We start from the raw sequence: 57,671 nt of genomic DNA on the forward strand, positions 1-57,671 counted from the left end.
ATGTTAAGTTATTTATACGGTTCTAATCCTAAAATAATATTTTTGGAGATTTCTCATTCAAAAACTTATACATTTTTGTTTTTAAAAGGAATTTATAATGTCTCAAAATTTAAAATACCCTATTGTCCTAGCTCATGGATTATTTGGTTTCGATAAAATCGCTGGTATTTACCCTTATTTTTTTAATGTTGCTTCTGCATTGGAGAAAGTAGGGTGCAAAGTATTCACCGCTACTATGTCAGCAGAAAACAATAATGAAGTTCGTGGTAATCAATTACTTAAATTTGTTAAAGAGGTTATTGCTGATACCGGTGCACTAAAAGTTAATCTAATTGGTCATAGTCAAGGTCCATTAGCTTGTCGTTATGTTGCGGCAACCAATCCTGACTTGGTTGCATCAGTAACTTCTATTAATGGAGTAAACTTCGGGTCTGAAATTGCTGACTTAGTGCTTTTAGCTTTACAGACTAATATATTACCAAAAGTTATTGCAGAGGCTATTCTTAACGCTTTTGGTATATTTCTTTCTGCTATTGCTGGCTATCCTTGTTTACCTCAAGATGCAATAGGGGCTCTCAATGCATTATCTACTGAAGGATTGGCTGAATTTAACGTCAATTATCCTCAAGGTTTACCAAGCAAATGGGGGGGGAAGGAAAGGAATTAGATAATGGTATATACTATTATTCTTGGGGAGGAATCGTGAATTCTATGCCAGATTTAAATCCTCTACATATGGCAATGCTTGGATTATCTATTTTCTTTGAAAAAGAACGATTTCAAAATGATGGTTTAGTTGGTCGTTATAGTATGCACCTTGGTAAAGTAATTCGCTCTGATTATATACTTGACCATATGGATGCTATAATCAGCCGGCAGGGATGGTAAGTAGTAAAGTGGATCCTATTGCGTTATTTGTAAACCATGCAGCTTTATTAAAATCTAAAGGTTTGTGAGTTAATAACTCTCATAAACTAGTTTTTCTGTTTCATTAATAAAATGAATAAATGTAAAAAAGCAGGTTTAGTAATAATTAAATGGATATTGCTGGCTGGATTATTACCCGCGTGACCCATACCTTAAATGATAGCGGATTTACTACTGCGATTGAATTAGAGGTAAAAATTTCTGATTTAGAGGTGAACGAGTAATTTTTGTTAAGTATGATAAAATGGTCTTAATATCAACATGATGATCAAGAAGGTCGCTGTCATGATGAGATGCCCACTTTGCGGTCAATCTGCCAATACCCGTAGTTCGTTACAAATTTAAATCAAACTGGGGTTCTACGGGTAGTTTGCGGGAAAGTGCAGGGAACTACGTTAAGAGTTTTGCTTACCACTCATAGAAACCCGTCAAGATAATATGCTCCCAGCCAGATGGAAATCAGGTGGTCGACCTAGAACTGCTCCAGATAAGCTGGAGCAGGCTCGCATACTTTATCAAAATTCTGAAAAGTCGGTTCGTGAGGTCTGTGAGCTATCTGGTTTCTCAAGAAGAACGTTACTTAGCTACATGAAAGAGCATAAAATGCCTTAAGGGTAAATACCAGCGATTTTATCGAAACCAAATAATCCATGAGCTAGGACAATAGGGTATTTTAAATTTTGAGACATTATAAATTCCTTTTAAAAACAAAAATGTATAAGTTTTTGAATGAGAAATCTCCAAAAATATTATTTTAGGATTAGAACCGTATAAATAACTTAACATACAAATAAAATAAACGTATGCTTAAAATTCATTTTTATGAAATTTTAATTAAATTGAAATTTTTTATATAAAAATTAATTAGAAAGTTTTCAATATATTTTAACTTATTTTATTATTAAAATAATAATAGAATATCAACATTTGTTATACTTATTTTTCACTATGTGATTTAACTATTTTTTGCTATGAAATAAAAAAGATAGACAACTATAAAAAATGAAATTTAGTTTTGTCAATGAAATTGAAGTGCTAGAGTAGTAAATTTTTAACAAAATGTTATTATGAAAAAATCATCTATTTTAGCGCAGAAAAACATTTTAAATCCCTATGTGTTGTTTTTGGATTGAGTTTAAGAAATCGCTGTTATTGTAATACTATAAAACTTTTATGGTTATAACAAAAAGCAAAAAACATATATTATATTTTTTTAAAAAAATATCATTGTTTTTAATTTAATTTAAATTGAAAAATACTAATAATTATGTGAACATAAAAAACATTAAATAAACCTAAACATTAGTTTTTTTAATTTACCATTAATATATTAATTTTTTCTAAACAAGAAAAAATTAATAAAATTTAACCATAGTTAATATAGGAACGTTAGTTATGAACACAAAAGAAATGCCACAAACATTTTACACATTTACGACATATCTTGCATTAATTGATACTGTCTTTAAAACAAACAATAAATTTAAACTAAAGGTAATTAGTTCTAACTCTCCTGCTAGTCAAGAAATAGAAATTAACTCATCTTACCCCAATAATAATGTTTTTACTGAATTCAATATTAAGACAGCAGATATAGTGGTATGGACATTAGAACTTTACAAAGAAGATAATACACAAGTATATCGAGGTAGATTAGAACTTGTGTATAATGATAAAGATAAAAAACTAACTATTTTAAAATTTAAAGAAGATTCTGATTCAGGTACACATATTGGACTTAATTTAGAAAAGAATGACTTTAATTTTACGTTTGAAATTTTTGGGTCTATAGACTAACAATTTTTCTATAATTAAAGTCAGAGACATTATGTAAAAAAACTAAATCGGTAATAAAAGGGCAGGATCTAAACTATCTATATCAAAAGTAATATAGACAGGAAGAGATCCTGCATTTCTGCGAATTTTTTTGCTATCTCAATTGATCTCATATAGAACGAATGGCACTGTTGCAAATATCGTGATGCGGCATTATTTGTTGGTGAAGGTATTACATTTCAAAGGCTCTACTCACCAGACACATCTCACCAAGAGGATGACCTAACCTTTACACAGTGCCCACATGTGAGTTTACCCGTTAATGGCAGACCGGGACCGGATTTTACATTGCGTTCTAAACGAAGGGTTTTTACCCATTGGCGTATAGCTGAAAGGCTTACATTCATCGCTTTCGCTGCTTCCTGGTGGGTATAATTCTGTTCAAGCACTAATTGGGCCGTTTCACCTTTAAATTCAGCAGTATATATTTTACTCATTTTAGCACCTGTAAAAATTATGAGGCAAGCATATCACCTCTACTTAGGTGGCTAAATTCAGTATGCCACTACAAGGCTACCTAGGCAGATAGAATTTAGATAATATCAATTTGTATATAAAATATACTTTAGCGTAGGATATTTTCCGTTTTCCAAGCGGATCCCATATAGGGCAATATCCGATTAAGCACTTATGACGAATAATGAAGCTCAGTCGCGAGAGCCTGGGGTTATCGTATGTCAGCAGCACAATTACGCAAAGAAGGTTATAGGGTTGGTTATTATAAAACCCGAAAATTGATGAAGCAGTTGGGATTAAAAGTTAAACAATGAAAGCGTTATCGACCAGGTTCAAAAAGCAAAGCGATAGCTGATGCCGTATTTTAGTACCAACGTATCGCCTAAAGGATAATGTCGTGTGTAAAGTGTCGACCTTTAAAAATATTCATGTGGGCACCTTTGATTAAATCGTCAGGAATATTAGCAGCAACCCGATCTTTGTAACAGAGCCTTAAAAATTAATTTATTTTAAACATCTATAAATAAAAAACAATAAAATATGATAAATAGCATTAAAGAGTTTTAAATGAAAATATTTATAAAATAAAAAATATAATTATAAAACAATGAAAATAAATTTTAATTAAATTTAAACTTGATAAACAATACAAAATATATATAGTTACATCAATTAAATAATATTTCATAAAATAAACTACCAAAAAATAACAGGAGCTTCTATAATGAAATAATGGGTGAGAAATATAGTGTATATTTTAAATTATCTGATAATATCTTTAAGACAGATGATTTTTTTGAAATAAATATTACTTCCTCAACAGGTAAAAATTATAAATTTAGTTCAGTTTATGATGATGAATCAAATGAACCAAGATATAATCAAATTGATATTGATAATTCAGCAGGAACAATAATTTTAGATTTTGTTATTCAAAGAAAAGATAATTATGAAGTCATATCTACATGTAATGCAACAATAAAATATGATGATATAATTGGAAAATTATCTGTTTTCCATTTTGAGTCAAAACCAAGAGAAGGAGTTTCTATTAAATTAGATGTTGTTGGCGATAAAAATGACCATGCTACTTTAGAAATCACTCGTAAAGAATAAAATAAATCCAGTTTAAAAAACGGAAATGAAATAGGGTTACTTTTTTTATTGAATAGAACGCGTAAATAGTTCTATTCATTTTTAATGAATCTAACAATCTGTTATTTATATTTTTTATATTAAATGACTTAATAGAATTAATAAAAAATAATTAAATATTTTGCAGTCAATTAATTAAAATTAACGGTATTTATATAAATAGTTACAATTTGTTTTATTGTTTATCATATTATTAATCGATTTTATCATTTTAAATTTCAATAAGGATTAATGATATTGTAAGAAATAGAAAAACCAGCCCGAGAGATAAACAGGCCGGCTTGATTTTTCCCATAGCGTTAGCGCAACCTAGCCGCATTAGGAGGCAGGGCTTTATATTTATAATTTTAGTCGAAAGGAATATTACTACGGGGTTAATTATCGTAGGAAAATAGGCGCCATGGCAGGTGCCTTAAAGGCACCTGTTATTTTCTATTGATTTGTGGTGGGGATGGTTTTGTCTATTCTTTTACAGTTATACATCGTAAAAATTGACAGACGAACATGAAATACCGTTAATAGCCCTGTTAATGATTTTGTTTCAAATTTATTTTTAGACTCTGCAATAGTTTGTTTAACATTTTTATAAGAAACAGCCCGCAATACTGAAATTTCTTTTTGTGGTATACCTTGTGCGAATAAAAATGACGTTTCAAATTGCACCTGTGTCAGCTCAGGAAACTCTTTACGTAATTCAGGATACTTAACTGGATCGACTATTTTCATGCCACCACCTCACAAACAGGCAGACGGCCAGACCAGATAAAACGAACGCTTGAGTAGGTTTTAAGTAAATTTAAAGTGTCTTGAGTAAGTGATGCTTTTGTTGTGGGTTTGTTAGGGTGGTTTGGAATAATCCAATAGATATCGATAAATTTAAAGTGAGTTTGAATGTTAGCCATAGCTACGTTCTCTTTCGTAAGTTTTTGTTCCTCACTTCCCGATGCTAAACGGGGGTGGCGAGACATAACAGGGTTAGCATACCGGTACGAAAGAAACCGGCGAGCCGTTAGGCTCCCCCATTACGCCCCGCCATATCAAGACGTAACTTAGGTTTTCAACAGACGTAAAAAAACCGCGCTATAGCGGCTATTGTCCGCTTTCGTACTCAGGATGCTAAACCTGATCATCTATATAAAGATGACAACTCAAATATAACAGGTTAAATCTTTTTGTGTCAACTAGTTAGACCCATGGAAGCTAAATATTTTTCTTTAAATTATTCAATTCAGCGTCAGTTAATCCTGTTGACATTTTTATAATTTCACGTTTTACGCCATTTTTGATAAGTTGCCGAGCAATTGTGATTTTTGTATCTCGTTCACCCTTAAGTTTTCCTTTCTGCATACCCTCCTGAATCCCCTCAAGTTTTCCTTCCAACCTACCTTTTTGCATTCCTTCTTGAATACCCTCTTGTCTAAGAGCTTGTGCAATCGTCATAAGCGCCTCTTTGTGTTTCTCTGAATTTTTAGCAATATTTGTGACAAATTCTATCGGATTTTTAGCATTACCCTCTTGGATCAAGTAATTCATCATTGTTACTGCCTGTTTTTCTGTATAATAATCATACGACAACAATTTGGCAATTTCGTGCAATAATTCTGACATATCACGCTGTCGAATATGTTTTTGTACGAATTCCAGTAATGCTATCCGATGGTGTTTCATAATCTCACCGTCATCAAGCGTCGTTACATCAACTAACTTAAACGGTTCTGTATAAATTTTCTCAGCAAGTTCACTATTGCTAAAGCAGTCAAACCAGCAAGTACTATGTGGATGTGGACTTTTCTCGCCAGCATAAAACAAAATCGGGTACACTAGTGGTAATTTTTTGTGACCCGCTTCTAAGTGTTTTTGCATCGCTCCCATACTGTATTTTATCAGACGCCACGCGATAAGTTTGTCCGGTGTTGATTGATGCTCAACGAGTAGATATAAATAACCTTTTCCTTTTGTGGTACTAACAGAATACAGGATATCACTCTGGTAATTTTTCATCTCTTCATCAATAAATGATCCTGATTCAATGCGGATAGTCTCTAGATGGCACTGTTGCAAAGATCGTGATGCGGTAGCCTTAATTTGTTGGTGAAGGTCTTACATTTCAAAGACCCGATTCACCAGACACATCTCACCCAGGGGATGGCCAAAGTAAAATGACTCCGCCTGACCTTTACGCAGCGCCCGCATCACTTCAATCCCTTTTATTGTGGCATAAGCCGTCTTCATCGATTTAAAACCCAGCGTGGCGCTGATTATCCGTTTCAGTTTGCCATGATCGCATTCGATAACATTATTTCGGTACTTAATCTGTCGGTGTTCAACATCAGACGGACATTGGCCCTCACGTTTAAGCTGAATAAGCGCACGAGCATATGTTGGAGACTTATCCGTATTAATAACGCCTGGGATCTGTCCCTGTTTTACATTATTTAAAATTTTACCCAGAAACCGATATGCCGCTTTGCTATTACGCCGTGGTGAAAGATAAAAATCCAGGGTACGCCCTCTGTTGTCTACAGCGCGATACAGATAAGCCCAGCGACCATTCACCTTTATATACGTTTCGTCAATGTGCCACGGGCAAAGAGCGGAAGGGTTACGCCAGTACCACCGCAGCCGTTTTTCCATTTCAGGGGCATAACGCTGAACCCAGCGATAGAGGGTGGTGTGGTCGACATGCACGCCGCGTTCGGCCAGCATCTCTTGCAGCTCACGATAACTAATGCCGTATTTACAGTACCAGCGTACTGCCCACAGGATGATGTCGCGGGTAAAGTGTCGACCTTTAAAAACATTCATGTGGGTCACCTTTAGTTAAATCGTCAAGCATGATTATCAGCAATTCGATCCGATCTTTGCAACAGTGCCAAAAAAAAGCAGAAAGAAGGTTATTACCTGATGGGTGAAGAAGGGAATGTTCTGATGCTCGCACACACTTATGCCACGGCACGCGCCGCAAAAGCTGCCTGGGAAAAGATACAGCGCGGTGTCGCTACTTTTTCAATCCAACTGGCTAAAGGTCGAGCTGACCTCTACCCTGAAATGCCCGTTAAAACGTTTGGCTTTAAACCAGAAATGGATGTTGCTGACTGGATCATTACCCGCGTTACTCATACCTTAAATGACAGCGGCTTTACTACTGCACTGGAACTAGAGGTAAAAATTTCTGATTTAGAAATGGACGAGTAATTTTTGTTAATTATGATAAAATAGTCTTAATATCAACATGATGATTAAGAAGGTAGCTGTCATGATGAGATGCCCACTTTGCGGTCAACCTGCCAATACCCGTAGTTCATCACAAATTTCAAATCAAACGAAAGAGCGCTATAACCAGTGTCAGAATATCAACTGTGGTGCGACATTTATCAGTCATGAAACGGTAGCTCGGTTTATTTCGCAACCAGGAAAAATTGATCCAGTGAATCCTCATACTGATGAATTTCAACAAATAGCACTTTCTTTGGTTCTGTCGCATTAATGGAGAGTGATTAAATTTATGCAGGAGGTAAGGTTTTTAGGTAACTAAAGCATAAAAGGCATCTACTGGACGGATAACTTGTCCATTGATAGGGATTTGTTGTTTATGGAGCATATGCAATGTTTCTATTCCTTCCAGTAAAACTTTTGCCGTTCGGTACGTCTTAAAGCCAAGCATCGCTCGATAGCGTTTTTTAATGAAACGGTGATCTTGCTCTACTATGTTGTTTTTATAACGGCACTGTCTTATTTTTATCCCCAGCTCACCCTGATTAAGTGACATCAATGCAGCCCGATTAGCCCCACTTTTATCAATATTCACCCCCATAGGGTAGGTATTTTGATGGATAGCTTTCCTTAAAAAGCGTAATGCAGATTTTTTATTTCGCTTTTGACTGAGAACAAAATCTATCGTTTCACCGCTAGCCTCTACGGCACGATAAAGATAATGCCATTTCCCTTTTATCCTGATATAGGTTTCATCCAGATACCAGGTGCCACCATGGATTTTTCGTTTCTTTCTGGCAACCCTGGCGAGTTTTGGCGTTAATCGTAAAACCCAGCGATGAATCGTGGAGTGATCAACATCGATTCCTCTTTCCTGCCTCATCTCCTCAAGGTTGCGCAAGCTTAAGGAATACGCCAGATACCAGCGTAAACAGACCAATATTACCTCAATGGGATAGTGGAGACGTTTAAAGCCTTGTTTAACAAGACACATAACCGCTACTCATATCTGAAAACAATATTCAAATATTCATTTTATCAGGCTGACATTTTTAATGCGACAGAACCGGCTTTTTTAATCATGTCTAAAAGTGCAACGTTTTGCATCATTTTGCACGATTTTTTTAACCCTGTTAAGGTTAAGGAAAGCCATATCTAGCATAGGTTAACACCTTTTTTGAAAGTGCAACGAAAACGCTACATTTAGTGGGCAGGCGTGGCGGGGCTATGACTGCGATTTTTGGTTTTTTTGATAGTCTAAAGAGATGAGATTAATTTCATTATTAACAGTGTTTGAAATTGAATTTGACTGAAGTGTTTTATAACAAGGTTAATTATAAAAAAACAACCAGTTAAATTAAGTTATAAGTAATGCAAATCAGCCACTTTTCATTAGTGGCTGATTAACCAATAAGTAAGTAGGATTAGTCCTAACTTAAGCTATAGAATCTCTCTCCAGAACTCTAAATTACCAGGTTCCCAGCCTTGGTTGTTACTTATTGCTATCCATTTTTTATTTTTCCAGCTGACTTTGTCACCCGCCATGTAAAGTTTAGCTATATCCCAAAGTGGATAGTCCGTTGGTAGCTGTAAACGCCGCTGTAATTCCTCAATGGCATTGCGAACATTAGGTAGTGGCCCTATATGATTACTATTCCATTGGTTGTTTTGCGGTGTTCCTGTTTTAATTAATAGCGCTCGCATTTCATGGGGGTAAGCACATGACCGGTTTGTTGTTTATACCAGGACTGAATAGCAACTGCTGCGGATGCTGCTATAGGGGTTGCTGATGATGTGCCATTAAATTCTTTGGTATAATTATTATTAGGCCCTCCATTATATAAATAACCATAACCTGTAGTAGTAACAGATTCCACCCAACCCTGAACATGTATCATACTGCCATAAGTAGAAATGTTAATATTTCTACATGATCGATCCCCGCCTCCAACACGAATAACACCATTATCAATACGATTTCGATATTCAGAATAGATATCCAAGTCTAAATTTTCATTACCATTCCCCGCCGCCATCATAATAATAATTCCAGCTTTTAGTGCCTCTTGCGTAACATCCCAAACAGCATGATTAAAGTCAGCAGGTACATAATTCTGTGGGGTGCCGCGTGCTCCACCTGTTTGCATCTCATAAATAAAAACATCGCCGGCCCTCAAAATTTCTAGTCCTCTAGCTATACCACTAACACGCCCATCAGGTATTTCTGAAATACCGTAAAATGCATCGGCACCATATACCATACCTTTCACCCCAAAACCAACATCTTTAGCAAACATTATTCCAGCAACAGCTGTACCATGATCTGAATTAGTATTGTTATTATTAGACACAAGTTCAATAAAAGTATCTTTTTTAAGGTTGACATGATTGTAATTAAAATTATGCTCTATATCCGCAATTCTAATACCTTGACCAGTTATTCCAAGAGACCAACCATATTCCATATCAATTCCTGAATAGTAAGGCCCCGCTGGGTCTTTATACCCTTGAAGACGGCCAAAGCTAGGAGTATCATTAGTTGTTTTATTGACAAATATTTTTTCACTGTCAGCTTGAAGATTAGGTGGTAATTCCATTGGCTCTAAGGTTTCAACATAGGCATACTCAACAAAATCATAAGCATTCATTTTTTGTGCAAGATGTTCTTTTTCCTCCAATGCCATATTGTCAATATCTTGCACATAACAAATCCCCACCAGGTTTTCAAAATTAACCGTGTTAATTTGATTCTGGATTACCAACATTTCATCGCTAACAATAGACTTGAAGCTAAACTGCGTTAAAAAATTGTCCTGAGTGGCGACAGATTTTAAGATTAATACCTGATTATCTCTTGATTGAATAACCTCTCGGTTAAACTTAATAACAATATTATGTTTTTTCATTTTTATGCCCTGCGTGGTAAATGTTAATAAAGTTGAAGTTGTATAAATATATCTAACACACAAGCGAAACTAACTGATAGTTAAAATAACTTAATGTTTTTTTTTGTGGTTTTTATAAAAAATAGCTTTAATTATAATATCGTTAATCTGTTTTTTTTTTATAAAATATATTCTTAAAGAAAACAAAATTAATTAAAAATATTTTCAATTAATTCCTGAATATATTTTCAGCCTCTTTATTCCAACTAAATAAATACAGAACATGGATATTTATTTTCCATTCTAATTAATTTAACTTCTTTTTTACAAACCCAATATATTTTGCATGGTTATATTTTACAAAAAATTATCATTCTGAGGTGGAATAAAAAAGTATGGATAATTATCGGTTCTGTCGCATTAAAAATGTCAGCCTGATAAAATGAATATTTGAATATTGTTTTCAGATATGAGTAGCGGTTATGTGTCTTGTTAAACAAAGCTTTAAACGTCTCCACTATCCCGTCGATGTCATTTTAGTGTGTCTACGTTGGTATCTGGCGTATTCCTTAAGCTTGCGCAACCTTGAGGAGATGAGGCAGGAAAGAGGAATCGATGTTGATCACTCCACGATTCATCGCTTGGTTTTACGATTAACGCCAAAACTCGCCAGGGTTGCCAGAAAGAAACGAAAAATCCATGGTGGCACCTGGTATCTGGATGAAACCTATATCAGGATAAAAGGGAAATGGCATTATCTTTATCGTGCCGTAGAGGCTAGCGGTGAAACGATAGATTTTGTTCTCAGTCAAAAGCGAAATAAAAAATCTGCATTACGCTTTTTAAGGAAAGCTATCCATCAAAATACCTACCCTATGGGGGTGAATATTGATAAAAGTGGGGGCTAATCGGGCTGCATTGATGTCACTTAATCAGGGTGAACTGGGGATAAAAATAAGACAGTGCGCTATAAAAACAACATAGTAGAGCAAGATCACCGTTTCATTAAAAAACGCTATCGAGCGATGCCTGGCTTTAAGACGTACCGAACGGCAAAAGTTTTACTGGAAGGAATAGAAACACTGCATATGCTCCATAAACAACAAATCCCTATCAATGGACAAGTTATCCGTCCAGTAGATGCCTTTTATGCTTTAGTTACCTAAAAACCTTGCCTCCTGCATAAATTTAATCACTCTCCATTAATGCGACAGACCCCCCCCGCCACGCCCCACCATAGATTATTAGGTATGTAGCTGAAGTTATTATGGACATAAAAAAACCGCGATTTTAAGCGGCATGTCCGCTATGACATTTGGGATGCTAAACCCAGATCACTAAGTTAGTAGTGATCATTGAAATATAACAGTTTAGATGTTTTTTTGTCAATAAATTAGGCCACTGAAAATTAAAGTTTTTTAGTTAATTTATCAAGTTCTTTGTCAGATAATCCAGTAGAAATTTTCACAGTATTACGATCAACACCATTAGCCAAAAATTGTTTGGCTAATTTTAAAGTAGCTTGTTTTTCGCCTTCTTGAATACCGTCTTGTCTAAGAGCTTGTGCAATCGTCATAAGCGCCTCTTTGTGTTTCTCTGAGTTTTTAGCAATCTCTGTGACAAATTTTATCGGATTTTTGGCGTTACCCTCTTGGAGCAAATAATTCATCATTGTTACCGCCTGTTTTTCTGTATAATAATCATACGACAATAATTTTGCAATTTCGTGCAATAATTCAGACATATCACGTTGTCGAATATGTTTTTGTACGAGTTCGAGTAATGCTATCCGACGGTGTTTCATAATCTCACCGTCATCAAGCGTCGTCACATCAACTAACTTAAACGGTTCTGTATAAATTTTCTCAGCAAGTTCACTATCACTGAAGCAGTCAAACCAGTAAGTACTATGCGGATGTGGGCTTTTCTCGCCGGCATAAAATAATATCGGGTACACCAGTGGTAATTTTTTATGACCCGCTTCTAAGTGTTTTTGCATGGCGGCCATACTATACCGCATCAATCGCCACGCAATGAGCTTATCTGGTGTTGATTGATGCTCGATCAACAGATATAAATAACCTTTCCCTTTTGTTGTACTAACAGAATAGAGAATATCACTCTGGTAATTTTTCATTTCTTCATCGATAAATGACCCTGATTCCACGCGGATCGTCTCTAAATTACATATTGATTTTATTTCTTCGGGTAGCCAGATTTCGAAAAACTCTTTAGCGGTCTCTTTCTCACTTAAAAACTGCCTGAAAACAGCATCGTGAGGAGTTGGCGTGAATTTTTTGCTCATTCTGTGTTTTTCCGTTTTTGTATTACTTACAAGCGTAACAGGTTTGCAATAGATTGTTGAGTCATATCAACAGATCTACTAAGATAATGATGTCACTGGAGAACCCCAGTGATCAAGGTTTAGCAGCCTTGAGTACTAACACACTGGTAAAAATTTTTACCAGTGTTTAACTTGTATTGCCTGCTATCACCGATATGGCGGTCCAGGTAGGGGAGCCGAAAGGCTCGCCGGAGTTAGTACCGGTCTGCTAACCCTGTCTGGATCGTCGCCATATTTAAAAGAGGTGATAGACATGGTTGAGACTAAAAAAGATTGGACTAGAAAAGAAATTATTTCTGCATTGCATAAAAATGGTACAACTTTAGCGGCACTTTCCCGTGAGTATGGTTATAAATCAACTACACTATGTAGTGTTTTTTTTAATCTTTTTACAAAAGGTGAAATGATTATTGCAAATCGTTTAGGGGTCACTCCATCAGAAATTTGGCCAAGCCGTTATTTTGACAGAAAGGGCAATCTAATTAAACGTAGATATAAAAACAAACAAAGATACCCGTCCAGAAATAAATAATTATCTTTCTCAATAAATTACCTATACCTAAAACTTCCTGTATCGCTTTCAGTGCGCTTTTATTTTTTTGTAACTAAAAGGCCTAGTCTTAATTAAGAAAGCGTCATGTAACTGTATATAGTAGGTTTTACGTCTATATTTGAGTAAGTATTTATTATTAAAACTCTCACCGCTCGCCACAGTGAGTGACCGACTAAAAGGAGCGAACGAACGAGGAAGCGGAAGATCATCAAGTCTGAGAAATGCACACGTTCACAATTTTGTTAATTGGTAAAAGATAAATAAATTAAGTTTAAAAAAGGGTTCTGTCGCATTAATGGAGAGTGATTAAATTTATGCAGGAGGCAAGGTTTTTAGGTAACTAAAGCATAAAAGGCATCTACTGGACGGATAACTTGTCCATTGATAGGGATTTGTTGTTTATGGAGCATATGCAATGTTTCTATTCCTTCCAGTAAAACTTTTGCCGTTCGGTACGTCTTAAAGCCAAGCATCGCTCGATAGCGTTTTTTAATGAAACGGTGATCTTGCTCTACTATGTTGTTTTTATAGCGACATTGTCTTATTTTTATTCCTGGCTCACACTGATTGGGGTCCGCTTGGAAAACGGAAAATAGGCACTGTTGCAAAGATCGTGATGCGGTAGCCTTATTTGTTGGTGAAGGTCTTACGTTTCAAAGACTCTACTCACCAGACACATCTCACCCAAAGGATGGCCGAAGTAAAACGACTCTGCCTGACCTTTACGCAGCGCCCGCATCACTTCAATCCCTTTTATTGTGGCATAAGCCGTCTTCATCGATTTAAAACCCAGCGTGGCACTGATTATCCGCTTCAGTTTGCCATGATCGCATTCGATAACGTTATTCCGGTACTTAATCTGTCGGTGCTCAAGGTCAGACGGACATTGACCTTCACGTTTAAGCCGGGTGAGCGCACGAGCGTATGTCGGAGACTTGTCTGTATTGATAACACGTGGGATCTGCCCCTGTTTTACGTTGTTTAAAATTTTACCCAGAAACCGGTATGCCGCTTTGCTGTTACGCCGTGGTGAAAGGTAAAAATCCAGAGTACGCCCTCTGTTGTCCACGGCGCGATACAGATAAGCCCACCGGCCATTCACCTTTACATAAGTTTCATCAATGTGCCACGGGCAGAGAGAGGAAGGGTTCCGCCAGTACCAGCGCAGCCGTTTTTCCATTTCAGGCGCATAACGCTGGACCCAGCGATAGAGGGTGGTGTGGTCGACATGCACACCGCGTTCGGCCAGCATCTCCTGTAATTCACGATAACTGATGCCGTATTTGCAGTACCAGCGTACTGCCCACAGGATGATGTCGCGGGTAAAGTGTCGGCCTTTAAAAACGGGTAGTTTGCGGGAAAGTGCAGGGAACTACGTTAAGAGTTTTGCTTACCACGCATAGAAACCCGTCAAGATGATATGCTCCCAGCCAAGAGGGGATAGATGCGCCAGTTTCTCCGGTGCTATCTCGATACCTTGCCTTTGCATAGCTTGAATGATTCGTCCTAAATGCTTGGTGTTCCAGTAGATTATTATGGCTGCGAGCAAATTAAGATGCATCATGCGTAGATGCTGGTTTTCAGAGAAGCGATCTGTAATTTCTCCCCGCCGATTGAAGCTAAGCGCTCGTTTTAACGCATGATGAGCCTCTCCTTTGTTTAGACCCATTTGGGTTCGACGTTGCATAGCCATGGAACTGACCCACTTTAGGATAAATATTGTGCGTTCAATCCGTCCGATTTCTCTCAAGGCAATAGCTAATTCGTTTTGGCGTGGGAAAGAAGCGAGCTGCCGCAAGATATCACTCGGAACAACTTTATGCGTCATAACACTGGCAATAAGACGAATAATATCCGGCCATTGCTTTTCAATTCGTGTGATATTGGCTCTAGCAGAGATAAGTTCTTTCATTGCTTTGGGTACAGAAACTCCATCCATACCAGAGAGTTTTAGAGACGAGATATTACGCAACTTAGGTGAAAACTGGTATCCAAGCAAAGCACACATAGCAAAAGACATGATCTGTAAATCCTCCGGTATCTGCATAATGCTCTTTTATACGTTTCCCCGCATCATTCATCGTAAGCCCATCAAGAATATAAGGCGCTTCATGGGCTGTTGCTGGAATAGTTTTCAGCGCAAATGGTCCATATTGATCAGAGACATGTGTATAGGCTTTAATACCAGGGACAAGGCCATACTTGGCATTGACAACGTTCATCGCTTCTCCAGAGCCACCGCTTATCATAAACTGGCCGTCTGAAGATGAGCTTGTGCCATCACCCCATGCGCTCGCCAAAGGAAGGTCTTTATGCTTCTCGATGACAACAGCTAGAGCATCTGTCATAGTCTCACTTGTCACATGCCAGTTAGAGATGCGCATCAGTGACCAAGGTGATATGTTGGATGAGTTGCATGAGGCCATTTTTCTTTAGCCCCATATTGATGCCGCCTGCTAGCAAGACATTAAGCAAACCAATTTCATCTGCACACGGTGAACCACTATGGATGTGAGTGAAACTGTCTGTCAGTCCAATATCTTCATTGACCTCACGTAAAATCTCTGTAATCGAAACGTCTGGCATTTGTTTGTATAGCTCCATTGAGAACTGATCCATGCCTTCTGGTATCTGGCGGTCAAGGCGATTGACTCGTATTTTTCCGTTCTCAATTCCGCTATTGGGTAAACTGTTATGGCGTATCATTTGGTTTACCTGTTTGATTTGTTGTGCCAATAACTCTTGGCGGCTTTTAATCCATGTTTGCGGCTCTAGAGGAATGGGTAGCGATAAGGTCTGTTTGGCTGTTTCAAGAGAAAGTAGTTGCTGACGAGTATCTTGGTAAGTACCAGAATCTGATACCCAAAGATCACGAGAGCGAAGGTTATCACGAATAGCAAAGAGAACTGCCGTTTCCCAAAGCTTTCTCTCTGGTGATTGACTTAAGCGTTTACGCCATTTTGCATTAGCGAATTCAATAGGCAAAATGAAATTTACTTGCCCTCTAGTATTCGCTTGATTCAGCTTCTTCAATAAAGATATGGCATCTAATAATGGCTGAGTCGCCTCATTACCTTCAAAAGTAATATCTTCAAGCAGACGTTGCGTATAGCGCCTGAATCTACCATATCCCCGCAGCACATATTCTATAGGGTCATTACCTAATCTTTGCGATAGCTCTGTTGCTGTTAGTATGAGGGAGTGCAGTTCGTGTGCATCAGTTATCACCTCAGGTACAGAAAGATTTTTTGCATGGCCCTTCAAAAGCTGTTTTCCTAAAGTAACAAAAGATTTAAGGGTTTTGTTGGCAACAGACTTCTGTTCAGCGAGTTGATCGTCCAGATGACGCTTACAATCGTTGTAAGTTTTGCCAACAATTCGGTCGTGGGTTACCAGTGCAGCATCTGTTATCATTGCCTGCCACTCTATTGTACAGATAGCCAATATAGCTAACCTTCTAGATTCATTAATTTCCCGTAATCCATCTGCATAATAGGACTCACCTTGCTGCCTCAGCCAAACAACGCGATGTGACGGGATCCCTTGCAAAATAGACTTAGGAATGTTCAATGCTTTCAAGTATTCCAGCTTATCAAGCAAGCGGTTCACATCAGCTGAATTGTGACCAGCTTCAAATCGTTTCAACCAACCATAGATGGTAAGTCGGCCATCGACAGTGTCCTTGAGTAAGCCATGCAGACTTTCCTTCATCTTATCATCAAGACGTTCCATGACTTTAGCGACGATAGTGCGTTCTCCAGCGACTCGTGCATCAGCACACAATCGCTCAATCACCGTAACGCCGGGAAGAATGATCTTATATTTGCGGCATTGCTTAACGAACAACTCGGCTAGCTCGGCATTACTCCTTGTTTCTATCGCAGTCTCTGTAAGCCAGTTTATAAATGATTTTTCATCAGAATCCTGAAAAGTACGAAATCCATAAGAACGTTGTAAAGAAGATGAGTGTTCATATCTGGTCTCAGTACGCAAACCATATTCTATGAGCTCATTCTGATCTAGGCCTAACTGCTGAGCTATAAATCTTAATGTTTCTTGCGGAATAAACTCTTTCTTTTGCAGTAACCTTCCAGGATAACGAAAGGCACAAAGCTGTAGAGCATAGCCGAGTTTATTGGCTGCTTTACGTTTTTTGTTAACACGCAAAATATCTTCATCGCTTAGAATATAGTATTGCAGCAATGTAGGTTCATCCTTTGGTAATTCTAGTAAGTCTTGACGCTGCCTTTCAGTCAGGATAGTGCGATGTGACAAAGGGAAATCTCCGGATAAGATGAGTGCAAAAAGTATACTTCTTGCACGGATGCCCCAATATAATGAAAATGAGTGGTACAATCCAAAAAAACAGCGCAAAAACTTTAGCAATAAACAACGTGCGTAAACCTAAATGATTTATTCTTTTTGCACTTATTACCTATGACACAATTAATTGGATATGCTCGCGTAAGTTCAACTTCACAAAATCTAGATGCACAAATTGACCAATTAGAGCAAGCCGGATGTGAAAAGGTTTTTACCGACAAAATAAATGGCACAAAGAAAGACCGGCCTGGTTGGCAAGATATGATCCATTACATCCGTACTGGTGACATACTGGTTATCACAGAGTTAAGCCGGATGTCGCGGTCACTCTCACATTTGCTTGAAATCGTCGATGAATTAAAAGACAGGCAAGTTGAACTAAAATCGCTCCGCGAAAATATAGATACCTCAACAGCAACAGGACGGGCATTCCTTTCCATTATGGGTGCTATTTCTCAAATGGAGCTAGAGATAAAGGCTGAACGCGCGGAAGCAGGAAGAGTAGCAGCAAAAGCCAGAGGGAAATCAGGTGGTCGACCTAAAACTGATCCAGATAAGCTGGAGCAGGCTCGCATACTTTATCAAAATTCTGAAAAGTCGGCTCGTGAGGTCTGTGAGCTATTTGGTTTCTCAAGAAGAACGTTATTTAGCTACATGAAAGAGCATAAAATGCCTTAACGTAGTTCCCTGCACTTTCCCGCAAACTACCCGTATGACTGCGATTTTGGGGGTAAAATTGGGTTTTTCTTCTTAAGGGTTAATTCAGAAAACGGAATTTAAACTCCCTAAATTGTGTTCTAAGCTGATTTATTTGTTTTTAGTAATTATTAGAGAAATAGTAGATTTTAGGATGTTACATTGCTTTAATTAACATAATTATTGCCATGACCATTTTTATGGTGATGGCTGCCTGTATTGCTTCTCTCACGTATTTTATTGATAGCGATTAATGACCGGATTGCAGCAATGCTGGTGATGGGGGCAGAGTATACCAATAAAAAAGGTGAACAGTTTTATCAGATAAAGTTGGTAAAATAAAAAACAGTTAAAAATCAGTGTAATACATTAAACAATAAAAATAGAATAAGAGAAGTAACATGGCTAAATTACAATCAGTTGAACCCAATATTGCTGACATGGCTAATGGCTGGCTTAAATCTTACCATTTGGACTATAAGTTAGAGCAAAACCCCTTAAATACTGAAATAGATAAAGCGCTTAATGATTATTTTTCAAAAAATGGCGGGGTGGGTGGTAATCGACCTGATGTAAAGCTCATAAAGGAAGATAAACAAGGTAATGTTTATCCCATTTTAATTGAGTATAAGGGGTATAAAGATAAGCTGGTAAAACTTAATGCCGACGGTATAGTTGATAATCAAACCGCTAAAAATCAACCTAACTTTAAAAATATCAATAATTATGCGGTTAATGGCGCAGTTCATTACGCTAATGCCTTGCTTCACCATACTAGTTATACCGATATTATCGCGATAGGGATGACCGGTTTTATTGATGAAACAGGAACGTTACAACACGAAATCGGCGTTTACTATGTATCAAAAAGTAATTTAGGTGCGGGGCAAAAAGTTGCTGAGTATTCAGATTTATCGTTTTTAGCGGAAAAAAACTTTGATGCGTTCATTGCACAAGTTAATGCGTTACAGTTGTCCCCCGAAGAACTGGGTAATCTTAAAAGTCAAAAAGAAAGAGAAATCGATGCCTGTTTAGTTAAGTTAAATAATGACATTTATCAAAATGAAAAAGGGTTGGGTGAAAATGACCGCGTTTATTTGGTGGCGGCATCGATTATTGCGACGATTGGTATTCCTGGGAAAGTTAAACCGTTAGAAAAAAGTGAATTAAAATCATCAACCGAAGTTGGGTATACGGATGGTGAGATCATTATTAATAAAATCAAGTCGTTCTTACATTATAAAGAATTGCCTAAGACTAAAAAGTCATTAATTATTCGAACGCTACAAAATACACTCACCACCGAAAATATTAATAAAGTGATTAATGGTGAAAGCCAGTTAAAGCGGGTATTTACAAAAATTGTTGATGACTTGGGAATTTATTACAAAATCGGCCTCACCACGGATTTTACCGGTAAGTTGTTTAATGAAATGTATAGCTGGCTAGGATTTACACAAGATAAACTCAATGATGTCGTTTTAACGCCTTCTTATGTTGCCACTTTATTAGTTAAACTTGCTCGAGTGAATAAGGATTCTTATGTTTGGGATTTCGCAACCGGCTCAGCTGGATTGCTGGTTGCTGCCATGAATGAAATGCTGATAGATGCAAAAAATAGCATTACCTCACCGGAAGAATTGAGAAGTAAAGAAGTGCGCATTAAAGCTGAGCAACTTTTGGGGTTAGAGTTGTTATCCAGTGTCTATATGTTGGCTATCTTAAATATGATTTTAATGGGTGATGGTAGCTCTAATATTTTAAATAAAAACTCACTTACCGATTTTGATGGTAAATACGGCTTTGGTAAAACAGACAAAATCTTTCCAGCGAATGCCTTTGTTCTGAATCCACCTTATTCAGCCAAAAGTAACGGGATGGTTTTTGTTGAAAAAGCACTTTCCATGATGAACAGTGGCTATGCCGCGATTATTATTCAGGGTTCAGCGGGCTCAGGAAAAGCAAAAGATATAAATAAAAAAATCCTTAAAAAACACACACTGATTGCCAGCATTAAAATGCCTATTGACCTGTTTATTGGTAAATCCAGTGTTCAAACCTATATCTATGTATTTAAGGTGAACGAAGCTCATCACAAGGACGAAATGGTCAAATTTATCGATTTTTCCAATGATGGCTATACCCGCACCAACCGCAAAAAAGCCAGCAATAACCTTAAAGATACCGATCGCGCTAAAGCTCGTTACCAGGAAATTGTTGATTTAGTCCGTTTTGGTAAAAGTAAGCTGAATATATTGACTGAACAAGAATATTTTGAAAACACCATTAATCCTGATAATGGGGCGGACTGGAATCAGTCAATACCTGTAGATACTAAGCCAACTCTAGCAGATTTCAAAAAAACGGTAGATGATTATCTTGCTTGGGAAGTATCTAACTTACTTAAAAAACAAGGTGGAGATAACGGCTTGGGAAAATAACTTCCTCACTTAACAATAAATTAAATAGAGTTAAGTGGGGGGAGTTTAAAGTTGGTGATTTATTTGAAATAAACACCGGATCATTACTTTCTAGTAGCGAATTAGTGAAAGGGAGTATACCTAGAATCTCAGCAAAGTCTTATAATAATGGTATTTTAGGATATTTTGGAACTGAAAATATATCAGCCGCAAGACACTTTGAAAATTTTATCAGTGTCAACTTTTTTGGTGCTGATGGGGGGATTTTTTATCATCCGTATAAAGCCAGCGTGGAGATGAAAGTCCATATATTAAAAATACCAAATATAGAATTTAATTATGCTTCAGGTGTTTTTATATGTTCAGCTTTAAAAAATGTATTAGTTGGATTTGATTATGGAACGCAACTCTCAAGTTCAAAACTAAAAAAGTCAGACTTCAAAATTAAACTTCCCACTAAAAACGGAGAAATAGACTTTGATTTTATGGATAAATTTATAGCGGAGCTTGAGGTAGAGCGTATAGCGGAGCTTGAGGCAGAGCGTATAGCAGAGCTTAAGGCATATTTAACTGCGGCTGAACTGGAAGATTACGAACTTACATTCAAAGAGCGAAAGGTTTTAGGTGAGTTTGAAAACAACAAATTTTTATGGAGTAATTATAATCTTAAGTCGCTATTTGGAGCATCAACTCGAGGTAAGCGTTTAAAAAATGCAGATAGGTTATCTGGTAATTTACCGTTTGTGACTGCGGGTGAAGCTAATGAAGGCATTTCTGCATTTATTTGTAATGATGTGACAGTATTTTCTGCAAATACAACCACAATAGACATGTTTGGTTCCGCAAAATATAGAAATTATGAATATGGAGCAGATGATCATATAGCTGTTGTTCATACTGAAAAATTACCCAAGCAGGCAGCTATTTTTATAACAACGTCAATTCATAAATCTTCTTATACTGAAAAGTTTGATTACGGAAGGAATTTTTATGCAAAAGATGCGGATGAATTAATGATTTCACTACCATCAAAAAATAATAATCCAGACTTTTCATTAATGGAAATTTTAATTTCAGCAATTCAAAAGTTAGTTATTAAAGATGTTATCCAGTATGCAGATAAAAAAATATCTGCGTATGAAAAAGTCGTTAAATCACGCGGGGTGAAGAACTTCATGTAAAACGATTTTTTAGTAGGAAACCTATTCTGTTTGACATAAAGGTGCTACAACATGTTAGCACCTTTATGTTAAATAAAGGACAATTTTAAAAAATTATGTTTTTATGTCCTTAAGGAGCATTTGCCCTCTACCTAAATCGATACCCTTCAACGCGTTAAAGGGAACAGTCGTCTTTGTTCAGAATTAACAATATTAAAACTGTGCTAACCGCTAACAGGGGTCAGTTTGGATATCGAAAATTATTGTACGTTAAGGCTACTTTTTAATCAGACTCAACGTCTTTATAGAAGGCCTGAATGCGACAAACCTGGGAAGTACTGTAGCCTGTCGCGTCTGCTGAGTTTTTTTACCTGCCGGTAGTACATCACTTTCTGATGCCGTTCCCGATCTGCCTGCTTTCCCCGGTATCTACCCAACGTATGTGCCCGTTCAATTCCCTGTTTTTGTCGCTGGAGGCGACTCTGCCAGTCCTTATGTGACATTGCAGCCATCAGGTCGATTAGCATGTTATTGATAGCAGTTATTACTGCGCGGGTGATCGGGTCAACCTGCGAAGAATCTTTATCTGACAGCGACTGCCATGATGTGGGCACATCAAGACTAATAATCCGCAGCTCGTGTTGTTCTATCTGCTTTTTCAGCGTCATCCAGTCGCTGTTGCTCAGACGGGTCAGACGGTCTATCTGTTCGACCAGCAAGATATCATTGTGGTGACTGTCCATCAGTAAGCGTCCCAGCTCCGGGCGGTCAAGTTTTGTGCCGCTGATATTCTCCCGGTAGTAGCTGGCGATTTTATGTCCCCGTTCCTGGACGAACTGCTCCAACATCTCTTTTGCCCGATCGGCGAACTGATCTTTCGTCGATGCTCTTAAATAAGCTCTGATAAACATTTTTTTACCACATTATCGCATTTAGATTATTGCATTTATTCTATCGCATTTAGGTTATTTCATTAGTGGAGTGTCGTCACGTTTTGGTTATAGCGCTAGGGTGTACCCTTATGCGATAAGCATTTTTGTTAAAAATACCGCACCGAATAATTTATGAGGGAAACTATATGGCACGGAGGCTAATTCTTTCTCTGTCGGAAAGAGAATCATTACTGGCATTACCGGACAATGAGTTAACGCTGACACGAATGGCGTATTTCAGTGAGCAGGATCTGGCATTTATTAATGCTCACCGTAAACCTGCCAGCCGTTTTGGTTTTGCTGTTCTTCTTTGCTATCTGAAAAATGTAGGCTTTGCCCCGGATAAAAAATCGTCTCCACCCTCGGAATTTCTCAAAATTATCGGCTCCCGACTTAAACTGTCAGCAGAACTCTGGCAGGAATATATTTCCGGCCGTGATACAACCCGGCGCGAGCATCTGGGGGAACTGTATCGATATCTGGAACTGAAGACCTTTAATGGGGCACTTCAGAAAGAATGCATCCAGCATCTTCTCCCTCTGTCTACCAGGACTGATCGGGGCATACTTATCGCAGAGGAACTGCTGAAGTATCTGCATCAACAGCGAATTATCATTCCTGGTGTTGATGTTGTGGAGCGTACCTGTGCTGAAGCAATGACACTGGGTGATAAAGCGGTTTATGCCACGTTGAATGCGCATCTTGGCATCTCGCATAAATCAGCGCTTGATACACTACTGGTGACAACTGAAAAACACATCTCCCGTTTAACGTGGTTGCTTCAGCCTCCGGGAAAGATCAATGGAAAGAATGTACTGCAACATATAGACCGCCTTAACGCCATTGAAGCACTGGCGCTACCGGAAGGTGTGGAGAGAACCGTTCACCAGAACCGGTTGCTGAAACTCGCGCGTGAAGGCCGCAAAATGAGCAGTCGCGATCTGGCTGATTTTGCCCCTGCGCGTCGGTATGCAACGATGGTCTGTGTACTGACTGAGGCCAGAGCTACAATCATTGATGAAATTATAGAACTGCATGAACGTATACTGGATAGCATGTTCAGCCGGGCAAAACGTCAGCAGGCTGAACGCCTTCAGAAAACGGGCAAGCTGATACAGCAGAAATTACGTCAGTATGTTTCCGTTGGTCAGGTTATCCTGGATGCACGCAATGCAGGCAAAGATCCACTGTCTGCTGTTGAACGGATATTGCCGTGGGAAGATTTCGCCGCCAGCCTGGAGGAAACCCGGCTTCTTGCACGCAAGGATAATTTCGAGCCGCTTCACCTTATTACCGAAAAATGCAGCACGCTGCGTAAATATTCTTCCCGGTTGTTATCAGCCCTGCAGCTGAGGGCCACTCCGGCCGCCTTACCGCTTAATGATGCCCTTGATACTATCCGTGCGATGTACCGTAAACAGCTAAGGAAAGTTCCTCCATCGGCACCGCTGGATTTCATTCCAGAGAGCTGGAAAAAGATGGTGATCACTCCCTCTGGTATTGATCGGCAATACTATGAAATTTGTGCAATGAACGAGCTGAAGGGGGCACTGCGGGCGGGTGATATCTGGGTCCGGGGCTCCCGGCGCTACAAAAACTTCGATGACTATCTTATGCCGGGCGGCGATTTCGAAAAGTTATTAAATAATAACCAGTTAAATTTACCTGTTGAAACAGAATGCGGGGCTTATCTTAAGGCGAGGCTGACGCTCCTGGCCTCCCGTCTGGAGGAAGTTAACGCAATGGCCGCAACTGGAGATCTTCCCGATGTGGATATTTCAGATAAAGGTGTAAAGATTACTCCGCTGGATAACAGCGTTCCTTCGACAGTCTCACCACTGGCTGACCTGATTTACAACATGCTGCCGCACCCCAAAATTACAGAAATACTGGATGAAGTTGAGCGATGGACAGCCTTCACGCGACACTTCACTCATCTTAAGAACCCGCTAACCCGTCCACAGGATAACCGTTTGCTGCTTACCACCATCCTGGCAGACGGTATCAATCTGGGGCTGACCAAAATGGCAGAGTCCTGTCCGGGAACCACGCGGGCTTCGCTGGAAAACATACAGGCATGGTACATCCGTGATGAAACGTACTCTGCTGCACTGGCGGAACTGGTTAATGCCCAGAAGTCACGTCCGCTGGCGGTTTTATGGGGAGACGGTTCAACCTCATCTTCTGACGGCCAGAATTTTCGGGTTGGCAGCCATGGCCGCTATGCGGGTCAGGTCAATCTGAAGTACGGTCAGGAGCCGGGGGTACAGTTTTATACGCACATCTCTGACCAGTACAGCCCATTTTACACCAAAGTAATTAGTCGGGTGCGTGACTCCACCCACGTACTTGATGGCCTGCTATATCACGAAAGTGATCTTGAAATAACGGAGCATTACACCGATACGGCAGGTTTCACGGAACATGTTTTCGCACTGATGCATCTGCTGGGGTTTGCTTTTGCACCAAGGATCCGGGATCTTCATGACAAGCGGTTATTTATTCAGGGGAAGGTTGATAAATATCCTGCTCTACAGTCAATTATTTCCACTACTCCACTGAATATCAAAGAGATAGAAATACACTGGAATGAAATTCTGAGGCTGGCGATCTCAATAAAGCAGGGAACGGTGACAGCTTCTCTGATGCTGAAAAAACTGGCGAGCTACCCAAAACAGAATGGGCTTGCTAAGGCGCTGAGGGAAATCGGTCGAATTGAGCGAACACTGTTTATGTTGGACTGGTTTCGCGATCCTTCACTGCGTCGCAGAGTTCAGGCGGGTCTGAACAAAGGGGAAGCCCGGAATGCCCTTGCCAGAGCCGTTTTCATGCATCGGCTGGGCGAAATAAGGGATCGTGGTCTGGAAAACCAGAGCTACCGCGCCAGTGGGCTTACGCTGCTTACCGCCGCGATCACATTGTGGAATACCGTATATATGGAAAACGCTATTAATTTACTGAAAAAGAATGGGCTACATATCAATGATCAGTTGCTGTCACACGTGTCTCCGCTGGGCTGGAAGCACATTAATCTGACAGGGGACTATATCTGGCGAAACAATAAGAAGCTGGCTGAAGGGAAGTATCGTCCTTTGAGGCCTGTTGATGTCAGTCAGTACAAAAAATCATCTTAACGTACAATATTTTCCGTTTCCCAAACGGAGCCCAAATAGGACGCCGGTTTTACTAAATAAAAAAACCAAACTGATGCCAGATATACAACGCATCAGAGCTAATCATGACATAGTTATTAATAAATCAGGACAAAGCGATATATTACCAAATATCGCTTTTTACATAATAAAATAAAAAATTTACGTTAAAAAGTTATTCACCTATATCAGAATGCCCCTGCTCAAACTCCCACTGAATGCCATATTTATCAATAAAATAAAAATATCTTATTTTACCGACTATATCACATACACTCTTTTTAGATGTTTGATTATTTTCCGCTTCATTGTCAATAAATTGAAATTCAGCTGGTGTAATATCATCAATTTTATATGGCCTATATTCTTCATGATCAGTAATTAATTTTGTATCAGGTATATTTTTAATATGGTAAAAAGCATCATCAATATTATCTACCTTCAGACAAATATGTCCTATATCTCCCATATCATTACTGAATTTTTCTGAAATATCTTTTTCTTTTCCTATTGGTGAATGATATTGCATAAGTTCGATATAGATTGAAGTATGAAGAATTTTTAAAAATGAAATTGTGACATCAACTTTCTCAGGGAATTGCATAAATCCAGCTGATTTAGCAAAGCCAATATTTTTAAAATGGGGAAATATTTGCACTTGTTTAGCTGAAAAAAGCTTTTTATAGTATTCAACTGCTGATGGCAAATCATCCACAACAACATTAATATGGCCTAAACCAACAACTTTAAAGATCATACTTTCTCCTTAGAAAAAATATCTAAATACCATGGTATAGATAGAAATGAATATCTGATGAGTTATAATATTTGTTAAAATCACATTAGTAATATTGAGATTAAAGTGGTCAAAAGCGAGCTAAAAATTTAGAGTCAGTATAATTAGATGAAAGCACCAAGTCACGCTTCTAATTCTTAAAAGCAATCTATGTATTCTCTTTAAAGAGATATTATTTTAACTTATTGATATTTTTTATATGATAGGTTCTAAAATTTATTAGAAAATAAAAATTTTTATTTTAATCACAATTATAGTTTATAAAAAATATTTTAAAAATATGATATAAATACGTTTAAATAACAACTAACATAAATAAACATACTTATATTTTAAATGAATAAATTAAATAATAATTTTAAATTTATCAATTTTTACTAGTCTAAATGTTACAATATTGGAGGTTTTTTCAGGAAGATGAAAAATGAAAATAATACAACTTACTGATTTACACCTTTTGGCTGATAAAAAAAACTACTAAATATTATAACTTACTATTTCGTTGAAAAAATTATTGCTCATATTCATACCCACAAGAAAGATTAAGATGCACTCATGTCATAGGAATATCTCTTAAGATGAAGCGATAGTATCATAAGAATTAGTTAAAATTTTTAAAACAGCATACGTTTTAGAATAACAGAAAAAATTTCCTTATTAAATAATATAAATATTTGTTAGAGTTTAAGTGGTAATTTATAAAAATTAATAATTAATTTTTATAAAAATATTATTTTAATTAAAGCACTAACACTATTAATATCATTATCAATACTCACATTATAAAATAGTTATTTAATGGATAAAGTATAATAAGTTAATATAAATTAAACTTAATAGTTAATAAATTAAAAAATAATCAAAATATATATAATTATTATTATCTAAAAAAATGAACTAATGATACTCCTAACTTTTTTATACATTAAAAAATAATTAAATTAAAAACGAAAATAGAAATTTTTCTATTTTTAAAATAAATAATTTTTTGATTTAAATTTATGAGGTAATAATATGAACGACAACAAACAGTACGGTGAAAAATTCTCTATTTACTTTAAATTTATTGACGGTATTTTTAAAAAGAATGATGTATTCGAAGCAAATGTAACTGATTCTACTGGTAAGTTAACGAAATTTAAATCAATTTTTACAGATAAACCTGAATATAAAAAATTAGAAATTCCTGATTCAGCTGGAACTATAATATTAGATCTCGTTATACTAAGAACAGATAACGCAGAACAGATAGCAAAAGGAAAAGTTACTATTAAATACGATGATATTTTGGAAGAGCTTACAGTTACCCCTCTAAAACTTAATGAAGAGAAAAGAGGTGTTTTGATATCTCTAAAAAAAGATGAAAAAGCAAATACCTATTTTACTTTTGAGATCAATCGTAGTAATTAAGGTTCTTTTACAGGGTAGCCGCGTTAAGACAAGTTAGACAGTAATAAGTAAAAAAATAATTATTTAAGCAATTAAAAAATAAAGTAAGTTTTTACCTTATATCAGTAAGACACCATAGATCCCTTTTTAAAAACAAAAGTAACATACAAAATTCATGTCGTTATCTATGTCTGCCCGTTTTATTGAGCAGAAGATAGCGACTTCAAAAGTGGGCATCTTCGTCGCGGACGAGTAGGCGAAGCCGTACCTGCAACAAAATCAAGCGGTGGGTAACAACGCTCTGGAGTGATTGGCTCGATGCTAATCAGTACAGACAGGCGTTTATTTCATGCGAATAGGAATTGATTATTGAAAATAACTTTTTGATGAACAAGGAATACGCTATTTCTTCTAAGAAACAGTTCTGTGGCATGTTAGACTTAATTTCTCGCGTTCGATCATACTTTAATCTTTAAACAGGTTTCTTAATTCAGACTCTGACAATCCAGTAAATTTCATCACTGACAGCCTGTTCATACCACTTTCGAGCATCTGCTTTGCTATCTCAAGTTGTGCTTCAAGCTTGCCTTTTTGCATCCCTTCTTGAATGCCTTCAAGTTTACCTTCAAGTTTACCTTTTTGAATTCCTTTAAGAATACCTTTTTGTTCGCCTTCTCGACGTAACTGTTCTGCAATAGTCATTACAACCTCTCGATAATCATCCGCTTTTTCCGCAATCTGATGCAAAAACTGTTTTGCATCCGAAGTATTCCCCCGCTCAACAATATAATACATTAATCCTTTAAACAACTCTGGTTGTATTACATACTGATTCAATAAACCTGCTATCTCCTGACTAAATTCTAGCATATCACGTGCTCGGATATGTTTCATCACTAACTCCATCAGCGCAACACGTCGATGCTTTATGATTTCCTCGTCAGGAATGGCTGTAACGTCAACCAGAGGGAATGCTTGCATATAGACAGATTTTGCCAGTTCTGGATCAGCAAAGCAATCGAGCCATTGGGTACTGTAAGGATAAGGTGAAGTTTTACCTTGATAAAACAGTAGCGGTATCACGACCGGCAAGGTTTTATTACCTTGCTCAAGATGCTGATGCATTGCCGCCACACTATATCTTAACAACCTGAAAGCCATCAATTTTTCTGGCCGGCTTTGATGTTCTATAAGCGTGTAAATATACCCTTTTCCCGCTGTTGTTTGCACAGAATAGAGCATATCAGAGCATTGACTACGCAGATCGGGTTCAATAAAACTACCGGACTCCATTGCTAACGTACTAAAATCACACAATTTGCGAATATTTTCAGGCAAATGGATTTCCAGGAAATCCTTTGCAATCGCAATATCGCCAAGGAATTTTTTAAACAAGCTATCATGATGGGAAAGTGTTTTTTTCATCGCCACAGTATAACCTTGAGGGATAACTCCTGCCATAATTTTTATAGCAAAAAACAAAAATAAACACTTGCCATTACTGACCATAGTCAGTCTAATATCTAGAAGGTAAGGGATCCCCCATTACCCACCATAGCCCCAACGGGCAGGAGAAAAAATGAACATACAAGAAGCATTAAATGTATTTAATCTATCAGGTGAACTAACTGAAAAAGATATCAAGACCACTTATAAAAAACTCGCATTAAAATATCATCCAGATCGTAATCCTTTAGGCACTGAATTGATGAAAGCGGTTAATACCGCCTTTGATTTTCTGATGGCTAACATTGAAAAAATTAATCAGTTTCAAAGTACAGATAACAATGCTCGTTACAATTACGGTGAAGAACTTGAAAATGTACTAACAATACTTTCCGGTTTGCCTGGAGCGATATTTGAAGTCATCGGTAACTGGGTATGGATCAGCGGCGAAACCCTAGAACATAAAGAAAAATTAAAAGAAATTGGCTGCAAGTGGGCAGCAAAAAAGAAACAATGGTTCTATCGTCCAGAAGAACATAAAAGTCGTTTTAACCGTAAAGAACATACAATGGACGAGATCCGCGAAATGTATGGAACAGATGGCCGCCGAAAAGCAAAAGGCTGGTATCGCGTAGAAGCCAAGGCATAACCATCAAAAGCGGGGCGGAAGCCCCTTAAATATCCATACTTGGAAGAAAAAACATGAGTAATAAAACATTTAAATCTCAATATTCATCGCTTTTTGAACGTGTATGTATTTTCTTGGGAAACGGCTGGCGCATTGATAAGCTAGAACAAAATTGCGCTCACCGTTTGAAACTAACAAGCGCTAACTATCGTCATTACGCTATCTTTGCCAGATTAGAAAACAACAGAATAATACTCACTGGTAGTATTGACTACTATTACTATAGATATGCAAAATCGTCACAATGTACTGTATCACCCATGCGTAGTGCTACAGCTATTGCAAAAGATATTAATCGAAAAATATTAATAACGGCCATCAATGAAATAAAAAAAGCTAATGATTATCATCAAGAAAAACAACAGGATGATGAACATCGGCAAATTGTAAAAGGCATGCTAAGGCGTTTGGTAAAGCTGACGCCATGTTGGAACACGATGACTGGTTTTAACACATCGAATGGTATAGATGGAACTATAAGAGAAAGCTACAAGGGATATGGGGTTCAATTTAATGGTCTGACAACCGAACAACTCATCAAGTTAATTGGGTTTGTCTCTGTGCTATAAACAACCCTTATACAACTTAACCAGGCTGGCTACACTGAACAAAGCCAGTCAGGTACATCTGTTTTATTTTTAATGCCCTTAAGGGCATGGAAGGCGCAAAAAATTATTACAAGAGATTGATGAAACCAAATTGCGCCGATACGTGAACAAAGTGAACAACAAGACTAATATAACGCACAGGACACCACGTTAGCGCCCCTGCTAGACGCCTTTGAAGTATTATGACAATTAAGTATTTCAAACTATAACCACTATCGAAGCCGGTAAATTATTATAGGCTTTGATCTTTTAATAAAGGCAATCCATGATAAATAAAAATGTATTAAACACCTTATATGAAAGAAAGGGTATTGGAAATAGAACATTTAGCGTGACATGTACAAAAGAAAACCAAGATTATTCATTATGTTGTGAAAAAAAAATAAAAATCAGATCAAAAACCAAAATATCTGATCCTAAAAAGTCTACTAGTCGTAAAACGATTTTTAGTATTAGTATAAAAATAGATGACTTGAATGAAATTGATTATGATAGATTTTTTTCTTCATTACCTAATGAAGAAAAAGAAATTTTTCATAAACTTGTAATAAAAATTGCAGAAAAAATAAACCATGACTGATATTGCACTAACTGCTGAAACTGTAAAACGATTGCGAGTAAAAACGGGATTAACCCAAAAAGAGATAGCTAAGTTATTTGGCATATCACTGAATTACTGGCAACGAAAAGAGTTAAACCCAGATAGCGCACAACACCGTAAAATCTCCAAAAGTGAATATACCTTATTACTATTACTCGCCGGAGAGCATCCTGATTTTATACTTCAAAAACGTGTTCATTTGGAAAAATGACTCAGACTGAGACAAATATTCACTCTCTATGAGTATAACTTTAACTACAAGGTTAAAATTAAACCAACAAATGACTCAAACTGAGTCAAATAAAAGTAACATTATTAATTTATGAAAGTCTGGACTTCGGTTGACAATTAGTTTTTTCTAATTGTAGCCTGAGGTCAGATATTATGAATATTAAAGCTAAACGAGATATTGCGCACAAAACAAAGATCTTAAATCATGCTCGTGAGAGCAAAAACGTTGCTAAAACTTGTCGCCATTTTGGGATAAGTAGAGAGACCTATTACACATGGAAAAGAGCTTACGAACGAGAAGGCGAGAAAGGCTTAATCAACAATAAACCTTGCCCTGAAAATCCGACGAGAAGAGTTGCAAAACATATTGAAGGACTCGTTATTTACTTGCGTAAAACTTATCATTTTGGCCCCCAACGGATAGCTTGGTATCTTCTCCGGTTTCACAATATCAAAATATCACGCTCTGGCTGCTACTATGTCCTTCTAAGAAATAAGCTAAATCAACTCCCTCAAAATCAGCGAAGCCGCTCTAAGCCTTTATTTAAACGTTATCAATATACTGCAATAGATGATGCAACACGCATAAGGGCACTTAAAATTTATGAACGACATAATCAGGCGAATGCAATTGATTGTATTAATTATATTGTTGATAAATTTCCCTTTAGAATTAAAACTATTAGAACTGATAATGGTCACGAATTTCAATCAAAATTCAATTGGCATGTGCATGATTTAGGTATGGAGCATGTTTATATCAAGCCAGCTACACCCAGATTAAATGGGAAAGTAGAGCGCTCTCATCTCACCGATAAGCAGGAATTTTATCGGTTAATTGATTATAAAGATGATGTCGATTTACATGAAAAATTAGCAGAATGGGGGCGATGACAGTTATAAAAGACTTCCCATTCTGCTAATTTTTCATGCAAATAGCCACCATTATTGCATAATTGTTGATTCTTTATGAGGAAAAGACGGATCAGTCAGAAGAGGGCGGATTGTGCCAATCCAGTCCTCCAACGGTATTTTTTCCAGCTCCATCAATTCGTACAACGCTGTTCCAATACCTTGTGTCCTTACTTTGCTTGGGGTTACCTGATTGAAATAGAATGTATGCTGATCTTCTATTATCGCAAGACCTGAAACATCGAGCTCATAAATCTCTTGCAAAACAACTATTTGCTCGAATGTGGCATTGTTTTTGGTGAAGTCATGATTTATCAATGGAAGTATTGAGCGTATATTTTCAAATATAAAGGCTCGTAATATACATAACTGGCTGTACGTTAATCTGCTCGCAATTGCGACAATTCTGTTAGTCTGATCTTTTGATATATTCTTATTGAAGCAAAGGTTCGCAAACAGATAGCCTAGATAGATCGCTTTCTTTTCTTCATGGGAATTTTTTGACGCCATCAAACAACCTTCGAATACTTCCTCAGCAATGCTCCTTTCCTCATCAAAGAATCCGTCATCACGTGGCTTATGACCTTCCTCAAGCAATTCATTGATGCGGTCAATAGAGATGCGTGCTGATAAGCCAACTCTAATATCTTCCCTCTGAGATAAAGCCCGGCTTGCAACCTCAGTGATGATCTGTGAAATGATGACTCCTATCGCCCCACCTGCTGCTGCCGTCAAAGGGCCATTGGCTAAAAGTCCAACCCCTCCACCAACCGCTGCTCCCGTTATATCGGCCATTTTCTTAATACCGGTGAGCCATTTTGCTTTGCCCATCTCTACATCTCTATCCGTTAATGACATGTATCATCCCATCATAACGATGGGCGAGTATACGTGCCAACAAAAATTTAGGAATTAAACTGCCAGATACAACCACCTACTACCCAATAATTAAGGCACTGTTGCAAAAATCGTGATACGGTAGCCTTAATTTGTTGGTGAAAGCCTTACATTCCAAAGACTCTACTCGCCCAGAGGATGGCCAAAGTAAAATGACTTAGCCTGACCTTTACGCAGTACCCGCATCACTTCAATCCCTTTTATTGTGGCATAAGCTACCTTTATATACGTTTCGTCAATGTGCCACGGGCAAAGAGCGAAAGGATTACGCCAGTCCCACCGCAGCCGTTTTTCCATTTCAGGTGAATAACGCTCAACCCAGCGGTGTGGTCGACATGTACGCCGCGTTCGGCCAGCATCTCTTGCAGCTCACGATAACTAATGCCGTATTTGCAGTACCAGCGTACTGTCCATAGGATAATGTCGCGGGTAAAGTGTCGACCTTTAAAAACATTCATGTGGGGCACCATTGATTAATCATCAGGAAAGATTATCAGCAATACACACTGATCTTTGCAACAGTGCCAATAATTTATAGATATTTTAGCCAAATTAAATCCTTGCGGCGCGCTTTAAACTGGCTAAACAGCTTCACAAACGGATAAAAAAGTATCGCTAATATGATGGTCACTAACCAGATCATCGCAACATGATCAAAACCAAAATACTCACCTTGATTTGTTCCCCAAATAGCCATTGCGATCAAATAGAGAGATTTCAATATATAAAGATGCAAAATATAAAAAAACATCGGTACTGAACCATAGGTTACTAAGGGTTTTAACCATGGTAAATTTTGTTTTAGCTCAAGTAACCGAAGCAGTAGTAAGCCAATGCCCAGCGTCAACATAATGAATAATAAAGAGGGCGGATATTTGGTAATATTCAAAAAACTCATCACGGTATCCAGCCAAGAGCCCGCTAATATCCATGGTTTATCACCATAGATATTAATTGTTCTTAAACAAATAAAACCAACTAACAGGCCAACACCCCAGCAATTTAGTTTCTTTAATCGCTGTTGCTGATTACAACTTTCTGTAAACCATGAACCAGCCAAATAACCAAATATAATTAAACCGATCCATGGTAGTATTGGATAAGATGTACGCGCTTTGATACTGTCAGTAATCTCAATCCATCCTCTATCATGCAGTATTGCCCAAGGAATATGCATAAAATGATCGATTGGGAAATGCAATGTATCTAATAGATTATGACCCGCAATCAATAAAACCGTCAGCACTACCAGCAGCCATCTTGGTAACCAAAGTAAAATTGCTAAGGCAATCATCGAAAACCCAATCGCCCATATAACCTGCAGAAAAATTTTTGCCGGCGGTAATTGAAAAGTCCAAGCAAAATTGATTAACGTGAGTTCAAGGATGATAAGAAATAACCCGCGTTTAAATAAAAATTGACTAGTGGCTAACTGGGAATATGTTTTTTTACTTCCATACAAATAAGCCGATAAACCGGCCAAAAAAATAAAAACCGGCGCACAAAGATGAGCAGTAAATCGACTAAAAAAAAGTTCAGCCGGTGTTTCACCCGCTATCATTGGATCAGGGACCTGCATATGAAGGAAAAATGTTTCTCGCACATGATCTAATAACATTAAAAGCATGATAATGCCTCTTAATGCATCGATCGATAATAATCGATTACTAACGTTGGACGGGCGAGTTATAGCGCAATTCATAGTAATGAAAACTCCCTGAGTGGTCTAGTTAAAATAAAAAATGCTTCATTAGTGATAATTAGCAAAACAATTATGTTATAATATAACATTATACTATCGGGTTAATTAATAAAAAACAATAACTATGCATCCCTGCACCAATAACAATTAATAATGCTGTCGCATCATTGTTTTTTTATTTATAAATTTTTAGACAGGTAAAAATAACCGCACTAAAATGTCTATTAAATCGTTTTGTAATAATAAAAGACATTCTGTGTCTTTAAATCGATTAAGGAGACATTTAATGCGGTTTTTTGGTTATGCCAGAGTTTCAACCAGTCAACAATCGCTTGATACTCAAATTAAAACCCTTAAGGAAGCCGGTGTTCTGCGCAACAAAATTAGGTGATCTATTTTATTAAGGCAGATCAGACTGCCCATTCATCTATTTAAATTAAAGATTTTATAACATAAATACCATATTTAATATCATACCCCACCTAAGTCAATAAGTGTGCAAAGGTGTGGTCTTTCTGTTAGAAAGACTATGTATTATTTTTGGTATACTTTTTCTCCAGCAAACCAGGTTTGATCTACTTTGATATTACTGATATTTATAGGTGTTTTTTTATCTATTTTTTTATCCAGAATAACAAAATCAGCAAATTTACCGACTGAAATACTTCCTGTTTTATCACCCCATCCAGCTATATTGGCGGGTTCTTGTGTATAAGCATAAAGCGCTTCATCAAATGTTAATGCATTCTCTCCATACCATACCTTACCATTTTTTTCTCTTAAGACAGCATCATTCAGTTGAATCATTGGATTTTCTATAGCAGTAGGCCAATCACTACCAAAGACTAATTTAGCTCCACTAGTTAGTATTGCCTGCCAAGCAAAGCTACGTTTTAATCTTTTTTTACCTAATCTAGCCTCTGTATAAGTTGGACGTATAGCGTGATCAGGTTGCATAGAAGCAACAATATTTAATTTGGCAAAATAAGGAATTGTTTCCATTTTAACAAGTTCTATATGTTCAATTCTGTCAGGTTGCTTTGCTTTTGATGGGTTATTTTTAAAAGCATCAATTACCATATCAACAGAATGATCTCCTATTGCATGTACTGCTACAGGGAACTTTTCATCATGAGCAAGTTTTACTAATTTATTCATTTTTTCTGGGGTATGAATTAACTCTCCATAATGATGTCGACAATCTGAATACTCTTCATGTAAAGCTGCAGTTCTAGTTGACATAACTCCATCAGCGAAATACTTTATATAACCAAATCTAAATTGGGGGCCTTGATTCCAGTTTTCTTCTTTATTAAGAGATAAATTATTCATTTTTTCTCTTATTTCAGAATAATGTTTAAATTGTTTAGGATTTGATTTTTCATCAGATATATCAGCCATTAAACCAAACCAAACCCGCATGGGAAATTTTCCAGAATTAAGTAAATTTTGATAAATATCAAAACCACTTGACCACATATCATGTACAGAGGTTATTCCAAGACTATTAAAGTGTTTAAAAACTTTTAATATTAAATCTTCTTTTGCCGGCAATGCTTTTTGATATGCTGGTGAATTAATTACCAAGTCAAGAGCATTTTCCTTTAACAGACCTGTTAATTCACCAGTTTTTGGATCTCTTGTTATTTCTCCACCAGAAGGATTAGGAGTTTTATTCGTAATTCCTAATTCCTTTAAGGCTGCAGAATTGACCCACATGGTATGGAAATCAGAATCAGCTAATACAATAGGTCTGTTACTTACTATGGCATCAAGTTCTTGTTTAGTTGGCAATGATTCACCATCTTGTATCTCCCATCTTCCACCTAAAATCCAAGCTCCTTTTGGTAATTCAGAATCTTTTTTCCTTATCATTTCCTTCCATTTTTTTCTATCTTGAATTCCGTATAAATCAACACCATAAAATAATTCAGTGCCTAGTAAAAGATGCGTATGTGAATCTGTTAAACCAGGAATAATAGTATTTCCATGTGCATCAATAATATGTGTTTTTTTATCTATTAAATTTTTAATATAATCATAACTACCAACAGCAATAAACTTACCATTCTTAACAGCTAAAGATTGAGCTACTGGTTTAGCTGGATTTGAAGTATAAATATCAGCATTCATTACTACTAAATCTGCGGCTTGTCTTATAGCTTCAGCAAAAGATAAGTTACAATTTAACATTAATGACAAAGCTAAACTTATAATATAAGATCTTTTAAATAACGTCATAATATCTCCAATTATTGATATTCCCCATGGTAATAAATAGTTATTAATTTAGATAAAAAAACTTATCAATGTAATTTTAATTTATTTATATAAAAATTGATCTACTTTAATAAAACGGATCAGATTAAACCCTTCTGGATGCACTCAATCTGTTACGTTTAAAAGTTGAAGAGAGCGATATTATTTTGATTAAAAACTAGAGGCACTGTTGCAAAAATCGGGTCGGATTGCTGATAATTATTCGGTTCTGTCGCATTAATGTTGGAAGTTTAATTTGTGGTAGTTAGAAGAATTGTTAGGCGACTAAAGTGTAAAAAGCATCGACTGGACAGAGAATTAGGCCATTGATAGGAATTTGTTGTTTATGGAGCATATGCAATATTTCTATTCCTTCCAGTAAAACTTTTGCCGTTCGGTACGTCTTAAAACCAAGCATCGCTCGATAGCGTTTTTTAATGAAACGGTGATCTTGCTCTACCATGTTATTTTTATAACGGCACTGTCTTATTTTTATCCCCAGCTCACGTTGATTAAGTGACATTAATGCAGCCCGATTAGCACCACTTTTATCAATATTCACTTCCATAGGATAGGTATTTTGATGGATAGCTTTCTTTAAAAAGCGTAATGCAGATTTTTTATTTCGCTTTTGACTAAGAATAAAATCTATCGTTTCACCACTAGCCTCTACGGCGCGATAAAGATAATGCCATTTCCCTTTTATCCTGATATAGGTTTCATCCAGATACCAGGTGCCACCATAGATTTTTCGTTTCTTTCTGGCAACACTTGCTAGTTTTGGCGTCAGTCGTAAAATCCAGCGGTGAATGGTGGAGTGATCAACAAAAATACCTCTTTCCTGCATCATCTCCTCAAGGTTACGCAAGCTTAAGGAATACGCCAGGTACCAACGTAGACAAACTAAAATGACATCGACGGGATAGTGGAGACGTTTAAAGCTTTGTTTAACAATATTCATAAGAGTCAATTATATCTGCTTGTAGTACAAGGTTTACAAATCGATCTTATCAAACAGACTCTTTTAATGCGACAGAACCCGCCAGTGAAATTGAAGTCCAACTTAACCCCATTTCGCGGCTTTTTTCAGTAATACCGTTTTCCCGCTGCCGCCATCGGGTCATTATCCAGTCAATCCATTCCTCCTGTTTGGGAAACAGCAAAAACGGGATCGTGACCGGTAGCCCATAATCAATATTGCGCGGATCCGTTGTCATGCCCCAGTCAATAATAAACTGAGCCGGATTATCCTTATAAAAACGAAATAATCGTTTGATGTTCTCAGGTTCCTGACGTAAACGTTGTAATCGTTCAGCACGCCACTCAAACACCTGAACATAATCTGGATTTTTGAAATCAAAAGGGAAAGGTAGCGGCATAAAAATTTTGCGAAAAATCGCCTCTATTTAACTTATGGTGGTTATATTGATTTTCATATCACCTTTTTGTATACTGTATATATACAGTACGCAAGGTAAGTTTATGATTAAAAACTTTCGTCACAAAGGGCTAGAGCGTTTCTTTAAAACAGGCGTAATTTCAGGAATTCAAGCTAAACACGCTGCAAAATTACGCGTCCAATTAACCGCCTTAAATGTTGCAAAAAAACCTTCGGATATGTCAGCACCAAGTTGGAAGTTGCATCCATTAAAAGGAGAGGCGTTAAAAGGTCACTGGGCAATATCTGTTAATGGAAACTGGAGATTAACTTTTAAATTTGAAGACGAAGACGTGATCCTTGTCGATTATCAAGACTATCATTGAGGTAATTATGACTAGAATGTATAACCCTTCTCACCCAGGAATCGTTTTACGTGAATATTTAAGCCACGTTTCAATTACTGAGGCAGCAAAAGCATTAGGTGTTACTAGAGTTGCTCTTTCTCGCATCTTAAATGGCAATTCAGGCATTTCTGCTGATATGGCTTTAAGACTAGAAAGTGCGATTGGTACAAGTGCTGAAATGTGGATCGAAATGCAAGCTCAATATGAACTTTGGCAAGCATCTCAGAAACCACGACCTGATGTTCATAGACTGCTACCACAGGCTTAGTCTATCCGTAAATACCGATAAATCGTCTCACGTGATACGCCAAATTAACAAAAGAATTTGGCGCTTTCTTCAATAGAGGGTTCTACGCTGGAATCCCAGATTTTTCCGTTGCAAATTCTGCATCTCTTATTCGCATAATCGTTTGTCGGGTTGTATTAAAGATTTTAGCAAGAGAACTGATACTTTGACCGCTTTTTAAATGAGATATCACTTCTTCTCTTTGTTTGTCGTCCAGTGACCTAGGTCTACCGAGCTTTTTACCCTGCAATTTTGCTCTCACTATTCCTGCCTGTGTTCTTTCAATTAACAAATCCCGTTCAAACTCGGCCACCGCTGAGATAACCTGCATCGTCATTTTTCCGGCTGGACTCGTGAGATCGACACCACCCAATGCCAAACAGTGAACTTTAACTCCTAATGAGGAAAGATTTTCAACGGTTTTACGAATATCAATAGCATTTCGTCCGAGTCGGTCTAATTTTGTTACCACAAGAACGTCTTGAGCTTCTAATCTGTCGGTTAATCGGACAAATCCATTTCTTTCATTAGCAGCAACCGAACCGCTAATATTCTCTTCGACAATTCGATGTGGTTTAATGTTAAATCCAGCAGCTTCGATTTCTCTACGTTGATTTTCGGTAGTCTGTTCTAATGTTGACACTCGGCAGTAAGCAAAAACCCGTGACATTTTGTTTCTCCTGTACGAAATAGATGTACTTATTATACATAGTGTACGAAATTAATTTAACCTATTTTTGTACAGTTGTTTTTATAGATGTACGAAAACGAACGATTTCGGACAACATAAAATATTTTAATTTTGCCTATTTTTCGAACAACCCTGCTAGGCCAATGGGGGGAAAGTGTTTTTTGTCTCAGAATGACATCACGTCTCAAAAAATCTCAAAAAAATATCATTCAGATTTAAATTCATTCAGATAGCATATACAAATTCTTGTTTCAATTTCAGGGGTATTACCATATATTTCCTTCGCTAAATTTTGTGCAGCATATTGCGTTGAAAAGATTCCTTTAAAATACCAACAAATACTATTTTTATATCTTACTTCTAACGACCAATAATAATTATCCAAATTAGGTTTAATATGTTCAACAATATTATTTGTTGATGTATTTTTTAATTTTATTATTTGTTGTCTCATATTATTTTAACCTTTATATTTAATATTTTTATATGCTGTTTGAATCTTTATTTAAAATAATATTAATTAATCAATGTTCGTTTTATTTTCATCATTACTACAGCTACTTCTAATGATTTCCTGATGATAGCCCCTTTCTTTTTTTCACTTTCATTTTTTAATAGATTATCTGGTATCTTAAATAAATTATGACTTTCATCAATGACTTTAAACGGATAAATTAAATAATAATCTCTTTGTAATCCTAATTTATTAACAAAATTAATTGCTAATTCGTTTTCTTTAAATATTCCGCCAACCTGAAAACAATTTTTATCTTCAACAAAAACCTCTAAGATCCAAATAATCATAATATTACCTATATATATTTAAGGATGAATGAGAACAAAAAAGTTATATTTAATTCAACGGTAACCTAATTACTATTCAAGATTTGATGATATTCCGCTTCCTCGTTCGTTCGCTCCTGTCGTCGGTCACTCACTGCGGTGAGCGTATGGGGTTTAAAAGGATTATTTTTATTGGAGTTTATTACTACCAGATCCAGATCTTACTTAACCTATAGTTATTATTTTTTTTATTTTAAAAGATTAAATAAATAAAATATTAAAAATAATTATATTTAAATGTATTTATAAGTATATGTAATTATTAGTAAATTATATCTCACTGAGTTGTTACAAAAGATTCCCCCCCTATAGTCCCCCCCATTTACTCGCGTTGCTCGCTTTCACTGTCCCTATACACAGTTACTTGGTCATCACAACGCTTTCAACTTTTGACCTTTTGGGTCGGTAAGAAAGAACTAGCGGGAGGGTAAGTCTCATTACTCAGGTTTATGATGTTTTACATCTCACTTGAGAGTCACAATGAGTTCCCCCAGAGACACAATTTTTTCGTTGGTATCTCTTAAGGAGCCACCTATTCTGTATACTTTTTGTACAATTATTTTATAATCAATAACCTACAAGCATGTTTTTGTGACTTAAGTCAAATTTTTTTATTGTGGGTTTTATGCTGTTTTCAGGGTGGTAATTTGAGTGAAGTTTAGAAACAATTATAAAAAATTCCTGTAACGCATCATGAGCTTTTATTTTTTATTGGACATGGGTTTTTACGTTTAAAATAAAAAAACCGCTCAAAATTGCATACAGCTCGTTTTAGTGGCATATTTTAGGTGGTTTGTAATCGTTATTTTCAGTTCAAGGAAAAATTTAGTGTTTTTCGGGTAGTTTGCGGGAAAGTGCAGGGAACTACGTTAAGGCATTTTGTGCTCTTTCATGTAGCTAAGTAACATTCTTCTTGATAAACCAGATAAATCACAGACCTCACGAACCGACTTTTTAGAATTTTGATAAAGTATGCGAGCCTGCTCCAGCTTATCTGGATAAGTTCTAGGTCGACCACCTGATTTCCCTCTGGCTAGGAGCATATTATCTTGACGGGTTTCTATGAGTGGTAAGCAAAACTCTTAACGTAGTTCCCTGCACTTTCCCGCAAACTACCCGTTTTTCTGGTGATGAGTGGATGGAATTTAGGTCATAATGTTATTAATCCGCGTATTGTAATTTTAATATTGTCAGAATTAATTATATGTCAAAAAGCCAGCCCGAGAGATAAACAGGCTGGCTGTACTTTCCCATGATATTGGCGCAACTTGCGGTATCAGAAGGAGCTACTCTAAATTTATTTTTATTTTAAATGCGGGATTAATTATTTAGGATATGGAGCAAAATAGATACCCTACAAAATGTAGGGTACCGTCAGTTAACTATTTGTGTTATGGCGATTTATTTCATTTAAGACACATTGAGTTAACCCGAATGTGACTAACCGACACTGAAAAACTGATTGGATGTGATTAACAGAATAAAAATCCATTCTGTTTTTAATTTCTTGTAATGTATCTCGTACTACGACATAAGAAACATTGCGGAATACAGCAATATCTTTCTTGTTAATTCCGATAGAGAGAAGCATTGCTGTTTCATATTGTGCGTCTGTCAGTTCTGGAAATTCATTACGAAATTTATAGAGTTTTTCTTTGGCGAATCCTTTCATGCTGCACCCCCGACAACTTTCATGATGCGATCACGTTGGCGGCGGGTAAGATTTTTGGAAATGCGGGCGAAATGTTTTAATAGTTCGGGTTTTGCTTTACAGATAAGCACGTGGAAGGTACTATTTTTCATAGTCCGACTCCTAGTTGAAGTAGGTTGTTGGATTAGCTGACTGTTAGGATTGCAGTCCTTTCAGTCAGCGGCTAGCTTACTACTCTTTGTTTATTGTTACTTTTTCTAATATTCCCTTTCTGGTATATAGTGATGTCCATTCAATAGATTGAACTCTTGTCCAATCTACTTTTACAGCATATTTTTTGTTTACTCTAAATTCACCTCTACTGATACGTTCTATTAATCCAGAAGAAATTAAAAAATTTATATTATTGTTAAATGTTTGGGGCTTAATACTATTTGCGGTTCTGTCGCATTAAAAGAGTCTGTTTGATAAGATCGATTTGTAAACCTTGTACTACAAGCAGATATAATTGACTCTTATGAATATTGTTAAACAAAGCTTTAAACGTCTCCACTATCCCGTCGATGTCATTTTAGTTTGTCTACGTTGGTACCTGGCGTATTCCTTAAGCTTGCGTAACCTTGAGGAGATGATGCAGGAAAGAGGTATTTTTGTTGATCACTCCACCATTCACCGCTGGATTTTACGACTGACGCCAAAACTAGCAAGTGTTGCCAGAAAGAAACGAAAAATCTATGGTGGCACCTGGTATCTGGATGAAACCTATATCAGGATAAAAGGGAAATGGCATTATCTTTATCGCGCCGTAGAGGCTAGTGGTGAAACGATAGATTTTATTCTTAGTCAAAAGCGAAATAAAAAATCTGCATTACGCTTTTTAAAGAAAGCTATCCATCAAAATACCTATCCTATGGAAGTGAATATTGATAAAAGTGGTGCTAATCGGGCTGCATTAATGTCACTTAATCAACGTGAGCTGGGGATAAAAATAAGACAGTGCCGTTATAAAAATAACATGGTAGAGCAAGATCACCGTTTCATTAAAAAACGCTATCGAGCGATGCTTGGTTTTAAGACGTACCGAACGGCAAAAGTTTTACTGGAAGGAATAGAAATATTGCATATGCTCCATAAACAACAAATTCCTATCAATGGCCTAATTCTCTGTCCAGTCGATGCTTTTTACACTTTAGTCGCCTAACAATTCTTCTAACTACCACAAATTAAACTTCCAACATTAATGCGACAGAACCGACCCACCAATACCTTAATATTCCCTTTTTATGTTCTTGACTGAGCAAGTTTCCCTACATCAATATTTTATTATTGACCGTTTTTTGTACAAATTTCTCTATTATTGACTAAGATTTTATCATCAAAGGATAACAATTTGGGTGGGATTAACCGTTATCCACCTATAGATGCAATCACTTTTTATCCTTAAATACATCTAAAGCAATAGATGCAATATAACCATAACGACCTTTAACAGAAAAAGAAAAAACAAGAGCGAAAAAGTCTTCGCTTGCAGGGAACCTACGTTCCCGCCGCTCAGAACTCTCCGTGCTATTTCCCCCGTAAGCGTTAAACCGCTAACGCGCAGTTAGGCCACAAAACCTCCTGTGGCCTAACTGCGTGACGTTGTCAGGGGAAAATAACCTTAAATATTGTTATTTATATTGTGTGGCTTAGCAGGAAAGGGGGGATTCTGAGTCTTTTTCCCTGTCGTAGTGGCTTTGCCTCGCTTCGGCGACCCTGACCTTTTGTGATTTTTGTTACTCTTGTTGTCGCCTTTTATGCGCAAAGCGCATGGCTTTTTTAATCATGTCTAAAAGTGCAACGTTTTGCATCATTTTGCACGATTTTTTTAGCCCTGTTAAGGTTAAGGAAAGCTATATATAGCATGGGTTAATGCCTGTTTTGAAAGTGCAACGAAAACGATACATTTAGTGAGTAGGCGTGGCGGGGCTATGATTGCGATTTTCCGGGTTTTTTAGTGAAATTTTTTAAGGTCGATGTTTATATTTAGCCATTTAATTAAAAATTAGCTGTGTCGAATTTAGCGGGGTTTTGTTTCTTGAAGCTACTTGACATAGCTTTAACCAATAAAACCTATCAGAAGCGGATACAGAGGGTTTTATGGTTATTTATGAATAGTATTTGATATTGAAATATTTACCGCTCGCCGCAGCCAAGAGACCGAGCAACGCGAGCGAACAGGCGAGGAAGCGGAATATCACGATTAGCTTTAAAGTAATGAGGGCACTTGTTTGGTTAAATGTTAATCAATACGGAATTGTAGTTAGGATTAAATAAGTTGAATAAGTTTTACTTGTTTTGTCAGAAAAGTTATCCACAGTAAAAGTGCAAAAAAAGGCAGTTAAATATAGTTATGTATAAGTTAAAAGAGTTAAAGATAAAAAAATAGCATTTAATTAATTGATTTTTAAGGTAAAAAAAACATTAATCGTCCGCAAATCACGATAAAATGTCCGTAAATCACGATAAAATGTCCGCAAATCACGATAAAATGTCCGCAAATCACGAATAAGTAAAGCACTTATCCACATATTTTTTTTGTTTTTTTCGTTGTTTTATTTGACTTGTCCGCAAATCACGATAAAATGTCCGCAAATCACGTTATTACTAGCGTCCGTAAATCACGAAAACAAGTTGTTTGTATTTTAATCAATCTGTATTAATAAAATTCTAATAACTGATCTTAGATCATACCTATAATATACAAAAAGAGAAAAACACAAATTGAAGACATTACGCCCTTTAAAACATAAGCAGTTGGAATTTTTTATTGCTGATGAAGTTAATATTTATGCTTTTCGCGATGAAATGGCGAGTATGGAGCATCCTTTTTTTGCATTAAAAGGAGGCGATACAAAAGATAGGGAATATAAAAATGGCAATGTAACTGTAAATGTAAGATCTAATTCACTTGGATTAGCCACTATCTTTGACAAAGATGTGTGGATTTATGCCATATCTAAGTTACAAGAAGCGATTAATAATAATGAACCTATTAGCCGTACTGTAGTTTTTACTCCTTATGATTTTTTCGTCACTACCAATAGAAATAAAAGCGGTCGATCTTATATTGAATTAGAAAAAGCATTATCTCGTCTTAAAGGAACAACAATTAAAACTAACATTGTTTACTCAGTTGATGAGCAGGAAACTGTAGAATTTGGTTTAATTGATAGTTGGAGAATTGTTGAGAAACAGAAAGGGAAATTGGATATAGGAATGGTGGAAATTACTTTACCAAATTGGCTCTATCAAGCAATTACAAAGACTAAAGTGTTACAAATTAGTCCTGATTATTTTCGTATTAGGAAGGCTATAGATAGACGTCTATACGAGATAGCTCGTAAACATTGTGGTAGTCAGCATGAATTTATTATTTCACTTGAAAAACTTCATTCAAAAATAGGTTCATCAAGGGAGCTCAGAAAATTTAAATTTGATATTAAGCAATTAGCAAAAATAAATGATCTCCCTGATTATGAAATTTCTTTAGATATTGTTACTGATAAAGTAACTTTTAAAAACCGTAAGCAAAATACATTAAAAGCAGATAATTCACGTATGCGAGAAAAAGGAAAACAGGCTGTTTATAAAATTAAAAAGGGGATTTTAAAAGAATAAATTTTATTTTTTATATTGTTTTAGCATTTTTATAGCTAGCTGCTAGCTTAATATAAGATTGCTGAAATATTATTGCTATCTATAATATGGATAGCTACAATCTAATTTTAAGCTAAAAAAAGGTAATTACATGACATGTATAATTGCTTTTGTGTCACAAAAAGGTGGAGTAGGTAAAAGTACATTAAGTAGAGCTTTAGCCAGAGAGGCAACAATAGAAGGATTAAAAACAAAGATTGCCGATCTTGATATACAACAATCTACGACGATTGATTGGCATCGTCGTAGATTGCAATTTGATATACAACCTCTTGTTTCAGTCGAATCTTTTTCTACTGCTACTCAAGCTATTTCCATAGCTAATGATTATGAACTGTTGATTATTGATGGTCCAGCAAGAGCTAGTAAAGGAACCTTAGATATAGCAAGAGTGGCTAATTTGGTGGTACAACCAACTGGTGCATCTTTGGATGATTTGGTGCCTGCTATAAAGTTATTTCATAGTTTAGTAAAAGAAGGAATCCCTAAACCAAAGTTAGTTTTTGCTCTGGTTAAAATTGGTACTGAATCAGAAGAGTTAGAAACAAGAAATTATATTAAAGAAGCGGGGTATGAAGTTCTTGCGGGCTGTTTGTTTGAAAAACCATCATATAGACAAGCCCAAAACTCTGGATATTCTGTCACAGAGACGCGCTATAAAGCATTAAATGAACGAGCAGATGAACTTATTCAATCATTAATAAACCAAGTGGGTGAATAATGGCTAATTTATCAAAATTAAAAAGGTTAGGGGTTCCTCCTTCCCCAGAAGAAGTTACAACAAACTTAAAATCTCCCGAAATAGCACCATCTAACAAATATTATGACAATGAAAAATTCTATGTTAGAAAAGACGCAAGAAGCATGATGAAAACTAATAGAACTCTTACTTTTGCAACCCGCGTAAGCCCTCAATTTGATAGAGAGTTTCGAGAGATAGCAGAAAGAGAAAATGTGAGACTAACAGTATTATTAGAACTAATGCTTGATGTTTATAAAGAAAAAAAAGGTTACGAATAATGTTTCAATAAAAAGTTACCCCCTTACGACAAGATTCGTTATTTTATTGCCAGTATTTTTATTCTTTTTCGGACGAAAAACTACTAATTATTTAAGCAACACCTAACTAGCCGATGGGGATAAATTTATGTGGCTACTTTAAAATTATCACCATATTTACTCAAACAATGTACATTAGACTGTTTAGGCAGCAAGTCTGGTTCAGCTTTTTTTTCGATTTCATCCGGTGACAAAGGCCTGCGAATAATACTATAGAGGGTTTCCAGCGTTTTAAAAGTACAGGAGCATTCAATATTTTTACATTGATGATAGCTCTCTTTAGTTGTTTTAGTTGCATAAAAACTGGAGCGCACATGCGCCGTTTCACCACAAACAGGACATCGCATCGCCATATATAGACTCACTCCTGGTTGATTAAATCACTCAGTGATTATGCTGTTAATCATAACAAGGTCAGGTTTTTTTAGAAAGAGACGCTCTTTTTATTTCCCAGGGTGTAGGTTTGAGTTGTTGGTCAAGATAGACCTCATTATTTAACTGAAAGTTAATTTTTAAAGGTAAAGCCTCCCTGTCATAATGGGTTAAATTAGTCCGCCAGTTGACCATTAGTTTATCGGTAAAATCTTTAAACATTACCGCTTTATCATTAACGCCCTCATAAACTTTTGATGCCCCTGCGTTATTAATTTCATTCACTGACAGGGAATAGTAATAAAAACGCATGACGGCATTTAAGACTTTACCCTGCTCTTGCATAAAATGATTAAATAAATGGGTTGCATAACGGGCAATCAGTTTATGCTGCGCGTCAATTAACTGACTGGCTGCCTCGCCTAGTTGCCATTGATATGGCGTTATATCTTTTTCTGCAACAGCAATTAAGTTATTAAACTCTTCCAGCGTCTCTTTAGCTAATACGCACTCAGTCCGCAGGGCTTTCATTTGTTTAGTCATTTCACCTTTATTTTCATGAAATAACTGTCGCCATTGCGTATCGTATTCCTTTAATGCTTTTTGGGTTTCCGCTTTTCTGTTTTTAATGAGTTCAACATCATGCTCCTTTTGAGCAAAAGACTGTCTGGCCTGTTGGTAGGCTTGTTCTTTTTCCTTAAAATCGGTCATATAAGGCCGAATATCTTCGGGTAGTTCATTATATATTGTCATACTCAAACCTCAGATATGTATTTTTTTATTGTGCCAATAACGATACAAAAAAAGTATTGAGGTCACTTGTATGACGGCTGATACAATTAAGCGATATTTTCGATGACCGAGAGATAAAATAATGATTGAAATAAATATTGATGGGAAAACCTTTTCCATGAGCGAACAGGCTGCTTCTCTCTTTGTCAAAAAATCCAACAGGAATTAACCCAGCCACTTAAAGACGGGCGTATTCATACCTTTGGTAACTACAACATTAAAATTCATAATAAAAGCGGGTTATCGGATGCTGTTCTGACGGACTGTTAGCAGTTAGCACTGATATTTTCAGCGATTTAATTGTCATTTTTTGTTTTTTTATTAAAACTCTATTCCCCAAAGGGCGATTAATCCCCTTTAAAACGCTGAAAGGTATCGCTTTAGATAGAGTTAGAATGCTCCCTTAAGGACATACAAACATAATTTTTTAAAATTGGGCTCTATTTAACATAAGGTGGATTAACGGTTCTGTCGCATTAATGTTGAAAGTTTAATTTGTGGTAGTTAGAAGAATTGTTAGGCGGCTAAAGTGTAAAAAGCATCTACTGGACAGAGAATTAGGCCATTGATAGGGATTTGTTGTTTATGGAGCATATGCAGTGTTTCTATTCCTTCCAGTAAAACTTTTGCCGTTCGGTACGTCTTAAAGCCAAGCATCGCTCGATAGCGTTTTTTAATGAAACGGTGATCTTGCTCTACTATGTTGTTTTTATAACGGCATTGTCTTATTTTTATCCCCAGTTCACCCTGATTAAGTGACATCAATGCAGCCAGATTAGCCCCACTTTTATCAATATTCACCCCCATAGGGTAGGTATTTTGATGGATAGCTTTCCTTAAAAAGCGTAATGCAGATTTTTTATTTCGCTTTTGACTGAGAACAAAATCTATCGTTTCACCGCTAGCCTCTACGGCACGATAAAGATAATGCCATTTCCCTTTTATCCTGATATAGGTTTCATCCAGATACCAGGTGCCACCATGGATTTTTCGTTTCTTTCTGGCAACCCTGGCGAGTTTTGGCGTTAATCGTAAAACCCAGCGATGAATCGTGGAGTGATCAACATCGATTCCTCTTTCCTGCATCATCTCCTCAAGGTTGCGCAAGCTTAAGGAATACGCCAGATACCAACGTAGACAAACTAAAATGACATCGACGGGATAGTGGAGACGTTTAAAGCTTTGTTTAACAAGACACATAACCGCTACTCATCTCTGAAAACAATATTCAAATATTCATTTTATCAGGCAGACATTTTTAATGCGACAGAACCGTTTTTATCATTAGATACATCTAAAGCAATAGATGCAATATAACCATAACGACCTTTAACAGAAAAAGAAAAAACAAGAACGAAAAAGCCTTCGCTTGCAGGGAACCTACGTTCCCTCCGCTCAGAACTCTCCGTGCCATTTCCCCCGTAAGCGGTAAACCACTAATGCGCAGTACAGCCCACAGACGAAATCGTCTGTGACGGTTCGCAAGCTCACCTGGCTCATTGCGTGACGTTGTCAGGGGAAAATAACCTTAAATATTGTTATTTATATTGTATGGCTTGGCAGGAAGGGGAGATTCTGAGTCTTTTTCTCTATCGTAGTGGCTTCGCCACGCTTCGGCGACCCTGACCTTTTTTGATTTTTGGTGCTTTCGTTGTCGCCTTTTATGCGCAAAGCGCATGGCTTTTTTAATCATGTCTAAAAGTGCAACGTTTTGCATCATTTTGCACGATTTTTTTAGCCCTGTTAAGGCTAAGGCAAGCTATATATAGCATGGGTTAACACCTGTTTTGAAAGTGCAACGAAAACGCTACATTTAGTGCGCAGGCGTGGCGGGGCTATGACTGCGATTTTTGGGATAAAATCACAGTTTTTCTTCTTAGAGATTGATTCAAAAAAACAGAATTTGAAACACGCTAAATCGCGTTCTAAGCTGACTTATTTGTTTTTGGTGTGTGGTTAAAAGGGGGATTAGATTTTTGAATGTCAGCACTCTGACAGCGCTAAATCCTAATTTGCATCCTGTGGGAACTCACGTACCTTTGTTGGGATAGACTCAACCATACAAAAAAGCGTTGGCGGTTACCGCAGCTACCCGGTCACTGCCCCTAGTAACTAAAAATTAGTTAATTTTTAGTGTATATTCTTAATAAAGTTAAAAACAGTTCCTGTCAATGGGTAAACTCACTGTTCAGCAAATGCATTTTACGCTTTAATTACTTGGAAATACTTACTACGTATAAAAGTCAAAGCATTCGTTAATACGGCACACAAAAAATACCTCACATTAAGTGAGGCTCTTCTGTATAAAAGACAGGCTTAGTGCTAGTTTTTTGATACACTAACATTTAATTGAATGGTATCTAATATACCAAATATTTTAAAACGAGTTACTTATCATTTATTTAAATCTTGATTTGTTAATTACTATGCTTCATTTTTAAGCTCAATCGCCCCAATTTTTTTCATTAGAGAATAAAAATAATCCTCTGCTTCTTTTTGTGTCCTAAAACTTAAATAAAAATACTCACTTTCTAATTGAAAAGTTATATTACTATTATTTACATTAACGTATATTATCTGTGATGTATTTGTTATTTCATCCTGAGGTAATCTTATATACTTCGTTTTTATGTTTTTATTGAAAAGTAATTCAATATCATCTAGTTTAATAGCGATATAGTCAAAATAAAAATCTCTTTCTTCTTCTGTATTGAAATATTTAACATAACTTTCACTTTTAAATTTAAATTTAATTTTATTACTTTCTTCTTTCTCCATCCTTGCAAGTTTATTAAAATTAAATCCTATCTTTCTTTTATCCGAACCTGAACCTACTTCAAGAATAAAAAAATACATTATCATTTCCTTTATTTTTAGTAAGATGTTTTGAATTAAAAAGCCCATTAACTAGAACGTTAAATAATCACAAAAAACAACATAAATATAAAGTTAAATTGATGTAAAATTAATTTATTTTTCAATTAAATATTTTTTAATAAATTTTTTTGCATTAAAACCATCATAGTACGCTGAAATTTACTATCTATTCGTAATAGACATTCCCACTTCAATAATGCGATAAGTGAATCAATAGGAAAACACTTTTAGCAAAATTTAGCTATAAGATAATAAAAAACATTTTATTAATAATTATTAACAATAAATTTTCACACATATTAATTGTACTTAAATTAAGTATTCATGCTAACTATACCCTGTTAAATATTAATAATAAAACAAATATCAAGAGATATTTATGTCTATCTTATTTTAAATTTCCGGAGCTAATATGGATAAGAAATATGAATTAGTTAAATATATAACAAAAGAGATTAACGGGAGAGCTATACATCGAATTCGTGCTCTTCGTTTTTTTAATGATGTAAAGAAAGGTGACCTTGGGGGATGGATTGAGGAAGAAAAAAATTTAAGTCATGAAGGTAGTGCCTGGATATATGACAATGCAATGGTTTACGGTAATGCTATCATATCCGATAACGCTCAAATATCAAATAACGCAATAGTCTATGATGGAGCTAGGATATCCGATAACGCTCAAATATCAAATAACGCAAAAGTCTATAGTGGAGCTAGGATATCCAATAACGCTCAAATATCAAATAACGCAATAGTACACCATCAGGTACAAATCTATGGTAATGCCAAAATATATGGTGAAGCTGAAATAGATAATAAAGCAAAAATATATGGCGATGCCAAAGTATATGACAATGCTAAGATAACAAAAAAAATTGAGTTATATGATAACGCGGAAATATTCGGCAATGCGAAGATAATTGGTAATGAAAATACATCTTCCTCACATACAAAAATATATGGTAATGCAAGAGTACATGGAAACGCGGAAATTAATCAGGTCTCTATGTATGACAACGCAGAAATATTCGATGATGCGAAGATAGCTGGGAGTAATACGGAAATTTATGGCAATGCTAAAATATTTGGTAATGCTTCAATTGGCGATAGTTCTCAGGCTGGGAAAATTAAATTATATGACGATGCCCAAATATATGGCGATGCAAAGGTTTATTCCTTAGAAAAAAAGGACATTATAGAAATATTTGGTCGTGCCAGAATACATGACAAAGCCGTTATAAAGGGAAGCGTGAAAATATTCAACCAGGCAAGAATATATGATAATGCTCAAATACAAGACAATGTTAAAATTTCTGGGAATGCAGAAATTTATGGTGATGCCAACATAACTGGAAATACAGAAATATCTGGTCATATACAAATATTAAGTGATGCTCAAATAACTAAAATAAGTGAATATTTTATTATTGATCATATTGGTCCAGAAGATGAAATGCTCATAGCTTTTAAACAGAAAGACAATTCAATTATGATTTCTCATAGTGATTTTAATGGTGTTATTGAAGCATTTGAATACATCATAAAAGAACGGCACAAAGAAGGAAAATTTAGAGATGTTTACTTGAATCAAATTGAGACAATAAAAAAACAGCTAATCGAACCAAAAATAAACTGTAATAGCTCATACCTAAGCTGATAGTTACCAATTTAACAGGAATTTATTGTTTATAGAGCACATACCGTGTTTCGATTACTTCCAGTAAAACTTTTGCGGTGCGTAATTTAATCCTAACATAACTCGATAGTGTTTTTTAATGAAGTAATGAGCTTGGGCTCCGTTTGGGAAACGGAGCCTAAAATAATATATATAATTAACAAAAATAAGGCTTAGCGGGGTAAATTAGCATGAAGTGCCAGAGTGATGATTTATTAACAAAATGTTATTTCAAAAAAATCTCTCATTTTCGCTAGGAAAGTTTATCTTTTTAAGCCTTGGCGGTCATTTTTTGATTGAGTTAAAATGTCGCGAGACGCGTTAGCACCTTTATGTTAAATTCAACCATTTTCAGAAGAATTTAGTATAACAGCGCCTTATACTGAATAGGCGCTGTTATTAAAAAACAACTATTTTCTTGATTCAAACTACAACACGTTGAATAACTTTATCTAATGGTTAGTTTGGTAGAAAAAGATAATAATCCAAATATTTGTTACTAGATTTTTGTGGTAATATTGTTAATTGCTCGGAAAACAAGATGTTCCTTTTCCTACACCTTTGCACGTCACGGGTTTTTCGGCTGTCACATAAGGATCATGTTGACTGATACATAATTTTCTAATTTCGTCATAATAAAAACCATTAGGACAAGCATTAGCTAAAAACGTACAAATTAACAATAGTAAACTAATTGAGATTTTCATATTTTTACCCTCCAAATTTATTGAACTTCAATAATAGTATATTTTTTTATATAATTTTATTTTTTATAGTTAAATAAAATCTTGGAATGCTGTAATAAGTTGTTTTAATGTGATGTTATGGTAAATGACCAGTCAAGAAATCAAATTTGACAATAGCTCTGATGATTATCATAGTTCCATTTTTAAGTGGGATTATTGAAAGTGACAAAAGATCTTGAAGATTATATCAATGATGTTTTAAAAGTTTGTAGTTCTCGCGCTGCATTTGTAATAAACCATATAATAAAAAATGGTTCCATAAATTCTGAGCAAATTAGAAATGCAGGTTTTGTTCATGGCGCGAGGGCTGTTGGGGATGTTCGAGATAATGGAATACCATTAATCACCAGAAACATAAAAAGCTCAGATAATAGAACAATTGCAGAATATACGTTTGGAGAAGCTTCAGACATTAAAAAAAATAAATTCGGAGGAAGAATTAACTTCCCTAGTTCATTAAAAGGAAAGCTTATATTACGTGATGGTCTAATCTGTGCAATATCTAAACAACACCTTCCCGAGAGCGAATTGCAAATTGACCATAAAATACCATATTACATATCCGGAGATATTGCAAGAGATCGCGATCCAAACGACTTTATGCTTCTTTCAAAATCAATGCAAAGATCTAAGTCTTGGGATTGTGAGCAATGTGTTAATCTAAAAGATTACTTTGATGTTAACATCTGCAAAACATGCTACTGGGCGTCACCTGAAAATTATACTCACGTAGCGATGCGAACTCAAAGAAGTATAAATATCATATGGGAAGGAATTGATGTTGCGTACTTTGATAAAGTGGTTGAGGAAAGTATACAAATAAGAACCTCTCCTCAAGAGCTTATCAAGGATATAATAAAAGATAGATACGATAATTAAGCATAAAGTTTATGGTATTCATGTATATTTCCATAACCACTTAACTCAATTAATGCTGGTGATAAGTATAGTGATTCTATTGTCATATCGTCCCTCCCCAAAAGGGTCGCTTGACTTGATCTGCCAGCATGTATATCTATTTTCATGAGGTCTAGATATTCAGGTAAACCATTACCATAAGACCTACCTCCACATACACCATCAAAGGATAATAAATATGGGATATTCCTAGAGTTTAAATCCTCAAGACCTCTTGTTAAAAGTTCAATATCTAACAAATAAGCATACCTTGGGTCTTTTTTATTACTTGTCCCTTGCCAAGGTGGATCCATATAAACAACATCATTCGAAGTGGCATCATTTAAAATATCAATAAAATCACCGACTCTAAAATCAACTTTACCACATAACAAATCAGAAGCAGCAAATATTTCTTTACGCATACGGTCAGGGTTAGTTCCTAGCCTTCTATTATCTGGAGACTGATTAAACTCACCTTGAGAATTAAATCTGATTGCATTCTTTACACATCTAGCCACTAAATAAAGAAATTTAACAGGGTCATTATCAATATTGAACTGACTCCGACATTCAGCAAAGAACTGTTTAGGATCGCCTAATTGAGAATTCCATAAATATTTGTACTCTCTAGCGACATCATCTGGGAAATCAATTATTTTTCTCCATAAATTAATTAACGGCTCATATTTATCGCCAACAACATATTCATTAGCTAAATTTTTCACGGCTGCGGAAAGAGTTATCGCTGCTGAACCGGAAAAAGGTTCAAAAAGCCTTCCTTGAATTTTATAAGGAATGTTTTTTAGTATTTCTTCAGCTATTTTTCTTTTACTTCCCTGATATGGTACAACATGAGGAGCCTTCATTTTAATGAGCCTTTTTGTTTATTGAATAGTATTTAGCACCACCACGGGTGCTTACAATAAATATTGGTTTTTCATTGTTCAATGATCTTCGCTTCTCACGCCTGTAAATTATAGAATAAAGTGACTTACTTGGGCTTTTACCTACAAGACAGTTCTTATCTAGAATGTTTATTGCTTCAACTATCTCATTCAAATTCAATGGTTCCTTTGATGATTCTAAAACCTTAATCATCAACTGCTCATTACGGCTAACTTTTCCATCTAAAGCCATATTTTTAATAATCTTTATTTATTTGCAATACACACACAATAGCATGCTAATGCATGCTATGTCTACAATAACAAGCAATTCACCTTATTTGACTGTTTTTATTAAATAAAAACGATCACCTTTTTTATTCGTATATTCCCCACCAGTAACCTGAACACATGGTTTACCATCGCAGGTACTGATATTCGCCAGTGGAGCTTTCTGCGCCCATTCAGCCTTTTTTGCCTGCATCAGCTCAATCTGACTGTAACAAAACCAGTGGCTACTCATCTGTTTACCGATGGCCTGGTCAATCTGTTTGGCGCTGATTGCTAATGCTTTCCTGGCCTGTTTGAAATATTCAATTAATGGCCTAAACACGTTATCTTTTAACTGACGACACTGTTTATGATACGCATTGGTTTTGCCAGCGTCGGACGCTTGATAATGTTCGGCAAAGATAATCCGCTCTGTTGACGGAAAATAACACCGCAAACTGGCTTTATGACTCTTTCGCCATTTTCCAGACGGTTTGGCCCAGACGATATGGTTAAGTACATTAAACCGGTCGCGCACCAGAAGCTCGGTATCGGCAGCGAGTCGATGACCGCAAAAAAGATATAAACCCCCGTTAGGTTTTAATACTCGCCAGAATTGTGATAAAAGTGCCTCTATCCAGATTAAATAATCGGTGACCGTGTCCCACTGATTATCCCATGAACAGTCTTTCACTCGAAAATACGGTGGATCGGTGACAATTAAGTCAATGCAATCATCCGGTAAGGTTTTGATGTAGCTTAGTGGGTTCTGTCGCATTAAAAGAGTCTGTTTGATAAGATCGATTTGTAAACCTTGTACTACAAGCAGATATAATTGACTCTTATGAATATTGTTAAACAAAGCTTTAAACGTCTCCACTATCCCGTCGATGTCATTTTAGTTTGTCTACGTTGGTACCTGGCGTATTCCTTAAGCTTGCGTAACCTTGAGGAGATGATGCAGGAAAGAGGTATTTTTGTTGATCACTCCACCATTCACCGCTGGATTTTACGACTGACGCCAAAACTAGCAAGTGTTGCCAGAAAGAAACGAAAAATCTATGGTGGCACCTGGTATCTGGATGAAACCTATATCAGGATAAAAGGGAAATGGCATTATCTTTATCGCGCCGTAGAGGCTAGTGGTGAAACGATAGATTTTATTCTTAGTCAAAAGCGAAATAAAAAATCTGCATTACGCTTTTTAAAGAAAGCTATCCATCAAAATACCTATCCTATGGAAGTGAATATTGATAAAAGTGGTGCTAATCGGGCTGCATTAATGTCACTTAATCAACGTGAGCTGGGGATAAAAATAAGACAGTGCCGTTATAAAAATAACATGGTAGAGCAAGATCACCGTTTCATTAAAAAACGCTATCGAGCGATGCTTGGTTTTAAGACGTACCGAACGGCAAAAGTTTTACTGGAAGGAATAGAAATATTGCATATGCTCCATAAACAACAAATTCCTATCAATGGCCTAATTCTCTGTCCAGTCGATGCTTTTTACACTTTAGTCGCCTAACAATTCTTCTAACTACCACAAATTAAACTTCC

The 57,671-nt window shown here is 36.3% G+C and carries 53 protein-coding genes and 12 pseudogenes; 29 read left to right on the forward strand and 36 right to left on the reverse strand.

Translation table 11 applies throughout. The features are described from left to right. The first annotated feature begins 97 nt into the window (after window positions 1-97). The 3 genes and pseudogenes from QE177_RS14855 to QE177_RS14865 all read left to right on the forward strand — a co-directional run bounded on the left by QE177_RS14855 (window position 98) and on the right by QE177_RS14865 (window position 2,724). Window positions 98-956, forward strand: a pseudogene (locus tag QE177_RS14855) (triacylglycerol lipase). 409 nt (window positions 957-1,365) lie between these two features. Continuing rightward, window positions 1,366-1,539: a hypothetical protein gene (locus QE177_RS14860; protein ID WP_280552502.1), complete on the forward strand. Its 174-nt coding sequence runs from the start codon at window positions 1,366-1,368 to the stop codon at window positions 1,537-1,539. A 783-nt stretch (window positions 1,540-2,322) separates the two neighbouring features. Then, on the forward strand, window positions 2,323-2,724 hold the full coding sequence (locus tag QE177_RS14865; RefSeq protein ID WP_280552501.1) for a hypothetical protein: 402 nt from the start codon (window positions 2,323-2,325) through the stop codon (window positions 2,722-2,724). 245 nt (window positions 2,725-2,969) lie between these two features. Here QE177_RS14865 and QE177_RS14870 read toward each other — a convergent pair whose 3' ends face one another. Next, window positions 2,970-3,200, reverse strand: a complete 231-nt coding sequence (locus QE177_RS14870; RefSeq protein WP_280552499.1) for a transposase — start codon at window positions 3,198-3,200, stop codon at window positions 2,970-2,972. 231 nt (window positions 3,201-3,431) lie between these two features. On the opposite strand from QE177_RS14870, the pseudogene QE177_RS14875 reads away from it, so the two are divergent. Both QE177_RS14875 and QE177_RS14880 read left to right on the forward strand, forming a co-directional pair. Next, window positions 3,432-3,533: pseudogene (locus QE177_RS14875) on the forward strand (IS3 family transposase); the annotation flags it as partial. 418 nt (window positions 3,534-3,951) lie between these two features. Then, the gene (locus tag QE177_RS14880; protein WP_280552505.1) at window positions 3,952-4,335 is read left to right on the forward strand and encodes a hypothetical protein; all 384 of its coding nucleotides are present in this window, start codon (window positions 3,952-3,954) and stop codon (window positions 4,333-4,335) included. A 471-nt stretch (window positions 4,336-4,806) separates the two neighbouring features. On the opposite strand, the gene QE177_RS14885 is transcribed toward QE177_RS14880, so the two are convergent. The 4 genes from QE177_RS14885 to QE177_RS14900 form a co-directional block, all read right to left on the reverse strand. Continuing rightward, window positions 4,807-5,100, reverse strand: a complete 294-nt coding sequence (locus tag QE177_RS14885; RefSeq protein WP_280552506.1) for a transcriptional regulator — start codon at window positions 5,098-5,100, stop codon at window positions 4,807-4,809. Further along, window positions 5,097-5,342, reverse strand: coding sequence for a hypothetical protein (locus QE177_RS14890; RefSeq protein ID WP_280552507.1), 246 nt, complete (start codon window positions 5,340-5,342; stop codon window positions 5,097-5,099). The genes QE177_RS14885 and QE177_RS14890 overlap by 4 nt, the downstream gene beginning before the upstream one ends. Window positions 5,343-5,574: 232 nt before the next feature. Then, window positions 5,575-6,435: an Rpn family recombination-promoting nuclease/putative transposase gene (locus QE177_RS14895; protein ID WP_280552508.1), complete on the reverse strand. Its 861-nt coding sequence runs from the start codon at window positions 6,433-6,435 to the stop codon at window positions 5,575-5,577. A gap of 39 nt (window positions 6,436-6,474) precedes the next feature. Next, complete coding sequence (locus QE177_RS14900) at window positions 6,475-7,179, reverse strand: IS6 family transposase (RefSeq protein WP_280552575.1); 705 nt, start codon at window positions 7,177-7,179, stop codon at window positions 6,475-6,477. 69 nt (window positions 7,180-7,248) lie between these two features. On the opposite strand from QE177_RS14900, the pseudogene QE177_RS14905 reads away from it, so the two are divergent. Further along, window positions 7,249-7,569: pseudogene (locus QE177_RS14905) on the forward strand (phage late control D family protein); the annotation flags it as partial. Between the two features lie 61 nt (window positions 7,570-7,630). Then, window positions 7,631-7,861 (forward strand): ogr/Delta-like zinc finger family protein, encoded by a 231-nt coding sequence (locus QE177_RS14910; RefSeq protein ID WP_280552509.1) that lies wholly within the window; start codon window positions 7,631-7,633, stop codon window positions 7,859-7,861. A gap of 36 nt (window positions 7,862-7,897) precedes the next feature. On the opposite strand, the gene QE177_RS14915 is transcribed toward QE177_RS14910, so the two are convergent. The 3 genes from QE177_RS14915 to QE177_RS14925 all read right to left on the reverse strand — a co-directional run bounded on the left by QE177_RS14915 (window position 7,898) and on the right by QE177_RS14925 (window position 10,493). Further along, window positions 7,898-8,581, reverse strand: coding sequence for an IS6 family transposase (locus QE177_RS14915; RefSeq protein WP_280552510.1), 684 nt, complete (start codon window positions 8,579-8,581; stop codon window positions 7,898-7,900). 446 nt (window positions 8,582-9,027) lie between these two features. Next, on the reverse strand, window positions 9,028-9,291 hold the full coding sequence (locus QE177_RS14920; protein ID WP_280552511.1) for a hypothetical protein: 264 nt from the start codon (window positions 9,289-9,291) through the stop codon (window positions 9,028-9,030). Continuing rightward, window positions 9,276-10,493: a S8 family serine peptidase gene (locus QE177_RS14925; RefSeq protein WP_280552513.1), complete on the reverse strand. Its 1,218-nt coding sequence runs from the start codon at window positions 10,491-10,493 to the stop codon at window positions 9,276-9,278. The genes QE177_RS14920 and QE177_RS14925 overlap by 16 nt, the downstream gene beginning before the upstream one ends. A gap of 461 nt (window positions 10,494-10,954) precedes the next feature. On the opposite strand from QE177_RS14925, the pseudogene QE177_RS14930 reads away from it, so the two are divergent. After that, window positions 10,955-11,638: pseudogene (locus QE177_RS14930) on the forward strand (IS6 family transposase). Window positions 11,639-11,880: 242 nt separating this feature from the next. Here the strand turns inward: QE177_RS14930 and QE177_RS14935 are convergent. Continuing rightward, window positions 11,881-12,777, reverse strand: coding sequence for an Rpn family recombination-promoting nuclease/putative transposase (locus tag QE177_RS14935; RefSeq protein ID WP_280552514.1), 897 nt, complete (start codon window positions 12,775-12,777; stop codon window positions 11,881-11,883). A gap of 292 nt (window positions 12,778-13,069) precedes the next feature. Here QE177_RS14935 and QE177_RS14940 point away from each other — a divergent pair, with 292 nt between their 5' ends. Further along, the gene (locus tag QE177_RS14940) at window positions 13,070-13,348 is read left to right on the forward strand and encodes a helix-turn-helix transcriptional regulator (RefSeq protein ID WP_280552522.1); all 279 of its coding nucleotides are present in this window, start codon (window positions 13,070-13,072) and stop codon (window positions 13,346-13,348) included. 353 nt (window positions 13,349-13,701) lie between these two features. Here the strand turns inward: QE177_RS14940 and QE177_RS14945 are convergent. The 5 genes and pseudogenes from QE177_RS14945 to QE177_RS14965 form a co-directional block, all read right to left on the reverse strand. After that, window positions 13,702-13,923, reverse strand: a pseudogene (locus QE177_RS14945) (DDE-type integrase/transposase/recombinase); the annotation flags it as partial. 92 nt (window positions 13,924-14,015) lie between these two features. Continuing rightward, a pseudogene (locus QE177_RS14950) lies at window positions 14,016-14,720 on the reverse strand (IS6 family transposase); the annotation flags it as partial. A gap of 39 nt (window positions 14,721-14,759) precedes the next feature. Then, window positions 14,760-15,389 carry a Tn3 family transposase gene (locus tag QE177_RS14955; protein WP_280552524.1) on the reverse strand — a complete coding sequence of 210 codons (630 nt, stop codon included), beginning with the start codon at window positions 15,387-15,389 and terminating at the stop codon, window positions 14,760-14,762. Further along, window positions 15,343-15,795 carry a Tn3 family transposase gene (locus QE177_RS14960; protein ID WP_348519935.1) on the reverse strand — a complete coding sequence of 151 codons (453 nt, stop codon included), beginning with the start codon at window positions 15,793-15,795 and terminating at the stop codon, window positions 15,343-15,345. Before QE177_RS14960 ends, QE177_RS14955 begins: the two co-directional genes overlap by 47 nt. After that, the gene (locus tag QE177_RS14965) at window positions 15,740-17,644 is read right to left on the reverse strand and encodes a DUF4158 domain-containing protein (RefSeq protein ID WP_280552528.1); all 1,905 of its coding nucleotides are present in this window, start codon (window positions 17,642-17,644) and stop codon (window positions 15,740-15,742) included. The genes QE177_RS14960 and QE177_RS14965 overlap by 56 nt, the downstream gene beginning before the upstream one ends. A 162-nt stretch (window positions 17,645-17,806) precedes the next feature. On the opposite strand from QE177_RS14965, the gene QE177_RS14970 reads away from it, so the two are divergent. The 3 genes from QE177_RS14970 to QE177_RS14980 all read left to right on the forward strand — a co-directional run bounded on the left by QE177_RS14970 (window position 17,807) and on the right by QE177_RS14980 (window position 21,989). Next, on the forward strand, window positions 17,807-18,370 hold the full coding sequence (locus QE177_RS14970) for a recombinase family protein (protein ID WP_280552377.1): 564 nt from the start codon (window positions 17,807-17,809) through the stop codon (window positions 18,368-18,370). Window positions 18,371-18,789: 419 nt separating this feature from the next. Continuing rightward, window positions 18,790-20,829, forward strand: coding sequence for an N-6 DNA methylase (locus QE177_RS14975; protein WP_280552530.1), 2,040 nt, complete (start codon window positions 18,790-18,792; stop codon window positions 20,827-20,829). Beyond that, a complete protein-coding gene (locus QE177_RS14980) occupies window positions 20,826-21,989 on the forward strand; it encodes a restriction endonuclease subunit S (protein ID WP_280552577.1) in 1,164 nt (387 codons plus the stop codon). The genes QE177_RS14975 and QE177_RS14980 overlap by 4 nt, the downstream gene beginning before the upstream one ends. Window positions 21,990-22,251: 262 nt before the next feature. Here QE177_RS14980 and QE177_RS14985 read toward each other — a convergent pair. After that, window positions 22,252-22,879: pseudogene (locus QE177_RS14985) on the reverse strand (recombinase family protein). Between the two features lie 167 nt (window positions 22,880-23,046). Here QE177_RS14985 and QE177_RS14990 point away from each other — a divergent pair. Beyond that, window positions 23,047-26,034: a Tn3 family transposase gene (locus QE177_RS14990; protein WP_280552532.1), complete on the forward strand. Its 2,988-nt coding sequence runs from the start codon at window positions 23,047-23,049 to the stop codon at window positions 26,032-26,034. 193 nt (window positions 26,035-26,227) lie between these two features. Here QE177_RS14990 and QE177_RS14995 read toward each other — a convergent pair whose 3' ends face one another. Next, entirely contained in the window at window positions 26,228-26,809 is a 582-nt protein-coding gene (locus QE177_RS14995; RefSeq protein ID WP_280552534.1) for a VOC family protein, read from the reverse strand. A gap of 1,053 nt (window positions 26,810-27,862) precedes the next feature. Between QE177_RS14995 and QE177_RS15000 the strand changes: the two genes are divergently transcribed. Beyond that, window positions 27,863-28,258 (forward strand): hypothetical protein, encoded by a 396-nt coding sequence (locus QE177_RS15000; protein ID WP_280552536.1) that lies wholly within the window; start codon window positions 27,863-27,865, stop codon window positions 28,256-28,258. Window positions 28,259-28,702: 444 nt separating this feature from the next. Here QE177_RS15000 and QE177_RS15005 read toward each other — a convergent pair whose 3' ends face one another. Continuing rightward, entirely contained in the window at window positions 28,703-29,668 is a 966-nt protein-coding gene (locus QE177_RS15005; RefSeq protein ID WP_280552580.1) for an Rpn family recombination-promoting nuclease/putative transposase, read from the reverse strand. Window positions 29,669-29,816: 148 nt separating this feature from the next. Here QE177_RS15005 and QE177_RS15010 point away from each other — a divergent pair, with 148 nt between their 5' ends. From QE177_RS15010 to QE177_RS15030, 5 genes and pseudogenes are all read left to right on the forward strand, one after another. After that, window positions 29,817-30,332 (forward strand): J domain-containing protein, encoded by a 516-nt coding sequence (locus QE177_RS15010; protein WP_280552312.1) that lies wholly within the window; start codon window positions 29,817-29,819, stop codon window positions 30,330-30,332. Window positions 30,333-30,385: 53 nt separating this feature from the next. Further along, a complete protein-coding gene (locus QE177_RS15015; RefSeq protein ID WP_280552313.1) occupies window positions 30,386-30,940 on the forward strand; it encodes a hypothetical protein in 555 nt (184 codons plus the stop codon). Between the two features lie 304 nt (window positions 30,941-31,244). Continuing rightward, a complete protein-coding gene (locus QE177_RS15020; RefSeq protein ID WP_280552314.1) occupies window positions 31,245-31,559 on the forward strand; it encodes a hypothetical protein in 315 nt (104 codons plus the stop codon). Beyond that, window positions 31,552-31,791 carry an XRE family transcriptional regulator gene (locus QE177_RS15025; protein WP_280552538.1) on the forward strand — a complete coding sequence of 80 codons (240 nt, stop codon included), beginning with the start codon at window positions 31,552-31,554 and terminating at the stop codon, window positions 31,789-31,791. Before QE177_RS15020 ends, QE177_RS15025 begins: the two co-directional genes overlap by 8 nt. A 170-nt stretch (window positions 31,792-31,961) precedes the next feature. Next, a pseudogene (locus QE177_RS15030) lies at window positions 31,962-32,702 on the forward strand (helix-turn-helix domain-containing protein); the annotation flags it as partial. Between the two features lie 54 nt (window positions 32,703-32,756). Here QE177_RS15030 and QE177_RS15035 read toward each other — a convergent pair. The 3 genes and pseudogenes from QE177_RS15035 to QE177_RS15045 all read right to left on the reverse strand — a co-directional run bounded on the left by QE177_RS15035 (window position 32,757) and on the right by QE177_RS15045 (window position 35,322). Continuing rightward, window positions 32,757-33,581, reverse strand: a complete 825-nt coding sequence (locus QE177_RS15035; RefSeq protein WP_280552540.1) for a hypothetical protein — start codon at window positions 33,579-33,581, stop codon at window positions 32,757-32,759. Between the two features lie 162 nt (window positions 33,582-33,743). Beyond that, window positions 33,744-34,078: pseudogene (locus tag QE177_RS15040) on the reverse strand (hypothetical protein). A gap of 74 nt (window positions 34,079-34,152) precedes the next feature. After that, window positions 34,153-35,322: a heparan-alpha-glucosaminide N-acetyltransferase domain-containing protein gene (locus tag QE177_RS15045; RefSeq protein ID WP_280552543.1), complete on the reverse strand. Its 1,170-nt coding sequence runs from the start codon at window positions 35,320-35,322 to the stop codon at window positions 34,153-34,155. Between the two features lie 286 nt (window positions 35,323-35,608). On the opposite strand from QE177_RS15045, the pseudogene QE177_RS15050 reads away from it, so the two are divergent. After that, window positions 35,609-35,707: pseudogene (locus tag QE177_RS15050) on the forward strand (recombinase family protein); the annotation flags it as partial. 149 nt (window positions 35,708-35,856) lie between these two features. Here QE177_RS15050 and QE177_RS15055 read toward each other — a convergent pair. The 3 genes and pseudogenes from QE177_RS15055 to QE177_RS15065 all read right to left on the reverse strand — a co-directional run. Next, window positions 35,857-37,563 carry an amidohydrolase gene (locus tag QE177_RS15055; protein ID WP_280552545.1) on the reverse strand — a complete coding sequence of 569 codons (1,707 nt, stop codon included), beginning with the start codon at window positions 37,561-37,563 and terminating at the stop codon, window positions 35,857-35,859. Between the two features lie 295 nt (window positions 37,564-37,858). Then, window positions 37,859-38,542 (reverse strand): IS6 family transposase, encoded by a 684-nt coding sequence (locus QE177_RS15060; RefSeq protein ID WP_280548476.1) that lies wholly within the window; start codon window positions 38,540-38,542, stop codon window positions 37,859-37,861. A gap of 52 nt (window positions 38,543-38,594) precedes the next feature. Next, a pseudogene (locus QE177_RS15065) lies at window positions 38,595-38,960 on the reverse strand (TerL protein); the annotation flags it as partial. Between the two features lie 103 nt (window positions 38,961-39,063). On the opposite strand from QE177_RS15065, the gene QE177_RS15070 reads away from it, so the two are divergent. Both QE177_RS15070 and QE177_RS15075 read left to right on the forward strand, forming a co-directional pair. Next, on the forward strand, window positions 39,064-39,345 hold the full coding sequence (locus QE177_RS15070; RefSeq protein ID WP_280552548.1) for a type II toxin-antitoxin system RelE/ParE family toxin: 282 nt from the start codon (window positions 39,064-39,066) through the stop codon (window positions 39,343-39,345). A 7-nt stretch (window positions 39,346-39,352) separates the two neighbouring features. Next, the gene (locus QE177_RS15075; protein WP_280552566.1) at window positions 39,353-39,634 is read left to right on the forward strand and encodes a HigA family addiction module antitoxin; all 282 of its coding nucleotides are present in this window, start codon (window positions 39,353-39,355) and stop codon (window positions 39,632-39,634) included. Window positions 39,635-39,716: 82 nt separating this feature from the next. On the opposite strand, the gene QE177_RS15080 is transcribed toward QE177_RS15075, so the two are convergent. The 6 genes from QE177_RS15080 to QE177_RS15105 form a co-directional block, all read right to left on the reverse strand. Then, window positions 39,717-40,322, reverse strand: a complete 606-nt coding sequence (locus QE177_RS15080) for a recombinase family protein (protein ID WP_280552568.1) — start codon at window positions 40,320-40,322, stop codon at window positions 39,717-39,719. Between the two features lie 226 nt (window positions 40,323-40,548). Further along, the gene (locus QE177_RS15085) at window positions 40,549-40,797 is read right to left on the reverse strand and encodes a hypothetical protein (protein WP_280552570.1); all 249 of its coding nucleotides are present in this window, start codon (window positions 40,795-40,797) and stop codon (window positions 40,549-40,551) included. A 62-nt stretch (window positions 40,798-40,859) separates the two neighbouring features. Further along, complete coding sequence (locus tag QE177_RS15090; RefSeq protein ID WP_280552572.1) at window positions 40,860-41,147, reverse strand: hypothetical protein; 288 nt, start codon at window positions 41,145-41,147, stop codon at window positions 40,860-40,862. A gap of 908 nt (window positions 41,148-42,055) precedes the next feature. After that, window positions 42,056-42,229: a hypothetical protein gene (locus QE177_RS15095; protein ID WP_280552421.1), complete on the reverse strand. Its 174-nt coding sequence runs from the start codon at window positions 42,227-42,229 to the stop codon at window positions 42,056-42,058. A gap of 335 nt (window positions 42,230-42,564) precedes the next feature. Then, window positions 42,565-42,858, reverse strand: coding sequence for a transcriptional regulator (locus tag QE177_RS15100; RefSeq protein ID WP_280552423.1), 294 nt, complete (start codon window positions 42,856-42,858; stop codon window positions 42,565-42,567). Beyond that, entirely contained in the window at window positions 42,855-42,989 is a 135-nt protein-coding gene (locus QE177_RS15105; RefSeq protein ID WP_280552425.1) for a hypothetical protein, read from the reverse strand. Before QE177_RS15105 ends, QE177_RS15100 begins: the two co-directional genes overlap by 4 nt. 365 nt (window positions 42,990-43,354) lie before the next feature. Between QE177_RS15105 and QE177_RS15110 the strand changes: the two genes are divergently transcribed. The 4 genes from QE177_RS15110 to QE177_RS15125 all read left to right on the forward strand — a co-directional run bounded on the left by QE177_RS15110 (window position 43,355) and on the right by QE177_RS15125 (window position 47,556). Next, window positions 43,355-44,038, forward strand: a complete 684-nt coding sequence (locus tag QE177_RS15110) for an IS6 family transposase (RefSeq protein WP_280548476.1) — start codon at window positions 43,355-43,357, stop codon at window positions 44,036-44,038. A gap of 1,562 nt (window positions 44,039-45,600) precedes the next feature. After that, window positions 45,601-46,497, forward strand: a complete 897-nt coding sequence (locus tag QE177_RS15115) for a replication initiator protein A (protein WP_280552427.1) — start codon at window positions 45,601-45,603, stop codon at window positions 46,495-46,497. 130 nt (window positions 46,498-46,627) lie between these two features. Further along, window positions 46,628-47,257: a ParA family protein gene (locus tag QE177_RS15120; RefSeq protein ID WP_280552429.1), complete on the forward strand. Its 630-nt coding sequence runs from the start codon at window positions 46,628-46,630 to the stop codon at window positions 47,255-47,257. Beyond that, on the forward strand, window positions 47,257-47,556 hold the full coding sequence (locus QE177_RS15125; RefSeq protein WP_280552432.1) for a hypothetical protein: 300 nt from the start codon (window positions 47,257-47,259) through the stop codon (window positions 47,554-47,556). The genes QE177_RS15120 and QE177_RS15125 overlap by 1 nt, the downstream gene beginning before the upstream one ends. A gap of 125 nt (window positions 47,557-47,681) precedes the next feature. On the opposite strand, the gene QE177_RS15130 is transcribed toward QE177_RS15125, so the two are convergent. From QE177_RS15130 to QE177_RS15145, 4 genes are all read right to left on the reverse strand, one after another. Next, entirely contained in the window at window positions 47,682-47,948 is a 267-nt protein-coding gene (locus tag QE177_RS15130; RefSeq protein ID WP_280552434.1) for an ogr/Delta-like zinc finger family protein, read from the reverse strand. Between the two features lie 61 nt (window positions 47,949-48,009). Continuing rightward, on the reverse strand, window positions 48,010-48,720 hold the full coding sequence (locus QE177_RS15135) for a hypothetical protein (protein ID WP_280552436.1): 711 nt from the start codon (window positions 48,718-48,720) through the stop codon (window positions 48,010-48,012). A gap of 555 nt (window positions 48,721-49,275) precedes the next feature. Further along, window positions 49,276-49,959 (reverse strand): IS6 family transposase, encoded by a 684-nt coding sequence (locus tag QE177_RS15140; protein ID WP_280552438.1) that lies wholly within the window; start codon window positions 49,957-49,959, stop codon window positions 49,276-49,278. 1,224 nt (window positions 49,960-51,183) lie between these two features. Further along, window positions 51,184-51,615: a hypothetical protein gene (locus tag QE177_RS15145; RefSeq protein WP_280552440.1), complete on the reverse strand. Its 432-nt coding sequence runs from the start codon at window positions 51,613-51,615 to the stop codon at window positions 51,184-51,186. A 433-nt stretch (window positions 51,616-52,048) separates the two neighbouring features. Here QE177_RS15145 and QE177_RS15150 point away from each other — a divergent pair, with 433 nt between their 5' ends. Both QE177_RS15150 and QE177_RS15155 read left to right on the forward strand, forming a co-directional pair. Further along, window positions 52,049-53,293 (forward strand): hypothetical protein, encoded by a 1,245-nt coding sequence (locus QE177_RS15150; protein WP_280552447.1) that lies wholly within the window; start codon window positions 52,049-52,051, stop codon window positions 53,291-53,293. Between the two features lie 926 nt (window positions 53,294-54,219). Further along, window positions 54,220-54,936, forward strand: a complete 717-nt coding sequence (locus QE177_RS15155; RefSeq protein ID WP_280552449.1) for a hypothetical protein — start codon at window positions 54,220-54,222, stop codon at window positions 54,934-54,936. On the opposite strand, the gene QE177_RS15160 is transcribed toward QE177_RS15155, so the two are convergent. From QE177_RS15160 to QE177_RS15170, 3 genes and pseudogenes are all read right to left on the reverse strand, one after another. Then, the gene (locus QE177_RS15160; protein ID WP_280552451.1) at window positions 54,933-55,823 is read right to left on the reverse strand and encodes a DNA adenine methylase; all 891 of its coding nucleotides are present in this window, start codon (window positions 55,821-55,823) and stop codon (window positions 54,933-54,935) included. The two genes, QE177_RS15155 and QE177_RS15160, sit on opposite strands and share 4 nt — an antisense overlap. Window position 55,824: 1 nt before the next feature. Then, entirely contained in the window at window positions 55,825-56,094 is a 270-nt protein-coding gene (locus QE177_RS15165) for an HTH domain-containing protein (RefSeq protein ID WP_280552453.1), read from the reverse strand. Between the two features lie 231 nt (window positions 56,095-56,325). Further along, window positions 56,326-56,889 (reverse strand): annotated as a pseudogene (locus tag QE177_RS15170) (site-specific DNA-methyltransferase); the annotation flags it as partial. Between the two features lie 66 nt (window positions 56,890-56,955). On the opposite strand from QE177_RS15170, the gene QE177_RS15175 reads away from it, so the two are divergent. Next, window positions 56,956-57,639, forward strand: coding sequence for an IS6 family transposase (locus tag QE177_RS15175; RefSeq protein ID WP_280548476.1), 684 nt, complete (start codon window positions 56,956-56,958; stop codon window positions 57,637-57,639). Window positions 57,640-57,671: the final 32 nt, after the last annotated feature.

Origin of the sequence: Arsenophonus sp. aPb (assembly GCF_029873475.1) — a bacterium.
Lineage (GTDB): Bacteria > Pseudomonadota > Gammaproteobacteria > Enterobacterales > Enterobacteriaceae > Arsenophonus.

Bases quoted from the DNA above. Each gene is read 5' to 3' on its own strand.
- QE177_RS15060 (WP_280548476.1), bottom strand. From the start codon at position 38,542: ATGAATATTGTTAAACAAAGCTTTAAACGTCTCCACTATCCCGTCGAT.
- QE177_RS15075 (WP_280552566.1), top strand. From the start codon at position 39,353: ATGACTAGAATGTATAACCCTTCTCACCCAGGAATCGTTTTACGTGAA.
- QE177_RS14900 (WP_280552575.1), bottom strand. From the start codon at position 7,179: ATGAATGTTTTTAAAGGTCGACACTTTACCCGCGACATCATCCTGTGG.
- QE177_RS15145 (WP_280552440.1), bottom strand. From the start codon at position 51,615: ATGTATTTTTTTATTCTTGAAGTAGGTTCAGGTTCGGATAAAAGAAAG.
- QE177_RS15010 (WP_280552312.1), top strand. From the start codon at position 29,817: ATGAACATACAAGAAGCATTAAATGTATTTAATCTATCAGGTGAACTA.
- QE177_RS14995 (WP_280552534.1), bottom strand. From the start codon at position 26,809: ATGATCTTTAAAGTTGTTGGTTTAGGCCATATTAATGTTGTTGTGGAT.
- QE177_RS15080 (WP_280552568.1), bottom strand. From the start codon at position 40,322: ATGTCACGGGTTTTTGCTTACTGCCGAGTGTCAACATTAGAACAGACT.
- QE177_RS15025 (WP_280552538.1), top strand. From the start codon at position 31,552: ATGACTGATATTGCACTAACTGCTGAAACTGTAAAACGATTGCGAGTA.
- QE177_RS15020 (WP_280552314.1), top strand. From the start codon at position 31,245: ATGATAAATAAAAATGTATTAAACACCTTATATGAAAGAAAGGGTATT.
- QE177_RS14940 (WP_280552522.1), top strand. From the start codon at position 13,070: ATGGTTGAGACTAAAAAAGATTGGACTAGAAAAGAAATTATTTCTGCA.
- QE177_RS15130 (WP_280552434.1), bottom strand. From the start codon at position 47,948: ATGGCGATGCGATGTCCTGTTTGTGGTGAAACGGCGCATGTGCGCTCC.
- QE177_RS14960 (WP_348519935.1), bottom strand. From the start codon at position 15,795: ATGGCCTCATGCAACTCATCCAACATATCACCTTGGTCACTGATGCGC.
- QE177_RS15055 (WP_280552545.1), bottom strand. From the start codon at position 37,563: ATGACGTTATTTAAAAGATCTTATATTATAAGTTTAGCTTTGTCATTA.
- QE177_RS15015 (WP_280552313.1), top strand. From the start codon at position 30,386: ATGAGTAATAAAACATTTAAATCTCAATATTCATCGCTTTTTGAACGT.
- QE177_RS15125 (WP_280552432.1), top strand. From the start codon at position 47,257: ATGGCTAATTTATCAAAATTAAAAAGGTTAGGGGTTCCTCCTTCCCCA.
- QE177_RS15105 (WP_280552425.1), bottom strand. From the start codon at position 42,989: ATGAAAAATAGTACCTTCCACGTGCTTATCTGTAAAGCAAAACCCGAA.
- QE177_RS14925 (WP_280552513.1), bottom strand. From the start codon at position 10,493: ATGAAAAAACATAATATTGTTATTAAGTTTAACCGAGAGGTTATTCAA.
- QE177_RS15165 (WP_280552453.1), bottom strand. From the start codon at position 56,094: ATGGCTTTAGATGGAAAAGTTAGCCGTAATGAGCAGTTGATGATTAAG.
- QE177_RS15120 (WP_280552429.1), top strand. From the start codon at position 46,628: ATGACATGTATAATTGCTTTTGTGTCACAAAAAGGTGGAGTAGGTAAA.
- QE177_RS14955 (WP_280552524.1), bottom strand. From the start codon at position 15,389: ATGTCTTTTGCTATGTGTGCTTTGCTTGGATACCAGTTTTCACCTAAG.
- QE177_RS14880 (WP_280552505.1), top strand. From the start codon at position 3,952: ATGGGTGAGAAATATAGTGTATATTTTAAATTATCTGATAATATCTTT.
- QE177_RS14935 (WP_280552514.1), bottom strand. From the start codon at position 12,777: ATGAGCAAAAAATTCACGCCAACTCCTCACGATGCTGTTTTCAGGCAG.
- QE177_RS15150 (WP_280552447.1), top strand. From the start codon at position 52,049: ATGGATAAGAAATATGAATTAGTTAAATATATAACAAAAGAGATTAAC.
- QE177_RS15175 (WP_280548476.1), top strand. From the start codon at position 56,956: ATGAATATTGTTAAACAAAGCTTTAAACGTCTCCACTATCCCGTCGAT.
- QE177_RS15095 (WP_280552421.1), bottom strand. From the start codon at position 42,229: ATGCTCCTAGCCAGAGGGAAATCAGGTGGTCGACCTAGAACTTATCCA.
- QE177_RS15140 (WP_280552438.1), bottom strand. From the start codon at position 49,959: ATGTGTCTTGTTAAACAAAGCTTTAAACGTCTCCACTATCCCGTCGAT.
- QE177_RS15110 (WP_280548476.1), top strand. From the start codon at position 43,355: ATGAATATTGTTAAACAAAGCTTTAAACGTCTCCACTATCCCGTCGAT.
- QE177_RS15085 (WP_280552570.1), bottom strand. From the start codon at position 40,797: ATGAGACAACAAATAATAAAATTAAAAAATACATCAACAAATAATATT.
- QE177_RS15035 (WP_280552540.1), bottom strand. From the start codon at position 33,581: ATGTCATTAACGGATAGAGATGTAGAGATGGGCAAAGCAAAATGGCTC.
- QE177_RS14860 (WP_280552502.1), top strand. From the start codon at position 1,366: ATGCTCCCAGCCAGATGGAAATCAGGTGGTCGACCTAGAACTGCTCCA.
- QE177_RS15160 (WP_280552451.1), bottom strand. From the start codon at position 55,823: ATGAAGGCTCCTCATGTTGTACCATATCAGGGAAGTAAAAGAAAAATA.
- QE177_RS14975 (WP_280552530.1), top strand. From the start codon at position 18,790: ATGGCTAAATTACAATCAGTTGAACCCAATATTGCTGACATGGCTAAT.
- QE177_RS15000 (WP_280552536.1), top strand. From the start codon at position 27,863: ATGAACGACAACAAACAGTACGGTGAAAAATTCTCTATTTACTTTAAA.
- QE177_RS15135 (WP_280552436.1), bottom strand. From the start codon at position 48,720: ATGACAATATATAATGAACTACCCGAAGATATTCGGCCTTATATGACC.
- QE177_RS14885 (WP_280552506.1), bottom strand. From the start codon at position 5,100: ATGAAAATAGTCGATCCAGTTAAGTATCCTGAATTACGTAAAGAGTTT.
- QE177_RS15100 (WP_280552423.1), bottom strand. From the start codon at position 42,858: ATGAAAGGATTCGCCAAAGAAAAACTCTATAAATTTCGTAATGAATTT.
- QE177_RS15090 (WP_280552572.1), bottom strand. From the start codon at position 41,147: ATGATTATTTGGATCTTAGAGGTTTTTGTTGAAGATAAAAATTGTTTT.
- QE177_RS14970 (WP_280552377.1), top strand. From the start codon at position 17,807: ATGACACAATTAATTGGATATGCTCGCGTAAGTTCAACTTCACAAAAT.
- QE177_RS14990 (WP_280552532.1), top strand. From the start codon at position 23,047: ATGGCACGGAGGCTAATTCTTTCTCTGTCGGAAAGAGAATCATTACTG.
- QE177_RS14910 (WP_280552509.1), top strand. From the start codon at position 7,631: ATGATGAGATGCCCACTTTGCGGTCAACCTGCCAATACCCGTAGTTCA.
- QE177_RS14865 (WP_280552501.1), top strand. From the start codon at position 2,323: ATGAACACAAAAGAAATGCCACAAACATTTTACACATTTACGACATAT.
- QE177_RS15070 (WP_280552548.1), top strand. From the start codon at position 39,064: ATGATTAAAAACTTTCGTCACAAAGGGCTAGAGCGTTTCTTTAAAACA.
- QE177_RS14890 (WP_280552507.1), bottom strand. From the start codon at position 5,342: ATGTCTCGCCACCCCCGTTTAGCATCGGGAAGTGAGGAACAAAAACTT.
- QE177_RS14915 (WP_280552510.1), bottom strand. From the start codon at position 8,581: ATGTGTCTTGTTAAACAAGGCTTTAAACGTCTCCACTATCCCATTGAG.
- QE177_RS15045 (WP_280552543.1), bottom strand. From the start codon at position 35,322: ATGAATTGCGCTATAACTCGCCCGTCCAACGTTAGTAATCGATTATTA.
- QE177_RS14870 (WP_280552499.1), bottom strand. From the start codon at position 3,200: ATGAGTAAAATATATACTGCTGAATTTAAAGGTGAAACGGCCCAATTA.
- QE177_RS14920 (WP_280552511.1), bottom strand. From the start codon at position 9,291: ATGCGAGCGCTATTAATTAAAACAGGAACACCGCAAAACAACCAATGG.